Below are 57,026 nucleotides of genomic sequence, written 5' to 3'. Positions count from 1 at the left end.
TCAATGCGCTGCCGATCCTGCTTAAGGGCAATCCGTCGGTGACTATCTCACCGCTGAGCTGGCGCAATGCCAAAGGCGAAAGCAGCCTCAACCTATCGGTGCTGCTGAAAGATCCAGCCCTGGTGACCGCCCCGCCGCAGACCCTGGCGGACAGCCTGGATCGCGTGGTGCAGTCCCTTGACGGCAAAGTGGTGATCCCGGTGGATATGGCGACGGAGTTTATGACTAAGATCGCCGGTCTGGAAGGCTACCAGCCAGCCGACGCCGCCAAACTCGCCGATCAGCAGGTCAAAGGCCTGGCGGCGATGGGCCAGATGTTCCGCATCACCACCATGGAAGATAACGCCATCAGCAGCAGCCTGCAGTACGCGAACGGCCAGGTGACGCTGAACGGCCAGAAAATGCCGCTGGAGGATTTTGCCGCGATGTTTGGTCTCGAAGCGCCTTCGTTACCGGACAGCGCGCCGCAGGAGGGCCAGCCGCAGCAGGATGACGCCGCGCCTCAGCAGGACGACGCCGCCCCGCAGCCGTAATTTATCGGCTCAGGAGACGGCCACCGCGCGCCGTCTCCGTCATTTTCTCGTCACCAGCCGCGGGGGCATGATCTGATTTCGCGTCTCGCCCGCGCCCTCCTCCAGCCGCCGCAGCATCGACTCCGCCAGCGTTTTTCCCATCTCGCGCGCCGGGGTGGTGACCCAGGTGAGCGGCAGGTCGTCAAGCGCGGCCTCAGGCACATCGGCGAACGCCGCCAGCGCCACCCGCTGCTCGAAGTAGCTGTCGACGCCATCTTCCCCGCTCTGCCTTCCGGCGCGCAGCAGACCGAACCACGCGCCGGTCGCCACCACGTTGTTGTAGCACAGCACCGCGGTGATGGTCGGATTTTGCCCCAGCAGCGCGGTCATCGCCTCCGCCGCCTGCTTCTGGCTCGATTCGCACTCCAGTACCCATTCGCTGTGGAACGGCAGACCGTATTTCAGCAAGGTGGCGCAATAGCCGCCGACTCGCTCGGCGCGGGTCAGCGACGAGCTCTGGCCGCCAAGCCAGGCGATCCGCTGATGGCCGCGGCGGATCAGATGCTCGGTCACCAGCTGCGCCGCCTGCATGTTGTCCGGACGGATCAGGTCGACATCGTCGAGATAGCTGGCGCGGGAAGCGAACACCAGCGGCACACCCGCCTCCGCCGCCCGCTCGCGCAGCTCGCTCCCGCGGTCGATAGCCCCGGCGATGATCACCCCATCCACCCCCTGCGCCGCCAGCGTGTCAAACCGCTGCGCCATCTTCTCGCCGCTGCGCCCTCCCTGGGTGAGAAACACCATTTTCCCCTGCCTCTCCAGGGCATCGGTGAGGCCGGCGGTTAACTCGGCATAGAACTGTTTAGAGAGATCGCTGACGATAAGGCCAATCACCCCGCTCTGTCCGCCGCGCAGCAAGGCGGCCTGACGGTTGCGCACAAATCCCAGCTGCTCGATGGCCTGATTAACCCGCTCGCCGGTGGCGCTGGAGATACGCCCTTTCCCGCTCAGCACCAGCGAAACGGTGCTCACGGAGACGCCGGCGGCCAGCGCCACATCATTGATGGTGATCTTTTTTGCGATAGCCATAGCGTGCCGGCTGACTCCCTTGCCTGTCGATAAAACGTTTTATCATTGTGCGATCTTTATAAACCTTATTATCGCTTGAATATGTGATTTTTATCGCACTAAAAAGTGGTAAAACGTTTTATCTTGCCGTGGCGTTAGTTCTTCCCGACCACTTGAGAATCAGGAACCGCGTTATGACGGCGAAAACCGCACCAAAAATCACCCTGTGGGAATTTTTCCAGCAGCTGGGAAAAACCTTTATGCTGCCCGTGGCGTTGCTCTCGTTTTGCGGGATCATGCTGGGGATCGGCAGCTCGTTAAGCAGTCACGATGTTTTGACCCTGCTGCCGTGGCTGGATATACCGCTGCTGCAGGCCATCTTTATCTGGATGAGCAAAGTCGGCTCCTTTGCCTTCAGCTTCCTGCCGGTGATGTTCTGTATCGCCATCCCGTTGGGGCTGGCGCGGGAGAACAAAGGCGTCGCCGCCTTCGCCGGTTTTGTCGGCTACGCGGTCATGAACCTGGCGGTCAACTTCTGGCTGACGGCGAAAGGCATTCTGCCCACCACCGACGCCGCTATTCTCAAGGCCAACAATATCCAGAACATCATCGGTATTCAGTCGATTGATACCGGGATCCTCGGGGCGGTTATCGCCGGGATTATCGTCTGGCTGCTGCATGAGCGCTTCCACAACATTCGCCTGCCGGACGCCCTGGCCTTCTTCGGCGGCACCCGCTTTGTGCCGATCGTCACCACCGTGGTGCTGGGTCTGGTCGGGCTGGCGATCCCGCTGGTGTGGCCGGTCTTCGCTATGGGGATCAATGCCCTCGGAAAGATGATCAACAGCGCCGGCGATTTTGGGCCGATGATCTTTGGCACCGGCGAGCGACTGCTGCTGCCGTTTGGCCTGCACCACATCCTGGTGGCGCTGATCCGCTTCACGGAAGCCGGCGGTACCCTTGACGTCTGCGGCCACAGCGTCAGCGGCGCGCTGACCATCTTCCAGGCGCAGCTAAGCTGCCCGACCACCCACGGCTTCGCCGAAAGCGCCACCCGCTTCCTGTCGCAGGGTAAGATGCCGGCCTTCCTCGGCGGCCTGCCGGGCGCCGCGCTGGCGATGTACCACTGCGCCCGCCCGGAAAACCGGCATAAAATTAAAGGTCTGCTGATCTCCGGAGTGATCGCCTGCGTGGTGGGCGGCACCACCGAGCCGCTGGAGTTCCTGTTCCTGTTCGTGGCGCCGGTGCTGTATGTCATCCACGCCCTGCTGACCGGTCTCGGCTTTACCCTCATGGCGGTGCTCGGCGTCACCATCGGCAACACCGACGGCAATATCATCGACTTCGTGGTGTTTGGCATCCTGCATGGTCTGGCGACCAAGTGGTACCTGGTGCCGGTGGTGGCGGCAATCTGGTTTGCGGCCTACTATGCCATCTTCCGCTTCGCCATCACCCGCTTCAATCTGAAAACGCCGGGCCGCGATATCGACACCGCCGCCAGCGTGGAGAAAGCGGTCGCTGGCACCATTGGTAAATCCGGGTATAACGTGCCGGCGATTCTGGCGGCCCTCGGCGGCGCCGACAACATTGTCTCGCTGGATAACTGCATTACCCGTCTGCGTCTGTCGGTACACGATATGAGCAAAGTGGACGCCGCCGCGCTGAAAGCCCATCGCGCCATTGGGGTGGTTCAGCTCAACCAGCATAATCTGCAGGTGGTTATTGGCCCGCAGGTGCAGTCGGTAAAAGATGAGATGGCCACGCTGATGAATACCGTTCAGGCCTGATCCCACCGGTCCCCTTCCGGCACGGAGGGGGACCCTCGCTAAGGAAGTTCCGATGTTTGATTTTTCCACCCCCATCGACCGCCACGGCACCTGGTGCACGCAGTGGGACTATGTCGCTGACCGATTTGGCGTCCCCGACCTGTTGCCGTTCACCATCTCCGATATGGATTTCGCCACCGCGCCCTGCATTCTCGACGCCGTCAGCCGGCGGCTGGCCCACGGCGTGTTCGGCTACAGCCGCTGGCAGAACGAGGCGTTTCTCGGGGCGATTGCCCACTGGTACGCCAGCCGCTTTCACAGCGTCATCGATCCGCAAACGGTGGTCTACGGACCGTCGGTTATCTATATGGTGGCGGAAACCATCCGTCAGTGGTCGCAAGAAGGCGACGGCGTCGTCGTCCATACTCCCGCCTACGATGCGTTCTATAACACCATCACCGCTAACCGCCGACAGATTGCCCCGGTGCCATTGACCCTGACGAACAATCAGTGGCACTGCGATATGGCGCGCCTGGAAGCGGCGCTGGCGGAGCCGAAGAATACCCTGCTGCTGCTGTGCAGCCCGCACAATCCAACGGGGAAAGTGTGGCGCCGCGAGGAGCTCGAGACCATGGCGGCCCTGTGCCAAAAGCATGGCGTGAGGGTGATTAGCGATGAAATTCATATGGACATGACCTGGGGCGACCACCGTCATATCCCGTGGAGCGAGGTGGCTCAGGGGCCGTGGGCGCTGTTCACCTCCGGGTCGAAGAGCTTCAATATCCCGGCCTTTACCGGAGCCTATGGCTTTATCCCGGAGGCAAACTGCCGCGACAGCTATCTGCAGGCGCTGAAAGCGCGCGACGGGCTCTCGTCGCCCTCGGTCCCGGCGCTGGTGGCTCATGTCGCCGCCTACCGCGACGGGGCGCCCTGGCTCGACGCTCTGCGCGACTACCTGCAGGAGAACCTGCGCTATGTGGCTGATACGCTCAATCGCGCCTTTCCCGCGCTGCGCTGGCAGCCGCCGGAGGCCACCTACCTGGCGTGGATCGACCTCCGCCCCCTTAACATTGACGACCGCGCGCTGCAGCAGGCGCTGATCGCCGGGCAGAAGGTGGCGATTATGCCGGGGTATACCTATGGTCCCGAAGGCAACGGCTTTCTGCGCCTCAATGTCGGCTGTCCACGCGAGAAGCTGGAGCGCGGTGTCGCAGGGCTGATAGCCGCCCTGCGCAGCCTTATCTGATGCGCCGGCAAAGTGAATTATCTGGTTGTCAAACCCTATCCTGCCTGCCAGATGGCTGGCAGGATGATCGAGGCTTTTCCCCTGGCGCAGGCAAACCCTGTAGCGGCCATGAATGACTCTCGCGCCCGGCTGATTTCGGCATTATTAAAATAATTTTGATATTCCTCAAAACTTTTTTAGGCAGGAAGCGGTATTAATTTGGCCGCTTAATCATTGCTTACACTGGTTTATTGAGGAGGAGAGCATGAAAACCTATGACCGTAATCGTAACGCTATTGCCACCGGCAGTATGGTCATGATCGCCGGTAACGGTACGACGGGCGTGATTAAAGCGATCCATGGCGAGGGGAAAACCGCCGAGCAGCTGCGTCGGGCGGACTGCGTGGAAATCGACGGCTGCGAGGGCCGCTTCTGTCCGTTAGATCTGATCCGTCTCGGTTTCCATTAATCCCTGCCGCCAGGGCAACATGAGCAGGCCACCCAGGGTGGCCTCTCCTTTACCGGCCTGATACAGGCGCTTAGCGAAAGCTCCACTGAATACTCATCACAAAGATCGCCGGGAGAATAATCCCGCCCTCGACGCCGAAATAATCGGTAAAGTTATACTGCAGACCATGATAGATATAGGGCGAAAAACCGACGCCGGTGATTTTTTTGGCGGTGCGGTAGGTGCCTGAGTCGCCGCAGTGGCTGAAAGCGTCAAAGAAAAATTCTCCGGTATAGGCATACACCCCTTTCAGCAGCCAGCCGGTGTCGTTTTTCAGCCAGTCGCGGCGCACGCCGAGGGTCAGGCAGCGATCGTCGAAGCTGTTTTTCATGGTGCCGACCAGCGCGCTGTATTTTGAATCCGCTGAAAACTTGCGCTCCACCGAGAAAAAGTTGTTGTTGAAATGCTCGTTATATTGTCCGTGGTTGCCGGTCATGTGATAAACATAGGAGCCGGTATTCATCGAATAGAGATTTAATTCCCCGGCCTGCGCCGACGGCATGGCAACCAACAGCAGCCCGGATAACACAACCCATAATTTATTCAACATTCAGTAACCTACGCCACACCCGTAAAAAAAGAACCCGGCATACTATCACCGCTAAGCTAAACCAAAGGGCAATCAGATAAACCGGCGCTCGTCGCGGCAGGCAAACATGACGCTATATGCACTATAGCAGTCGCCCTCTCGCCTGGTGAGCGCCAGCGGCTATACTGCAGACACATTCATCTCATCGATTAAGGACTGCTGTGTTAGCCACTCTCCTCGTTGCGCTGGTCGCTATTATTCATCTCGCCATCCTGGTGCTGGAGATGTTTTTCTGGGAAGCGCCCGCCGGGCGCCGGGCCTTTAACCTCAGCGCCGATTTCGCCCGGGAAACCCGGGTGCTGGCGGCCAACCAGGGGTTGTATAACGGTTTCCTGGCCGCCGGCCTGGCGTGGGGGCTGTGGCTGGGGGAGTCCGGCGAGCCGGTGGTGATCTTTTTCCTCGCCTGCGTGCTGGCCGCCGGGATATTCGGCGCGCTGACCGCCAGCCGCAAAATTCTCTATATTCAGGCGCTGCCCGCGCTGCTGGCGCTGCTGGCGGTGCTGACGCAGGGGTAGGGCCTTGATCTAAAACAGAGAAAGCTGGCGGTAAGGCGGATACTATGTGCCCCCTTCGGTCGGTCATCGACCTTTAATACCTTCTGAGTTCAGAGGCATTTTTATGACATGGCAATCCTTCAAACAGGCCTGGCTTATCCGGTTCTGGTCCCCCGTCCCGGCGGTCATCGCCGCGGGCATTCTCTCAACCTACTATTTTGGCATCACCGGCACCTTCTGGGCGGTGACCGGCGAATTTACCCGCTGGGGTGGCCAGCTGCTGCAGCTGCTGGGGGTCCACAGCGAACAGTGGGGCTATTATCAGCTGATCCATCTCGACGGGACGCCGCTGACCCGCATCGACGGCAGGATGATCATCGGCATGTTCGGCGGCTGCCTGGCCGCGGCGCTGTGGGCCAATAACGTCAAATTGCGCTTGCCACGCAGCCGGATCCGCATTGTGCAGGCCGTAGCCGGGGGTATCATCGCCGGGTTCGGCGCGCGGCTGGCGATGGGCTGCAACCTGGCGGCCTTTTTCACCGGCATTCCGCAGTTCTCCCTGCACGCCTGGCTGTTTGCCATCGCCACCGCCATCGGCTCCTGGTTTGGCGCTCGCTTCACCCTGCTGCCTCTTTTTCGCATACCGGTAAAAATGCAAAAGGTATCCGCTGCTTCGCCGTTAACCCAAAAACCGCAGCAGGCGCGCCGCCGTTTCCGCCTGGGCATGGTGATCTTTTTCGCCATGATCGGCTGGGGCCTGCTCACCGCCGCTGACCACCCTGCGCTCGGCCTGGCGATGCTGTTCGGCATCGGCTTCGGTCTGCTTATCGAGCGCGCGCAGATCTGCTTCACCTCCGCCTTTCGCGATATGTGGATCACCGGCCGGACGGTGATGGCGAAGGCGATAATCTTCGGCATGGCGGCGAGCGCCATCGGCATCTTCAGCTATGTGCAACTGGGGATGGCGCCGAAAATCATGTGGGCCGGTCCCAACGCGGCGATTGGCGGGCTGCTGTTTGGCTTTGGCATCGTGCTGGCCGGCGGCTGTGAAACCGGCTGGATGTACCGGGCGGTGGAAGGCCAGGTTCACTACTGGTGGGTGGGGCTGGGCAACGTTATCGGCTCCACGCTGCTCGCCTGGTGCTGGGACGATATCGCCGCCCCGCTCGCCACCCACTGGCAAAAGGTCAACCTGCTGAACGCTTTTGGTCCCTTCGGCGGACTGCTGGCGACCTATCTGCTGCTGCTGATCGCCCTGCTGCTGGTGATCGCCTGGGAGAGACATTTTTTCCGCCGCCAGTCGGCAGCGGTCCGGACCGCGAAGGAGAGCGCATGAAGAACATCATCCCTGATTATCGCCTGGACATGGTCGGCGAGCCCTGCCCCTATCCGGCGGTCGCCACCCTGGAGGCGATGCCCTCCCTGCAAAAAGGCGAGATCCTCGAAGTGATTAGCGACTGTCCGCAGTCGATCAATAACATTCCGCTTGATGCCAGGAACCATGGCTATACGGTGCTGGATATTCAGCAGGATGGCCCGACCATTCGCTATTTGATCCAGAAGTAACCCCGTTTCCCCGCCGGCGACCTTCATCGCCGGCATGGGTTTCCCCGTCTCCCGTCACGCCATTTCCTCACCACCAGAGGGGCCGTGCAGGCAAACGATTGCAATACATTGTAACACTTGAAACGATGTTCCAGTTATCCAATAACCCTTAATATAACGCGCCTATATTATTAAAATACGAATAAGTGACTTCGTGAATGGTTTCTGCCGCTACCGGCCAAAGCCGCACACCGCAACACAATAAGGATAGAAATGGAACTGCTGGCCAGGCTGGGTCATTTTTTTGAGCAAGTGCGTTCAGATGCCGATTTTGCCACCTTCGCCAGTGAACTGCGTCGGCATCAGGTCTCGTGTTATATCTACTTTGTCTCTACCGGCAATATGAATTTTGTGATGGCCAACGACGAGGTGATCACGATAAAAAGCGCCCGCGGCCTGCTGCGCGTGCGCAGCGCCCCCAGCCATCGGCTGACCTCGGCCGCGGTCATCCGCCATTTTGCCGGCGCCATCAACTTTGAACAGTACTGCAGGGATCTCGCCAGCGCCGGGGTGTTTAAGTGGAGCGTAGACCTGGACGAGGAGACTCGCCACTACTGGTCGAAGGAAAACAGGCTGCTGTACAAAGAGAGCCTGATTCCCCCCGAGCGGGTCCCAGGGGGAAGCCTGGCCTGAGGGGCCAGCCCTTAATCGCGGGTCTGCACCCAGAAGGCGTGGATCAGGCCTGGAATATAGCCCAGCAGGGTCAGAATAATGTTGAGAATAAACGCCCAGCCAAAACCTTTCCCCAGCAGTACTCCCAGCGGCGGCAGAATGATAGTAAAAACGATTCTCCAGAATCCCATAAGCTCTCCCTTTATCTAACGGCAATATTTTACTAAGTTATTCAATAGTTAAGCATAGACGCTTTTCACCGCTTCGCCAGCAGGCGGCCCCCTCATCTCCGGTAACAAAAATTATTCCCTGCCGTCACGGATAAAAAAGCCCGCCAAAACATCCACTTTTCTGGCTCATGCTGCGGGCCCGGCAGCGAACCGCACAGATTGTCAGTTGACCTGGCTGCGAGTCAGGACTAAGCCTGGAGGAGTTTTATCACATCGAGTCGTTTTACCAACCGGAGAATATCCATGAGTAAACTTGGGATTAATGGTTTTGGTCGTATCGGACGTCTGGTGTTACGCCGTTTATTAGAAGTCGACAGCAGCCTCGAGGTGGTGGCTATCAACGACCTCACCTCGCCAAAAGTACTGGCCTACCTGCTAAAGCATGATTCAAACTACGGCCCCTTCCCGTGGAGCGTCGACTTCACGGAAGATGCGCTGATCGTCAACGGTAAGACCATCACCGTGTATGCCGAAAAAGAGGCGCAGCATATTCCGTGGCAGGCGGCGGGCGCGGAAGTGATTGTGGAGTGTACCGGGTTCTACACCGCGGCAGAGAAATCGCAGGCCCATCTCCAGGCCGGCGCGCGCAAGGTGCTGATTTCCGCCCCCGCCGGCGAGATGAAAACCATCGTCTATAACGTCAACGATGACACCCTGACGCCGGATGACACCATCATCTCCGTCGCCTCCTGCACCACCAACTGCCTGGCGCCGATGGCCAAAGTCCTGCAGGATGCCTTCGGCATCACCGTTGGCACCATGACCACTATCCACGCCTATACCGGCACCCAGTCGCTGGTGGACGGGCCGCGCGGTAAAGATCTGCGCGCCTCCAGGGCGGCGGCGGAAAACGTCATCCCGCACACTACCGGCGCGGCCAAGGCTATCGGCCTGGTGATCCCCGCCCTGAGCGGGAAGCTGAAAGGCCATGCCCAGCGCGTACCGACCAAAACCGGCTCAGTAACGGAGCTGGTGTCGGTGCTGGAGAAAAAAGTGACTGCGGATGAGGTCAATCAGGCGATGAAGCAGGCGGCAGAGGGCAATGAATCCTTTGGCTACACCGAAGAAGAGATTGTCTCTTCCGATATCATCGGCAGCCATTTCGGTTCAATCTACGATGCCACCCAGCTGGAGATTGTGGAGGCCGGCGGCGTACAGCTGGTGAAAACCGTCGCCTGGTACGATAACGAATACGGCTTTGTCACCCAGCTGATCCGCGTGCTGGAGAAATTTGCCCGCTAAGTGAACGGCGGACAGCCTGCGCTGCCCGCCGATTCTGCATTGAGCGCCTCAGGCCTGCAGATAGACCACCTGAGTCTGCAGGTACTCATTCAGGCCATGGCGGCCATCTGCGCCGCCGATCCCCGATTTACGCCAGCCGGCGTGGAATCCCTGCATCGCCTCAAAGTTCTCGCGGTTGATATAGGTTTCGCCGAATTTCAGCCCCTTAATCGCCTTCATCGCCACATTAAGATCGCGGGTGTAGATCGAAGAGGTCAGGCCATAATCGCTGTCATTGGCCATCGCCAGCGCTTCATCGAGCGTCGAAAACGCCACCACCGGCAGCACCGGCCCGAAGGTTTCCTCATGGATAATATCCATCTCCTGACGCACATCCAGCAGCAGGGTCGGCGGATAAAAATAGCCTTTCCCCTCCTGCGGCTGACCGCCCAGCGCGACCCGCGCCCCCTGCGCCACCGCCTTTGCCACTTTGCGCGCCACCTGATCCCGCGCGGCGGCGTTAATCAGCGGCCCCATGGCGATGTCATCCCGCGCCGCCGGGTCGCCAAACTGCACAGCCTTCATCGCCTCGCCGAGGCGGTTGACGAAGCGATCGTAAATCCCCTGCTGAACATAGACCCGCTCGACGCAGTTGCACACCTGCCCGGTGTTGATCACCCGCGAGTCCACCACCGCCTTCACCGCCAGCTCCAGATCCGCATCGTCCATGACGATGGCCGGCGCTTTGCCGCCGAGCTCGAGGCACACTTTGGTGATATTTTTCGCCGCGGCGGCCATGATTTTCTCCCCCGCCGCTACGCTGCCGGTCATGCTGACCATCGCCACCTTCGGATTGCCGGCCAGCTCCTGGCCGACGGTTTCCCCACGGCCGAGCACCAGGTTAAAGACCCCTTTCGGCAGCCCAACCTGGTGGACGATCTCGGCGAAAGCGATGGCGTTGTTGGGCGTGAATTCGCTGGGCTTAATGACGATAGTGTTGCCGGTGATCAGCGCCGGCGCCAGCTTGCGGGCGATAAGAAAGAACGGGAAGTTCCACGGCAGGATCCCGGTGGTCACCCCCAGCGCGCGTTTGAAGACGAGGATATTCTCCCCGGGACGGTCGCTCTGCACGATCTCCCCTTCATACCGCCGCGCCCATTCGGCCATGTAGTCGAGATAGTCGGCGGTAAACGCAACCTCCACCGCCGCCAGCTGCTGGATCTTGCCCCCTTCAGCGACGATCAGCCCGGCGATGTCGTCGGCACGCTGACGAATGCCAGCGGCAATTTTGCGCAGCCAGCCCGCGCGCTCAATGGCCGGCAGCGCCTCCCAGGCCGGCTGGGCGCGCTCTGCGGCGTCAATCGCCAGTCGCGCCTCTTCCGCGGTCCCGTCCGGGATCCGCGACAGCAGCGCTTCAGTCGCCGGGTTAAGCACGTCGATCCAGCCGTCGCCGCGACCGGTAACGAACTGGCCATCAATATACATTGGGTGTTGAACGGGTGCTGTCATGGCTGCTCCTGTGGTGCATTTGTATTTAACAAGTGATTTTTTTGTTAAATATCGGGCGGATAAGCCGTGGCTTCGCAGCACGTTGGCGCATTTCTGTGAGCTGATTCATAAAACCGGGCCTAAAATGCCCGGTTGAGGTTACATTTCAATAACACAAATTGCCCGTTTGCGATAAATCAGCCGCAAACGGGCATTTTTCAGCCGAGGATGCGGGCCTGCAGCGCCCCGGCAAGCCGGTCATCCTCCCGCAGCTGTCGCCAGGCGTCGAGGATCGCCGGCGGGAAGGTCACGTGGCTGATAAAGTCTTTCCCCCGCGGACCGTACCCTTCAGGGGAATCCTGCAGGCGCGGCAGCTCGCCCAGCAGCAGCGCGAGGTAGCGGGTCACCGGCCACAGCCCCGCCCCGCCGCCCGCGAACCCCAGCTGGCCGTCGGTCTGCTCCAGCACCGGCGAGCAGCCGGGAAAGCTCAGCCACTGCGGCGGCGTCGTTGCCCCCTGCCAGACGCGGGCGAAGGTGGCCATCGTCCGCCGCTGCATGGTGGGGTCCTGAATGACGATCCCGCGACGATGGGGGATCCCCCGGCTCTCCAGCATTGTGCGGGTAAAGCGCGCGTTTTCCCCGCAGTTGGTCGACCGATCCTCCACCACCAGCCGCGGGCGAGGAATGTGCCAGAAGTCATGCGCAATATCCGCCAGAATATGCGCTTCCGGGCGGCCCTCCACCGCGAGCGAACGGTAGCGGGGATCCTCGCGCACCGCCTCATACAGAAAACCGGTGGAGTGTCCTATGCCGCCGCTGATCAGCAGCGGAACCTCCTGCTCCTTCGCCAGCCGGCAGGCGGCGTCGATGGTGGGGATCACGGCATTGCCAGCCAGCACCACCACATCCACTGCCGGCGGCGCGGTCAGCGTCGCCAGATCGTTCTGCGCCAGCCAGCCGCCAGTCAGGTTAGCCGCCGCCAGCGTCGTGGCCGACAGCGGGGGAAATTGTTCTGCCATTCTGATCTCCTTAATCACCTCTCAGCCGCGCAGAGAGGATAGTCCGGCCATCATAAACGCCGCCTGCCGGGGCGCAAAGCGACGTTGATTTGTAACCATTTTGAAATAACAAGAAACATCTAAAAACACGCAGGTTGCACCTGAATAACTGACCATGAAAATAACAAAAAACAGCAAAAACAGGTGGAAAATAAAAATTTACCTCGCGGTTACACCAGACAAAAGCGCGTTTTCTCGCCCGCGTTGCCGAGGGATAACTTGCCAATTGTAACCATCAACTCTAAGTTGCTTAACAATTACACAACCTTTTTCACATCAGGTTGCACCCTGCACGCACAGAGTGACACCTGACCTTTTACCGTGGCGGGAGAACGTTTCGTAATGAGCAATCCAGAAAGCAACACTGCATCCATTCTGCAGAAAAACAAGAAGGTCCTGATCGCGAGCCTGACCGGCAGCGCCATCGAATGGTTTGATTATTTTCTCTATGGCACCGCCGCCGCGCTGGTGTTTAACAAAATCTTCTTTCCGATGGTCGACCCGGTCATCGGCCTGATCCTCTCCTGGCTCTCCTTTTCGCTCACCTTTTTTATCCGCCCCATCGGCGGGGTCATTTTCGCCCACATCGGCGATCGCATCGGTCGCAAGAAGACGCTGGTGCTGACCCTGTCGCTGATGGGCAGCGCCACGGTGGCCATTGGCCTGCTGCCCACCTACGAAATGGTGGGCCTGTGGGCGCCCGCCCTGCTGATTACCCTGCGCATTATTCAGGGCATGGGTATCGGCGGCGAATGGGGCGGCGCGCTGCTGCTGGCCTACGAATACGCCCCGGAAAAGCGGAAAGGCTTTTTCGGCAGTATTCCTCAGGCCGGCGTGACCATCGGCATGCTGATGGCGACCTTTATCGTCTCGCTGATGACCCTGTTCGATGAGGCGCAGTTTCTTGCCTGGGGCTGGCGCATTCCGTTCCTGCTCAGCTCCGTCCTCGTTTTCCTCGGCCTGTGGATCCGCAAAGATATCGACGAAACGCCCGCCTTTAAGCAGGTGAAACAGTCTGGCCAGGTGGCGAAGGCTCCGCTGCGCGTGACGCTCAAACACCACTGGCGGGAGGTGCTGATCGCCGCGGGTCTGAAAGTGGTGGAGACCGCCCCCTTCTATATCTTCTCTACTTTTGTGGTCAGCTACGCCACTACCACCCTGAGCTATCAGAAGTCGCAGGCGCTGGAATCCGTCACCCTCGGCGCGCTGGTGGCCACCGTGATGATCCCGCTGATGGGGCTGCTGTCCGACAAGGTGGGCCGGCAAAAGATGTACACCCTGAGCGTGGTGCTGCTGGGGCTGTTTATCGTTCCGTGGTTCCTGCTGCTCGACACCGGCACCAGCTGGGGCATTATGCTGGCGACGATCGTTGCCTTCGGCATCCTGTGGGCGCCGGTGACCGCGGTGCTGGGTACCCTGTGCTCAGAGATTTTCAGCGCCAATGTGCGCTACACCGGGATCACCCTGGGTTACCAGCTGGGCGCCGCGCTGGCCGGGGGCACCGCACCGCTTATCGCCACCGGTCTGCTGGCGAAATACGATGGTGACTGGCGACCGGTGGCCGTCTACCTGGGCGTTACGGTGGCGATTTCGCTGCTGGCGATATTCTGCGCCAGCCGGATGAAATCCGTCCCTGGCGCGGCGCGCCCCCGGGCGGAAAGCGCCTAACCGCAGCCGGTCCGGGCTACCTCGGCGCCGACCATCCTGCCCGGCGGCGCTGCGCTTGCGCGGGCCTACAGGGAGATCGCGCCACGTGGGAAACCGCTCATCCCAGGTTCAGTAAGACAGTAGGCCCGGTAAGGCGCCAGCCGCCACCGGGCAGACAAACGAGAACAACGGTTAAGACGACTTGTAGCCGGCCGCCAGGGCCGGCGGGTGTCAGGCGCTCTGATTGTCCAGCTGAAGCTGCCCCTCGCGCCGCTGCTTCAGCTTCCAGAAGGCCCACAGCGCGATAAACCACAGCGGAGAAGCCAGCAGCGCCAGCAGCGTGTCCGGATCAAAGATCATGATGAAGATGGCGAACGCGAAGAACAGCAGGCTCACCCAGCTCATCGCCACGCCAAAGGGCATCTTAAAGATCGAACCGGCGTGCAGGTCCGGACGCTGACGGCGATAAACCAGATAGGCCACGAGGATCATCCCCCAGCTGAACACCACCATAATCGCCGCCAGGGTCGAGACGATGGTAAACAGGGTCATCACATTCGGCACCAGGAACAGCAGCAGCGTACCGATCAGCATACAGAAGCAGGAAAACAGCAGGCTGCGCACCGGGATGCGGGTGCTGCGCGACAGAATACGGAACTGCCAGTGCGCATGCTTCTCCACCGACAGGCCGTACAGCATGCGGGTGCTGGAGAAGACCCCGCTGTTGGCCGAGGACATCGCCGAGGTCAGCGCCACGAAGTTAATCACCGCCGCCGCCGCGGGCAGCCCGGCTTTGGCAAACAGGGTCACGAAGGGGCTGGTCTCCGCCGACACTCCCGGCCAGGAGGCGACAGCGATGATCACCACCATCGACAGCAGATAGAAGATGATAATCCGCAGCGGCAGGGCATTGATCGCCTTGGGCAAAATGCGCTGTGGATCGCGGGTCTCCGCCGTCATCGTCCCCAGCAGTTCGATGCCGGTAAAGGAGAAGATCGCTATCTGGAAGCCGGCGAAAAAGCCGGTGATACCGTGAGGCATAAAGGCCGTCGGGTCGGTGAGATGGCTCAGAGAAGCCGTCACGCCGTCCGGAGAGGTCCAGCCGGTGGCAATCATCCAGCCGCCGGTGGCGATCAGGGCGATAATGGTGATCACCTTGATCAGGGCGAACCAGAACTCCGCCTCGCCAAACATTTTCACCGACAGCAGGTTGAGCAGAAACAGGATAGCCAGCATGCTGAGGGCCGGCATCCACGCTGACAGCTCGGGGAACCAGTACTGCATATAGCTCCCGCACACCACCACGTCGGCGATACAGGTCACCACCCAGCTCAGCCAGTAGGTCCAGCCGAGATAAAAGCTGGCCTGCGGTCCGAGATACTCGCCGACAAAGTCGGCAAAAGAGCGGTAGTCATGGCGGGTGAGCAACAGCTCCCCCATCGCCCGCATCACCATATAGGTAAAGAACCCGACCAGCACATAGATAACCAGAATCGAGGTGCCGGCGACGGCGATGTTACGCCCCGCCCCCATAAACAGCCCGGTGCCGATGGCGCCGCCGAGGGCGATCATCTGGATATGGCGGGCGCCAAGCCCGCGCTTAAGCTGTGACGCGCCTTCACCTCCGGCGGCAGATGGCGCCTGATGTTGATGTTCAGTCATGGTGTTTCCTCAGGCTGGTTGCGGGAGGCGAAGCGCCGCGGCGCGGAGCAGCAGCCCGGCGCGCTGGCCGGTGGCGACCCCGGCATTGGGAAAGAGGATATAGGGGGCCCGGGCCTGCACCACCCACCGTTTCTCTGCCTGGCGGGCGATCTCATACCCTGCCGGGAGCGCGGTGAAGTTCTCGACGTTGGCCGCCAGATTGAGCGTAAATTCCCCTTCACGCTTGATGATGCTCTCCTCGACCAGGAAGTAATCCACCGGCGCTTTGTCGCGCGGGGGCAGCGGCGCGTCAGAAATCCAGGCCCGGATCGCCGCGTCGGCGGCGGCGAACAGGCTGAGATCGTTGGCGCCGAACGGCATCACTTTTCCCAGCTCAAGGGTGGCGCTTTGCGCGGCGAATTTTTCGCAGGTGAAATGAGTGAAGGTGCCGCCCGCTTCGGTATGGCGCACGATGGCGTCCATCCCGCTGGCCTGCAGCAGCTGGTAGAAGCCGGGCGAAAAATCCTCCGCGTGGGCCGGGAGCAGCGCAAACTGGCGATACAGCGACCCGCGAATGGCGGTATGCATATCGAGATGGCTGCGGCTGACCGGCCCCGCCGCATCGGCGGCGCGATAGAAGGCCTGCACCGCCTGCTCGAGGGCAAAAGCCCGCCGCGACTCATTGCCCGGGGAGACCGCCAGATGGCGGCCGCCGAACAGGCGATTGAGGTCGTTGTGCAGATAGCGACGCGCGGCGCGGATCGCCGGCAGGTTACCAAAGACGATCAGCAGCGCCTGGGTGAGCGGCTGCCGCCCCTGGCTCAGATCGTGGGTCAGCTGCAGCAGCAGCTCGGTCGGCGCGGTCTCATTGCCATGGACGCCAGCGGAGAGGATCGTCGCCTGACGCCACGGCGTGGACGGCAGCAGCTGCAGGATGCCCTCGCCCAGCCAGCGGGCCTCGATGTCCGCCGGAAAGGTCCACTCCTGCAGGCGGCAGTGCAGTAAATCGTTAACCAGATGCTCCATCTGCCGCTCCTTAACGCTGAAAATCATAGACAGGGCCCAGACGCAGGATCTGCGTCAGCTCATCCAGCGCCTGATAAACCTCGCGCAGCAGCTGCGGGTCCGCCAGATCGCGGGCGTGCAGCCGGTCACGGTAGTGTTTTTCCACCCACGCCGTCAGCTGCTGGTAACGCTCGTCGTTCATCAGGCTGTGGGCGTTGACCGCGTCGCGCTCCGCCTCGTTGAGCACCACCCGCAGCCGCAGGCAGGCCGGGCCGCCGCCGTTGCGCATGCTTTCCCGCAGGTCAAAAACCGCCACTTCATCGATCGGCGAGGCGCTGTCGGCCGCCAGGTCGCCCAGGTAGCGCCAGACGTTTTCCCGCTGCCGGCACTCCTCTGGCACCACGATCAGCATCTTGCCGTCGGGTTTGCTCAGCAGTTGGCTGTTGAACAGATAGGAGGCCACGGCGTCATCGAGCGACACCCGCTCGTCCGGCACTTCCACACTGGTAAACGGGATATCGAGACGGTCGCTTTTTGCCCGCAGCGTCGCCAATACTGTCGACTGATCGACAAACGCCTGCTGATGATGGAACAGCACATGGCGATTGCTGACCGCGATAACGTCGTTATGAAACACGCCGCGATCGATAGCCTGCGGCGCCTGCTGGGCAAACACCGTATAGCGCGGATCCAGCTGGTGCAGACGGGCCACCGCTTCGCTGGCCTCCAGGGTCTGCCGCGCCGGATACTTCACCGGGGCGATGCCGCCGCTGGCGCGTCGACCGTAGACAAACAGCTGCACGCCCTGACGATCGTACTCCCGGCAGAAGCGGTTATGGTTGGCCGCCCCTTCGTCGCCGAGGTCGCCATGCTGCGGTAGCGCCGCGTGGTGGGCGAAGAAGCGCGGATCGGCGAAGGTGGCGCGCAGGATCGCCGAGGTGGTGGGCGCCTCCTGCATGCGGTGCAGCTTATTGTTCAGGTTGGCGACAGTGAAATGGACTTTGCCATCGGCGCTGTCCGCCGACGGCGAAACGGTCGCCGCGTTGGCGGTCCACATCGACGAGGCGGAGCTGAAGGCGGAGAGCAGCTGCGGCGCCGCCTGGGCCGCCTGGCGGATGACCTGATCATCGCTGCCCTCGAATCCCAGGTCGCGCAGCAGGCGCAGGTTCGGCCGCGGCTGCGGCGGCAGGATCCCCTGCACGAATCCGCGATCGGCCAGGGCTTTCATTTTATACAGCCCCTGCAGCGCGGCCTTTTTCGGGTTAGAGAGACCATCGCGGTTATTTTGCGAGGCTTCATTGCCGACGGAGAGTCCGGCGTAGTGGTGCGTCGGGCCGACCAAGCCATCAAAGTTAGCTTCAAAACCAGACATATGTCCTCACAGGATCCGTTATCAGAATGGCAGGCCCGGCGATACGTTCGCCGGAAGCGTCAGCGTGTCGCTGACCAGAGAGGCCATCGGCCAGGCACAGTAATCGGCGGCGTACCACGCTGCCGCGCGGTGGTTGCCGGAGGCGCCCACCCCGCCAAACGGCGCTTTACTGGAAGCGCCGGTCAGCGGCTTGTTCCAGTTGACGATCCCGGCTCGCGCCTCGTCCGCCAGCTGGTCAAACTGCGCCGCATCGCGGGAGATCAGCCCCACGGCCAGGCCATAGCGGGTCTGGTTGGCGAGGCGAATCGCCTCCGGGAAGTCGTCGTAACGGATAACCGTCAGCAACGGACCAAAGTACTCTTCATCCGGCACCTCGATACCGGTGACATCGACGATCCCCGGGGTCAGCACCGTGGAGTGCGGGTCAGGCTGGCGCATACGCAGCAGCACCTTGCCGCCGAGCGCCTCCAGTTTCTGCTGCGCCGCCAGCATGTTCTGCGCCGCCTCAAGGGAAATCACCCCGCCCATAAACGGCGCCGGCTGGTCATTCCATTTCCCGGCGCGGATCTGCGCGCTGGCCTCCACCAGTCGCCGCAGCAGCGCATCCCCCTGCTCGCCGCGCTGAACGATCAGCCGGCGCGCGCAGGTGCAGCGCTGTCCGGCGGAGATAAACGCCGACTGGATAATCACATGCAGCGCCGCATCGACATCGGCCACGTCGGCCACGATCAGCGCGTTGTTGCCGCCCATCTCGAGGGCCAGCATCTTCTCCGGCTGACCGCCGAAGTAGCGATGGAAGTGGAAACCCGCCGCCGCGCTGCCGGTGAACAGCACGCCGTCGATATCGCGGTTTTCCAGCAGCGCCTGGCCGGTGGCTTTCCCGCCCTGCAGCAGGTTAATCACCCCGTCGGGGACGCCCGCCTGCTGCCACAGCTGGACCGTCAGTTCCGCAGTGGCCGGCGTCAGCTCGCTGGGTTTAAACACCACGGTGTTACCGGCGATCAGCGCCGGAATGATATGCCCGTTGGGCAGATGGCCCGGGAAGTTGTAGGGACCGAAGACCGCCATCACGCCGTGCGGCTTGTGGCGCAGCTGCGCTTTACCGTCCGGCAGGGTCGACTCGTGAAAGCCTGTCCGCTGGTGATAGGCCTCGACGGAGATGGCGGCTTTGCCGATCATCGCCTGCACTTCGGTGCGGGTCTCCCACAGCGGCTTGCTGGTCTCCCGGGAGATCAGGGTCGCCAGCGCCTCTTTGTGCGTCTCCAGCAGCGCGGCGAAACGCTGGACGACGTCAATACGCTCGGCCAGCGGGCGGTGCGACCAGGGATAAAACGCCGCCCGCGCCGCGGCGCAGGCCGCCTGGACGTCGTCGCCCCCCGCGCTGGCCGCCTGCCACAGCAGAGATTGATCCTCCGGGGCCAGTTTACTCATCGTAGCGCCGCTGCCCGGCTGCCACTGCCCGGCTATGAACTGTGCTTTTACCGCCATGATCTGTTTTCCTCTGGGTTCAGGGTTACCGTGTAAACGCGGTCGGTTTCAGTGACCTGCAGCGCATCCAGCGCGGCGGCGTCCAGTGAGACCTGCTCTTCGTGGGCCACCAGCAGCGCCCGAAAATTGTCGAACTGACCGTTGGCGACCAGCGTCGGCGCCGACAGCGTGCCCGTCAGCTGCTGAGCCGGCAGGCACTGGCAGTCGCGCACGGCGCGGATCTGATCGGTCTCCGCCTCCAGCACCGGACCGGCATCGAAAATATCCACCGAGCCGCGCCAGCTGAACCCCTCTTTCTCGAGGATCGCCCGCGCCGGGGCGGTGTTGGGATGCACCTGACCGATGACCTGACGGGCATTCTCCGGCAGCAGCGAGATATAGATCGGGTACGCCGGCATCAGCTCGGCAATAAAGGTTTTCATGCCGGTGCCGGTCAGCCGGTCGGCATCGGCGAACGGGATCTCGAAGAAGTGATGGCCCAGCGCATCCCAGAACGGCGACTGCCCTTGCTCATCGCTGCAGCCGCGCAGTTCGGCAAACAGGTGCGGCGAAAACCACTCGCGGAAGGCGGCGATAAACAAAAACCGCGCCTTGGAGAGCAGCAGACCGTTGCGGTTCCGCTGATACCCGGGGTCGAGAAACAGCGTACACAGCTCGCTGTGACCGGTGTGGTCATAGCTCAGATTGAGCAGCTCCTGAGGCTTATAGACTCCCAGCGCTTTCGAGGCGCGAACCGTTTTCTGAATGCGAAAATTGTAAAAGGGCTCGTCCAGGCCCACCGCCACCTCAATGGCGCTGACCCCCACTACCCGCTCCAGCGCGGTGTCTTCCAGCACAAACAGAAAGCCTTGCTGGCCGCGCGGCAGCGCGCCGGCGAAGGTGTCAATGCTGCGGCGTATCCGGGCGGCCAGGCGCCCAGCATCATGGGGTAAAGAGGTCATGCCGACCCCCGCCCGCGCGGCAAGGCGGACGATGTCGTCAAGATCGTTTTCCCTTACGGGACGAAATAGCATCACAGGCCGTCCTCCCGGTTAGCGGGTTAAGCGGGCAACGGCGCGATCAAGGCGCACGAAGGCTTGCTCAATATCCGCCAGCGGGATATTGAGCGCCGGCGCGAAGCGCAGCACGTCCGGACCGGCAATCAGGGCGATCACCCCCTCTTCCGCCGCCAGGTTGGTCAGGGTTTTGGCCTTCCCGCGCAGCGGTCCGGCCAGCTCGGCGCCGATCAGCAGACCGGCGCCGCGCACGGCGCTGAACGCATCGTAGCGGGCAGAGAGGGCATTCAGCTGGTCGACGATCAGCGCATGGCGCTCGCCGACGCCCGCCAGCAGCGGCGCATCCAGATGGTCCAGCACGGCGTTGGCGACGGTCGCCGCCAGCGGGTTACCGCCGAAGGTGGTGCCATGGGTGCCTGGCTGGAAGACCTGCGCCCAGGCCTCTTTCGCCAGCATCGCGCCGATCGGGAAGCCGCCCCCCAGCCCTTTGGCGCTGGTGAGGATGTCCGGGACGACGTTGTAATGCTGGTAGGCGTAGAGATGGCCGGTACGCCCGGCGCCGGTCTGCACCTCATCGAATATCAGGGTGGCGTGATGGCGATCGCAGAGGGCGCGCAGCGCCTGGAGGAACGCCGGGTCCGCCGGGATCACCCCGCCTTCGCCGATAATCGGCTCGACGATCACCGCGCAGGTACGTGAGGAGATCGCCGCGGTGACCGCCTCGATATCGTTATAGGGCAGATGGGTAATGCCCTGCGGCAGCGGCGCATAATCGCTGGAATATTTCGGCTGGCCGCCGACGGAGACGGTGAACAGCGTGCGGCCATGGAAGGCGTGGTTGAAGGCGATGATTTCGCTTTTTTCACCGCCGAACTTATCGTGGGCATATTTCCGCGCCAGCTTAAGGGCCGCCTCGTTCGCTTCAGCGCCGGAGTTGCAGAAGAACACCTTGTCGGCAAAGGTGGACTGCACCAGGGTTTTCGCCAGCTGCAGCACCGGTTCGTTGGTATAGCCATTGCCGATATGCCACAGTTTCGCCAGCTGCCCCTGCAGGGCCTCAGCCAGCGCCGGGTGGGCATGGCCGAGGGCGTTCACTGCGATGCCGCCGGCCATATCGATATACTCTTTCCCCTGCTGGTCCCAGACGCGTGAGCCCGCCGCCCTCACCGGAATAAACGGCGCGGGGGCAAAACAGGGAACCAGGTAAGCGTCAAAATCTTCGCGAGTCATACTGCCTGACATCATTCATCTCCGGAACGTAAGACGACGGAAAACGCTCCCGCCGCGTTGGACAATCGACATTAACCCTGACCCTCGGCTTATTTTGGGCACGAGCGCGCCCGCTGCGATGGTAAAAATATTCACCACAGAAAACTTAAGCCCTATTCTTTTTACGGGTATTTGTTAATTCATGGTTAACGCCATGTTGTTGTGTGGGCTAATGCTGGCCTGTGAACAATAAGATTGTCAATATGGGGAAACGCAATTTATTCACTTTTTGAAGATCATCAAGATAATGAAAAACATAGAAAAAATATTTTCTTATGCACTTAAGTGAATAAAAAGTGAATTAAAATGCACAGCTTGCGGGTGGTTCTCGTGCGTAGTTATTCACTTAAAAAATAAAATTTCTAACAAAAATTTAAAAATCGGAATTGCCGTCAAATACCGCTTTATAAAATTGGTGATACCATTCATTGCACAGAGTTTACTGCTGTAGCTATTCCACGGTTTTACACGACATAAATAACACTGAGAAACAGGACTCTTATGGAAAAGTTATCTTACGCATCTGAAAGTAGTACATCTCCATGGACCACCTACCTGCGCCAGATCGACCGTGTCGCGCCTTATCTCGGCGATCTTGCTTACTGGGTGGAAACCCTGCGCCATCCGAAGCGTGCGCTGATCGTCGACATCCCTGTGCAGATGGACGACGGCACCATTCGCCACTTCGAGGGCTATCGCGTTCAGCACAATCTTTCGCGTGGGCCGGGTAAAGGTGGTGTTCGCTACCATCCGGATGTTGATCTTAACGAAGTCATGGCACTTTCCGCCTGGATGACCATTAAGTGCGCCGCGGTCAATATTCCTTACGGCGGGGCCAAAGGCGGCATCCGCGTCGACCCCTTCTCGCTGTCGGAAGGTGAACTGGAACGCCTGACTCGCCGCTATACCAGCGAAATCGGCATTATCATCGGGCCGCAGAAAGATATTCCGGCGCCGGACGTTGGCACCAACGGCAAAGTGATGGCGTGGATGATGGACACCTACTCCATGAACCATGGCACCACCATCACCGGCGTGGTCACCGGCAAGCCGATCCACCTCGGCGGCTCCCTCGGTCGTGAAAAAGCCACCGGACGCGGCGTGTTCGTCACCGGCCGGGAAGTGGCCCGTCGCGCCGGCATCGAAATTGAAGGCGCTAAAGTGGCGCTGCAGGGCTTTGGTAACGTCGGTAGCGAAGCGGCGCGCCTGTTCGCCGGCGTCGGCGCCCGCGTAGTGGTCATTCAGGATCACACCGCCACCCTGTACAACGAAGGCGGGATTGATATGACCGCCCTCACCGCCTGGCAGGCGGAGAAAAAGCAGATCGCCGGTTTCCCGGGCGCCCAGGAGATCGATAAAGAGGCGTTCTGGACCACCCCGATGGACATCCTGATCCCGGCGGCGCTGGAAGGGCAAATCACCCGCGAGCGCGCTGAGAAACTGAGTTGCAAACTGGTGCTGGAAGGGGCTAACGGCCCAACCTATCCGGAAGCGGACGATGTGCTGGCCGAGCGCGGGGTGATCGTGGTGCCGGACGTTATCTGCAACGCCGGCGGGGTGACCGTCAGCTACTTTGAGTGGGTGCAGGACATGGCCAGCTTCTTCTGGAGCGAAGAGGAGATCAACGCCAAGATGGACCGCATCATGACCGACGCCATTATTCACGTCTGCGATAAAGCGGCCGAGAAAGAATGTACCCTGCGTACCGCCGCCTATATCGTGGCCTGCGAGCGCATCCTGATGGCGCGTAAAGACCGCGGCATCTACCCGGGCTGATCCCCGTCAGGGAGCGAATCAGGGGTGGCATTGCGCCGCCCCTTTTTTTTGCCGTCGCGCCGTCAGCCGCCGGTGGACCACAGCACTGGCCATCCCCGACGCTGCGCCTCCGCCAGCAGCCCCGGAGAGGGATTCACCGCGCAGGGGTGGCCGACCGCGGCGAGCAGCGGCAGATCCGAGATATGATCGCCGAAGGCGTAGCATGCCGCCAGCGGCTGGCCCTGTTCCTGCGCATAGCATTGGGCATGCGCCGCCTTGTGTTCGCCGATGGCGGTCCGCCAGAGCTCGCCGGTATAGCGGTCATCCACCACGACCGGCTCTGAGCACAGGGCATGCTCCACCCCCAGCGCCGCCATCGCCGGCCAGAGAATGTCGGTCATCGACCCGGAGACAAACACCACGTCATCCCCCCGCGCCTGGTGCTGCCTGAGGCGCGCCGCCACCTCGCGGTGAAAACCATATCCGCCTTCGCGATACAGGCGCTCGGCGACCGCCCGCACCCGGGGGCGCGACTCGTGGCGAAACAGCGAGTAATAGTAGCGGTTGATCGCCTCCCGCGGCTGACCTGCTTCGCTGAGCGCCTGCAGCTGCCGGACAATCGCCGCGGCCGTCAAACCGCACTGCAGCGGATATTCCGCGGCATAGCGGTGCAGAAACAGGAACATACTTTTGCCGGTAATCAGCGTTTCATCCACATCAAAAAAGGCGATGCTCATCCCCGTCCCCCTGCTCAATACTGACCAGATAATGTTGATGGCACTGCGCCGCCTGCTCGCACTCTTTGCGAGTGATGTAGTTAAGGTCATAGACGCTGAAGCTAAAGCCAACTTCCGCTTTGCGAGTGCCGGTCTGGTCAAACCCCACCGAGCATTCACAGGTGAAGCGGCCATGGGCTGAACTTTTGCGCGACACCACGTTGAGGACGATGGTCACCGGCAGCGGAAAAACAAAGCAGGAAAAGGCCACCTGCAGCGAGCTCAGGGTAAAGTACTTCTCCGCCATCGCCACGCCGGCCTCCGCCAGCAGGAATTTTTCCGTGGTGGCGATGATGGTCTGCCGCGCCGCCTCGATCAGCACCATCCCCTGAATATGTTGCCCGGTCTGGTGGTCGCAAAGCAGCTCTGAGGCATCCTGCAGGATCAGGCGCGCGCAATAGCTATCCTCATCGCGTTTTTCCGGCGAGGTGATGAGGATATTCGCTTTTTTACGTTTATGTACCAGCCGCTGATGATCGCGATTGTTTTGATAATAGAGATCCTGCAGATTGACGATCTGGCGCATTGTGTCCGGATAGTGCTGACGAATAATGCAGATGGTGCGGGAGATGTCGTCGAGCTGTACCCCCTGACCGATAACGATTTTATCGACCCCGGCCAGCTCGCCGCTCCAGACAAACCGCTCAAACTCATTCACCGTCAGCACATTCTCATGCCGCCGGGCAAAATCGGTAAATTTCTCACCCACCACAATTAATTTTTCCATGGCGCTTGTCTCCTCAGATCGTTTTCACCAGTAACGCAATCCCCATCCCGCCGCCGATGCACAGCGACGCCAGGCCGGTCGGTTGATTCTCCCGGCGCAGCGCGTGCACCAGGCTGACCACAATCCGCGTCCCGGAACTGCCCAGCGGATGGCCGAGGGCGATCGCGCCGCCGTGGACGTTCAGCCGGGAAGCAATCTCCTCCTCCGTCATCTGATGCGCTCTGGCCAGTCCCTTGACCACCCCCAGCACCTGCGCGGCAAAGGCTTCGTTGATTTCCAGCCGGGCCATATCGCTGAGCTGAAAACGCCCGCGGCGCAGGGCGCACGCTATCGCCGGCAGCGGGCCAAGCCCCATCATGGACGGGTCAACGCCGCCCTCGCCAAAGGAGACAATCTCCGCCAGCGGCTGCAGGCCATAGCGGGCAACGGCGCGCGCCGACGCGAGGATCACCGACGCGGCGCCATCGTTCAGCCCGGAGGCATTGCCCGCCGTGACGCTGCCGTCAGCGCGAAAGGCCGGTTTCAACGCCGCCAGCTGCTCGGCGCTAAGATCATGGCGGATCGGCTCATCCTCGCGGACCGTGCTGACGCCCCGCTTCGCGCTGACCGTCACCGGCACCATCTCATCGGCAAAATAGCCGGCGCGGCTGGCGGCGGAGGCTTTGTGATGGCTCTCCAGGGCATACTGGTCCTGCGCCGCGCGCGAGATCTGCTCCTGCGCGGCGATGGCCTCCGCCGTTTCCCCCATCGGGATCTGCAGCAGCGGATCGGTTAATCCGTCGCGCTGGATCACATCCTCACTGCTGAACGCGCCGAATTTCATCCCGCCCCTTATCTCTCCCCGCAGCAAAAACGGCGCCTGACTCATATTTTCCATTCCGCCGGCGACCACCAGGTCGGCATAACCGCTCTGGATATGGATCGCCCCTTCGGTCAGGCTTTTCATGCCGCTACCGCAGATCATATTCAGGGTGTAAGCCGGCTTTTGCACCGGGATCCCCGCCCGCAGCGCAACCTGACGCGCCGGTCCCATCCCCTGCCCGGCGGCAAGGACGCAGCCGCAGATCACCTCATCGATCCACGCCGGGTCAATGCCGGCCTGCTGCAGGTTGTGCCTGACGGTGAGCGCGGCCAGCTCCACCGCGGAGACCGTTTTCAGGGCGCCAAGAAAGCGCCCCACCGGCGTACGGCAGGCCGCGACGATATAGACTTTGTTCATGATTATTCCATTACGTAGAGCGAGGAAAGATACTGCCGTGTCCCGGCTTCGCTGCCGGTAAAGCCCACATAGCCATCGGGATTGACCACCGCATAATCATCGGGGCCGATCTGTAGCGCTTCGAGAAACGCCTCGTCCGCCGGTTCGAGGGGGCAGAATATAAACCAGCCGGCCTGCTTCAGGCGGGACATAGGAGGACAAGCGGCGCGGGCGGAAAAGATCACCACCTTACCGCTGGCGAAGACGTCATAGCTGTTGCGAAACATCGCCTGCGGCGAGGCAAATACGTACCAGGGAACATGGTGCCCTGCCAGGCCGTCCGGGTGCTGCGCCTGCGTCGCGGTGAAGCCGGCGTACTGCAGCGGCAGCTGGTGACGATAGTAGTGACGGTTGCAAAACTCCGGAAAGTAGACCCCGTCGATATGATTTCTCGGCACCAGACCGGCAATCAGGCCGGTATCGCGATCGGTGGAGCGCAGCACACCGCTCACCGCCGCGAAGCGCTCGGCGCGATAGGACGCCGGCAGTCGGTCAGTGGCCACGCCGTGCAGATAGAAAGCCAGCTTCCAGGCGAGGTTCACCGCATCCTGGACGCCGGTGTTCATCCCCTGCCCGCCAATGGGACTGAACAGGTGGAAGGCATCTCCCGCCAGCATAATATGATGCTGCAGATTGTCATCGGCGATGCGGTTATAGAAATTGGCGCTGGAAGACCAGGTGAGCGTCTGCGCCGGCGGCACCTGAGGGCAGTAGCGCGCCAGCGCGGCGTTGATCTCCTGCAGGTCCGGCACCGGACGCGGCGTCGGCAGGCGCCCGGCTTTTTTAATCACAATCCTGACCTGATTGTCCGGCATGGGCAGGAAAATCAAAAAGCCCTGCTCATCAATATGGTAGGAGGTTCCCGGGAGCGCCGCCGCGCGGTCGAATTGCACGTCCGCCATCACAAAATGCAGCGGATAGTCATGACCGCTAAAGCCGATCCCGGCCAGCTCGCGAACGGTGCTGGCCGCGCCGTCGGCGCCGATAATATAGTCATAAGCGGCGGAACAGGCCCGGCGGGCATCGTCGAGCAGGGAGACGTGATAGCGTTCCCCCTCCCGGCGCCAGGAGACCAGCTGGTGCCCACGTTTGACCACCCGCCCGGCGTCGGCCAACGCCGTTTCGAGGATCGTCTCCGTCCGCGGCTGCGGGATACTGACATGGAAGGGGTAGCAGGTGGCGAGTCGGCGGTTATCGATATGCAGGAATTTGCGGTTTTTATAGTAAGCGTAGACTGACTGAACCTGCTTTCCCTGGGCGATCAGTTCCCCGGCAAGGCCTAAGCCGTGGAAGGCTTTAATGGTCGCCGGACTGACGCTCAGCGCTTTGGACCAGGTGGTGCTGTGGGTATTTTTATCAATGATATCAAAATCAATTCCATACTTATTCAGATAGCAGCCAATGATTAACCCTACCGGGCCGGCGCCAACAATGAGTACTTTTTTCACGATCGAGCCTCTCTGTATGCCCCGTGCGGGGCATACGCGTGTTGCCTGGGTGTAGGGTGATTAGGGATAGATATCATCGGCCAGACGACGATCGCCGGCGACATTGCAGATATGCCAGTAGGGGTATGGTTTCTCTTTCTCGCTCACGCTGTTGAGGATCGCCGTCTCCTCGTCGCTCAGCGTCCAGTTCAGCGCCGCCAGGTTGTCCTCCAGCTGGGCCAGTTTGGTCGCGCCGATCACCAGCGAAGCGATCCCCGGACGGGTACGCAGCCAGTTGAGCGCCACCTGCGCGACGCTGGCGTTGCGCTGGCGGGCAATCTCCTGCATCACCTCCAGGGTCTGCCAGGCCTGCTCGCGGTTGGCGATCGGCGCGGATTCGAACGGCGTGGCGTTCGCCAGGCGACTGCCCTCGGGAAACGCCTGATTGCGTGGGTATTTACCGGTGAGAAAGCCCCCGGCCAGCGGGCTCCAGACGGTGATGCCGACGTTCTGATCGACGCTCAGCGGGATAATCTCATGCTCCAGTTCACGCGCGGCGATATTGTAATAGCCCTGATAGACGCAGAATTTCTCCAGCCCAAGGCGCTCCGAGATCCCCAGCGCCTTCGCCAGCTGCCAAGCCGCGTAGTTGGAGACCCCGATATAGCGAATTTTCCCGGCGCGGATCAGCGTATCCAGCGTGCGCAGGGTATCCTCCAGCGCGGTGCGCGGATCGAACCCGTGAAGGTGATAGATATCGATATAATCGGTCTTCAGCCGCTGCAGGCTGGCCTCGACGGCATTGATGATATGGTAGCGCGACGCCCCCAGCGCGTTCGGGTTGGGGTCGGTTTGCCAGCGTCCTTTGGTGCCGATAATCACCTGCTGGCGTTTTCCCTTCAGCGCGTTGCCGAGCAGCTCTTCGCCCTGGCCGTTCTTATAACAGTCCGCGGTATCAAAAAAGTTAATCCCGGCGTCCAGCGCTTTGTACACCAGATCGTAGGCCGTCTGCTCAGGCACCACGCCGAATTCCGACCAGTTGCGCCCCGGCGCGCCGAGAAAGGCCCCTTTCTCGCCAAACGTCATGGCGCCAAAACAGAGCTCCGAAACCGACAGCCCGGTGGAACCTAAATATCGATACTTCATGCTTGACTTCCTTTTAAAGGTGACAACGTCACACTAGCGATAACCCATCCGCTGGCGGTCAGGCAAGCACCGGCCAGGGGAATGTGCGAGAGAGAAACGCCGGAGGCGAGCAGCAGCCCGCCAAACCAGGCGCCGCCGGCATTGCCGAGGTTAAAGGCGGCGATATTGCACGAAGAGACCATGCTTTTGCCGCTCTCACTGCTGTCCAGGGCCTGCATCTGCAGCGGCGGAATGGTGGAGAACATCGCCGCCCCCAGCAGAAACACCGCCGCGCAGGCGCCGGGCAGCGTCTGAATCGCCCACGGGAAAAGACACAGGACGACGCTCAGCAAGGCGAGAGTTAGCAGCAGCGCCCGGCGGACGCCGCCGTCGGTCAGTCGGCCGCCAAGATGATTCCCGGCGACCATCCCGACGCCGAACAGCATCAGCACCGGCGGAATAAGGTGGTCGCTCATCCCGGTGACGGTTTTCAGCATCGGCGCGATGTAGGTGAAGGCGGCGAAGACGCCGGAGAACCCGAGGGCGGTGATCAGCAGGCTGCGCAGCACCGCGGGATGACGGAGCACCTTCAGCTCATCGCGGATCCGGCTCTGGGCCGACGGCTGCGCCTGACGGCCAGGCACCAGGGCGATCACCGCCAGGGCGGAGAGAATGCCGATCAGCGTGACCATATAGAAGGTATAGCGCCAGCCAAGGTACTGCCCCACCCAGGCGCCGAGCGGCACGCCCAGAATATTGGCCAGGGTGGCGCCGAGAAACACGGCGGAGACCGCCGAAGCCCGTTTATCCACCGGCGCCAGCTCCGCGGCATAGACCGAGCTTATTCCGAAGAACGAGGCGTGAGCGAACGCAGTTATTACCCGGGCAATAATTAGCATGGTCATATTACCGGCGACCGCACAGCCTAAATTTCCAATGGAAAATAAGATCATTAAAAATAACAGCGCGGGTTTTTTGCGATAACGGCTTAATAGCGGCGTCAGCAGCGGCGCGCCAATCACCACCCCACAGGCATAAGCGGTAATAGACCAGGCGGCGAGCGTAATGGATATATGAAAGTCATGGGCCACATCGAGTAATAAACCCATAATCACAAATTCGGTGGTGCCAATACCAAATGAACCCACGGAAAGCGCATACACCGCCGCAGGCAATCCCGCCGGACGGGAAACAGCAATAGTCATAAGTTACCTTATCTCCCGCCAGACCGGCGGGAGGAGCGTATTCAGGAGATTATTTATCGATTAAATTAAAGTCGCCCTGGTTATAGCGTAATCCGGCGACGTTTTCGGGAGCGAAAATATGATCGATGGCGAGAATATCCTCAGGGGAGAGCATAATATCGGCCGCAGCGGCATTATCGCGCAGATGGTTCATTTTTCGCGCCCCGGGGATCGGCACGATATCTTCCCCTTTGCTCATCACCCAGGCGAGGGCCATCTGCGCCAGGGTGGCCTCGTAGCGGCTGGCGACCTGCTGCAGACGGTCGAGCAGTTGCTGGTTTTTGCGCATGGTTTCGGCCTGGAAGCGCGGCAGATTGCGACGAAAATCATCGGCTGCGAAGACGCCGGGGTCGGTGATCTGGCCCGTCAGGAAGCCGCGGCCCAGCGGACTGTAAGGGACAAAGCCCACGCCCAGCTCGCGGCAGGCCTTGAGGATGCCGCCCTCCGGCTCACGGGTCCATAGCGAGTATTCCGTCTGCACCGCGGCGATCGGATGCACCTTGCAGGCCCGGCGCAGCGTCTGGGCTGACACTTCCGACAGCCCGATGTGGCGAATTTTACCCTCTTTAACCAGGTCGGCCATGGTGCCCACCACCTCTTCCACCGGCACCGCGGGATCGACGCGGTGCTGATAGAGCAGATCGATGGTCTCGATATTCAGCCGCTTCAGCGACCCTTCCACCGCCTCACGAATATGTTCCGGACGGCTGTCGACGCCGGCCATCCGCTCCAGCCCCTGGCCGGTCGGCAGAATACGAAAGCCAAATTTGGTGGCAATTTGCACCTTATCGCGGATGCCTTTAATCGCTTTCCCAACAAGGACTTCATTGTCAAAAGGCCCATACACTTCGGCGGAATCCAGGAAGGTCACCCCCATGTCCACTGCGGCATGGATGGTATTTATCGCCTGCGACTCCTCAGCGCCGCCATAGGCGAAACTCATTCCCATACACCCGAGACCCAATGCGGAAACCTGGAACTTCTCTTTTCCGAGATAACGTGTTTTCACCTTATTTTCCTTACGTGCTGAATGTTATTAAATATATACTTCCCTTTTACATTGATAACAATTAATCTATTCCGAACGCGGTGTTAGCTGGAAATTAACAATGAAAACGTTGCCTGATTTGCAACAAATTGAAATATTAATACTCATAGTGAAACATGGCAGTTTTCGGCAAGCTGCCAGAGCATTAAATCTTTCACCGCCGGCCCTCACCAGCGCTATTAATCATCTGGAAGAAAAATTAGGCGTGCGCCTGCTCAATCGTTCGACGCGCAGTTTGTCTTTAACCGCGGTGGGTGAGGAATTTCTTAATAATATGACGCCGGTGGTGAATGATTATCGCCGGGTGGTCGACAGTCTGAATTATCACCGTCTGACCCCGGAAGGGGTGGTGAAAGTCAATTTACCGCGCATAGTTCTCGACCTTTTCTTTCAGCGCTATTTTATTGCTTTTAAAACCGCCTATCCTGACGTGACGCTGGAGCTGTTTACCACCGATCGGAAAGTGAATATTATCGAGTCCGGTTTTGACGCTGGCATTCGCTATTCCCGGGACGTGCCCAAAGATATGATTGCCATCCCCTTTGGCGAGAAGCTGTCGCTGATCCCGGTGGCCAGCCCGGACTATCTCCACGAGGCCGGAGCGCCCGACACCCCGCAATCGCTGGTCAATTTCCGCTGCATCAACCGCTGTTTTCCCAGCGGCGAAAAGTACCGGTGGGAATTTATCAGCCCCGACGGCGAGCCAGGCGAAGTCGCCGTCAAGGGCGATCTGGTCGTCGATTCCGATACGGCGATGATCCAGGCGGCGGAGAGCGGGCTGGGGATCGCCTTCGTCTATCAGTCGCTGGTGTCCGCGCAACTGAACGCCGGCAGCCTGGTCCGCTTATTACCCAGCTACCGCTACCCGGCGGATCATTTCTGCGTCTACTATCCGAGTCGCAAACATATTCCCGCGCCCCTGCGCGCTTTTATCACCTGGGTGATGGCGCAGAATAAGAGCATCCTCCATGAGTAAATGGCCTGAGGGGGTATCCTCCTGTCGCCACAATAAACGCACACACCGTTAACCATTTTTTATCCTTTCCCTTGAATTCCGCCGGTTGTCAGACATAAACTCGTTAGAGCTCTAACGATTTTGGCAGACGACCTATGGACCATCGACAGCTTAACTTCTCCCATCTTTTATATCTGACCGCCCATCACTGGCGGCTGGCGGTTAATCGTCGGCTGAAAAACCTCGGTCTCAGCCAGGCCAGCTGGGTGGCGGTCGCCGCCATCGCCCGCCACCACCAGCCGCTGTCGCAAAGCGAACTGGCGCAGGAGCTGGGAGTGGAGAGCCCGACCATTGTGCCGCTGATCAACCGCCTGGTGGCCCTCGGCCTGGTGGAGCGCGTCACCACCGACCGCGATAAACGCAAGCGGCTGCTGGTGGTCACCGACCAGGGGCAGGCCCTCTTCGAGCAGGTCAAAACGGTGGCGGACGATCTGCGTGAAGAGATCCTGACGGCGATCACGCCGCAGGAGCGGGAACAAACTCAGCGGGTGCTGGAAAAGCTGTTGCGCGAAGTGGAGAAGAAATAATGCCCCGTCGCCAGAGTAACCCCTACGTCCCTCATGACTGGGCGCCGCATGAAAAACCGGCCCTGCTCGGCTCGCCATCGACGCCGCTGCACAGCCCGGCGAAGCGCCTGGCCTACGGGGTGGTCGGACTGCTGGTGTGCCTCACCGGCGCGCTGGGCAACGCGGTGGTCACCGCCAATCTGCAGCTGCTGCAGGGCACCTTCGCCGCCTGGTCGACGGAGATCGCCTGGCTACCGGCGGTGTATGTCATGACCAACGTCTCCATTAACCTGCTGCTGGTGAAATTTCGTCAGCAGTTCGGGCTGCGCGCCTTTACCGAAGGCTTTCTGGTGCTCTATGTGCTGGTCACCTTCTTCCACCTGTTCGTCAACGATCTCAGCTCGGCGATGATGGTCCGCGCCGCCCACGGCATGGTGGCCGCGGCGCTCAGCTCGCTGGGGATCTACTATCAGGTGCAGGCCTGGCCCGCCCGCCACCGCCTGAAAGGGCTGACTATCGGTATCACCGGCTCGTCGCTGGCCATTCCGCTGGCGCGCCTCTTTTCCACCGAGCTGCTGCAGATCGATGAATGGCGCGGGCTCTACTTCTTTGAGCTGGGGCTGGCGCTGGTGTCGCTGGCCTGCGTCATCGCCCTCAAGCTGCCGCCGAGCGATCGTAAAAAGGTGTTCGAGAAGAAGGATTTTATTACCTTCTTCCTGCTGGCCCCCGGCATGGCGCTGGTCTGCGCGGTGCTCTCGCTGGGGCGGCTCGAGTGGTGGTTCGAAGCGCCGTGGATCGGCTGGTCGCTGGCCGCGGCGGTGGTGCTGATCGTCGCCGCCATCGCCTTTGAGCATAACCGCAGCAATCCCCTGCTCAATACCAAATGGCTCTCCAGCGGCAGTATCCTGCGCCTCGGTCTGATTATGCTGCTGATCCGCATCGTGCTGGCGGAGCAGAATACTGGGGTGATCGGCTGGCTGCAGTACGTTGGCCTGCAAAACGAACAGATGACCAACCTTGCGTGGTCAATTTTCGCCGGCATTCTGTGCGGGATCATCGCCAGCTGCCTGACGCTTAACCCGCAGAAGCTCTACTGGCCGACCGCCACCGCCCTGGCGCTGATCATGGTGGCCTCGCTGCTCGACAGCCAGTCTAACGCCCTCACCCGTCCGGAACAGCTGATGTTCAGCCAGTTTTTGCTTGGCTTCGGCAGCGCCTTCTTTCTGGCGCCGGCGATGCTCGCCGGCATTGGCGGGGTGTTCGCCGATCCGCGCAACCTGGTGAGCTTCTCGGTGCTGTTCGGCATGAGCCAGAACATCGGCGGTCTGCTGGGGTCGGCGATACTCGGCACCTTCCAGACCTGGCGGGAGAAATTTCACTCCAGCCAGCTGGCGGACCAGATCACCACGCTCAACCCGCTGATCGTCGAGCGGCTGCAGCAGTACAGCCAGATGTACCAGAGCCAGATTGGCGACAGCACGCTGCTTAACGTCCAGGCCACCACCCTGCTGCAAAACGCCGCGACGCTGCAGGCCAATATTCTCGCCTGGAATGACACCTATCTGCTGACGGCGGCGATCTCCGCCGGGACGTTAGTGTGGGTTTTCTGGCGCTTAATTCGCTTACGACTGACCGCCCGTATCGCCTTAAAACGCGCCACCGGCAGCAAATAATTATCATCATTTCATCTCTGGAGTCGTTATGAGTCAGCAGGATGCGGCCAAACAACAGGCCAACACCCGGAACAACATTCGCGTGGTCTCCATTTTTACCGCCGCGGCGATAGGCTTCGTCGGCGTACTGGTGATCCTCTATGCCTGGCAACTGCCGCCGTTCACCCGCCATAGCCAGTTTACCGACAACGCCTACGTGCGCGGGCAGACCACCTTTATCAGTCCGCAGGTCAACGGCTACATCACTGCCGTCAACGTCAAGGATTTCGCCATCGTTCAGCCGGGCGAGGTGCTGTTCCAGATAGACGATCGCATCTATAAGCAGCGGGTGCACCAGGCCCAGGCCACCCTGGCGATGAAGGAGGCGGCGCTGCGCAACAACCTGCAGCAGCGCAAGAGCGCCGAGGCGACAATCGCCAAAAATGAAGCCGCGCTGCAGAACGCCCGCGCGCAGAATCTGAAAATCCAGGCTGATTTAAAACGGGTGCAGGAGCTGACCGCCGATGGATCGCTGTCGATCCGCGAGCGGGATTCCGCCCGCGCCAGCGCCGCCCAGGGAGCAGCGGATATTGAACAGGCGAAAGCGGCGCTGGAGATGTCGCGCCAGGACCGCGAATCGACCATCGTCAATCGCGATTCACTGGAGGCCGACGTGGCCAGCGCCAAAGCCGCCCTCGAGCTGGCGCAGATTGACCTGCAGAATACGCAGATCATCGCCCCCACCGGCGGCCAGCTGGGGCAGATTTCGGTGCGCCTTGGCGCTTACGTCAGCGCCGGAACCCATCTGACTTCGCTGGTGCCGCCGCAGCACTGGGTGATCGCCAACCTGAAAGAGACCCAGCTGGCCGATGTGCGTATCGGCCAGCCGGTTACCTTCACCGTTGACGCGCTCAACGGCGAGACCTTCCACGGCAAGGTGCAGAGTATCTCCCCGGCGACCGGGGTGGAGTTCAGCGCCATTTCGCCGGACAACGCCACCGGCAACTTCGTCAAGATCGCCCAGCGCATCCCGGTGCGCATCACGGTTAACGAGGGGCAACGCAACAGCGAGCGCCTGCGCCCCGGCATGTCGGTGCAGGTGACCATTGATACCCGCGCGGAGAAGCAGCCATGATCCGCCCGGTCACCCTTGCCATCGTCCTGGCGCTGGTCGGCTGTCAGTCCGCCGATGTGCAGCGCGCCCAGCCGACGCTCGCCATCCCTGCCGCCTGGCGGGCCGACGTTGGCCCTGCCAGCCCGGTGGAAGGCGTATGGTGGCGCAATTTTCATGACAGCGCGCTGAATCAGTATGTCGACCGGGCGCTGCGCTATAACAGCGATGTGCTGATCGCCCGCGAGCGGGTGAATGAGTATCAGGCGCGGGCGTATGCCGCCGACAGCAGTCTTTTCCCCTCGCTGGATGCCAGCCTGACCGGCACCCGCGCCCGCGCGCAGTCCGCCGCCACCGGCCTGCCGATCCACAGCACGCTGTACAAAGGCGGCCTGACCGCCAGCTATGATGTCGATATCTGGGGCGCGAACCGCAGCGCGGCCAGCGCCGCCGGGGCCAGCCTCGAGGCGCAGAAAGCCGCTGCCGACGCGGCCAATTTGAGCGTCGCCGCCTCGGTGGCCGTGGGCTATGTGACGCTGCTGTCGCTGGATGAGCAACTGCGGGTCACGCAGCAGACGCTCCAGGCGCGGGAAGACGCCTGGCGCCTGGCCAAACGTCAGTATGAAACCGGGTATACCTCGCGCCTTGAGCTGATGCAGGCAGATTCGGAGCTGCGCTCCACGCGGGCGCAGCTCCCGCCGCTGCAGCACCAGATTGCGCAGCAGGAAAACGCCCTCAGCGTGCTGCTGGGGGACAACCCCGGCGCGATAAAACGCGGCGAATTCGCCGGGCTCACCCCGCTGCGTCTGCCCTCGCAGCTGCCGTCCACCTTGCTCAACCGCCGCCCGGATATCGTACAGGCCCAGCGTCAGCTGGTCGCCGCCGATGCCACCCTGGCCTCGTCCCAGGCGCAGCTGCTGCCGTCTATCAACCTGACCGCCACCGGCAGCCTGCAGGACCGGACGCTGCCGGATCTGCTGGACAACCCGCTGCGACTCTGGAGCATTGGCGGTAGCATCCTGGCGCCGCTGCTTAACCGCCAGGCGTTAAATGCCCAGGTGGATGTCTCGATGGCCCAGCGCAACCAGGCGCTGTACAGCTATGAGAAAACGGTGCGCGGCGCGTTTAAAGAGGTTAATGACAGCCTGGACGCCATTAGCCGCTACGGCGAACAGCTGACCGAACTGCAGGGGCAGGAGGCGGTGGCGGAAGAAACATTGCGCATTGCGCAGAACCGCTACCGTAACGGCTACTCTTCGTATCTGGATGTGCTTGATGCCCAGCGAACGCTGTTCTCCACCCAGCTTAGCGTGGTACAGGTGAAGAATAACCTGCTGCTGGCGCAGATCGATCTATACCGGGCGCTGGGAGGCGGCTGGTCTGACTCATCAGGGAGCTAAATGGGGAAGCGTCATATGCAACAACAGTGGTCTGCAGTAGACAATTATTTGATTGAGGCCTTAATTCCCAGCGATCCTATGCTCGATCGGGTACTGGAAAACAACCATCGTGCCGGGCTCCCGGCACACGATGTCGCCGCCAATCAGGGTCAGTTTCTCGCCTTGCTGGTACGGCTTACCCAGGCTAAGCGGATCCTGGAGATCGGCACCCTCGGCGGCTATAGCACCATCTGGATGGCGCGCGAGCTTCCTGCCGACGGCCAACTCCTCACCCTGGAGGCCGACGCGCATCATGCCCGCGTGGCGCGGGAGAATCTGCAGCTGGCGGGTGTTGACCAGCGGGTCACGCTGCGGGAGGGGCCCGCGCTACAGTCCCTGGAGGCGCTTGGCGAATGTCCCGCTTTCGACCTGATCTTCATCGATGCCGATAAGCCGAATAACCCCCATTATCTGCGCTGGGCGCTGCGTTATTCCCGCCCGGGAACCTTAATTATTGGCGATAACGTGGTACGCGACGGCGAAGTGGTCAACCCACAGAGCGCCGACGAGCGCGTTCAGGGCGTGCGTCAGTTCATTGAGATGATGGGCGCCGAGCCACGGTTGACGGCAACGGCGCTGCAAACCGTGGGCACGAAAGGCTGGGACGGCTTTACCCTGGCGTGGGTCAACGCTTAAGCGTGGACGCCTGGCCCGTCGCCCCGGTAAGCGCAGCGCCACCGGGGACAACCGGCCAGGTTACGGCGTAATCTGCTCCATCGCCTGCAGCACGCGTTTGTCCGAGATAGGGTACGGGGTCCCCAGCTGCTGGGCGAAGAAGCTCACCCGCAGCTCCTCGATCATCCAGCGGATCTCCCGGACATCGTCGTCCTCACGGCGGTTCGGCGGCAGCTTATTCAGCCACTGCTGCCACGCCTGCTGCACGCTCTCGATTTTCAGCATCTGCGCGCGGTCGCGGTGCGGATCGATAGCCATCTTCTCCAGACGCTTTTCAATCGCCTGCAGATAGCGCAGCGTATCGCCAAGACGACGGAAGCCATTGCCGGTGACAAAGCCGCGGTAAACCAGCCCCGCCATCTGCGCTTTGATGTCCGACAGCCCCAGCGCCATGGTCATATCCACCCGGCCTTTCAGCCGTTTGTTGATATTGAACACCGCGGTGAGGATCTGCTCGACCTGTTTGGCGATCTCCACGACCGTCTCGTTGAGCTCGGCGCGAACTTTATCATGCAGCTGGCTAAAGCCCTCTTCCGTCCACACCGGCCCGCCCGCCTCGTCGATAAGCTTATCAACGCCGCAGGAGATGCAGTCGTCAATCAGATCCAGCACTTTGCCGTACGGGTTAAAATAGAGCCCGAGCTTGGCTTTGTTCGGCAGCTTCTCGTGCAGATACTTAATCGGCGACGGAATGTTAAGCAGCAGCAGGCGACGCAGACCGCGCCACATGGCCTGCTGCTGTTCCTGTGGATTATCAAACAGCTTGATCGCCACGCTGTCGCGCTCGTCCACCAGCGCCGGCCAGGCTTTCACCTTATAGTTGCCGCGCTTCTGTTCGTAACTCTCCGCCAGGGTGCCAAAGCTCCAGATATGCAGCCCGCTCTGCTCGATGCCGTCATCAGCGACCGCCGACAGCGTCTCCTGAACTTTGCCCTTCAGCGCCTCTTTCAGCGCCTGCAGCGAGCGCCCTTCCTGCAGCTTCTTGTTTTTGTCGTCCACCACCCGGAAAGTGATTTTCAGGTGATCGGGCACCTGATCCCACTGCCAGGCTTCGCGGTCGATGGTCACGCCGGTCATCCGCCGCAGTTCGCGCTCGAGGGAGTCGAGCAGCGGCAGCTCCAGCGGCGTCGCCCGGCCAAGAAACGCTTCCGCATAGTTGGGCGCCGGGACGAAATTGCGCCGCACCGGCTTCGGCAGCGATTTTATCAGGGCGATAATCAGCTCCCGGCGCAGACCGGGGATCTGCCATTCAAACCCGGCCTCCTCCACCTGATTAAGCAGCGGCAGCGGAATATGCACCGTCACGCCGTCGGCGTCGGCGCCCGGCTCGAACTGATAGGTCAGACGCAGCTTCAGATTGCCCTGGTGCCAGAAGTTCGGATAGTCCAGTTTGCTGACCTGCTCCGCCCCTTCCTTAATCAGCATGCTCTTCTCAAAGTTGAGCAGATCCGGGGTGTCGCGGCTGGCCTGCTTCCACCAGGCGTCAAAATGCCGGGCGGAGATGACGTCGTGGCTGATGCGCTGGTCGTAGAATTCGAACAGGGTCTCGTCATCCACCAGAATGTCACGGCGGCGCGACTTATGCTCCAGCTCTTCGATTTCCGCCCGCAGCTTCAGGTTCTCCCGGAAGAAGGCGTGGCGCGTTTGCCAGTCGCCCTCCACCAGCGCGTGGCGGATAAACAGCTCGCGGCACAGCGCCGGATCGATCTGGCTGTAGTTGACCTTACGTGCGCCAACGATCGGCAGGCCATAGACGGTGACCTTTTCCGTCGCCATCACCGCGCCCTGCGCCCGCTCCCAGTGCGGCTCACTGTATGAGCGTTTGATCAGGTGCTGCGCGACCGGCTCCACCCACTCCGGCTCAATGCGGGCGGCAATGCGGCCCCACAGCCGGCTGGTTTCCACCAGTTCCGCCACCATCGTCCACTTCGGCGGCTTTTTAAACAGACCGGACCCCGGGAAGATGGAGAAGCGGGCGTTACGCGCGCCGGTAAACTCCTGTTTATCGGCATCCTTCATGCCGATGTGCGACAGCAGACCGGTCAGCAGCGCAGTATGGATCTCGCGGTATTCCGCCGGTTCGCTGTTGATCGGCAGGCCAAGCTCTTTCACCACCTGACGCAGCTGGGTGTAGATATCCTGCCACTCGCGCACGCGCAGATAGTTCAGAAAATCGACCCGGCACTGGCGGCGGAACTGATTCGACGACAGCGCCTTCTGCTGCTCGCCGAGGTAGTTCCACAGATTGACGAAGGCGAGGAAATCAGACTCTTTATCGTGAAAGCGGCGGTGCTTCTCGTCGGAGGCCTGCTGCTTATCCATCGGCCGCTCGCGCGGATCCTGAATCGACAGCGCGGAGGTGATGATCATCGCTTCCCGCACGCAGCCGTGCTTCTGGGCCTCCAGCACCATCCGCGCCAGGCGCGGGTCCACCGGCAGCTGGCTGAGCTGGCGGCCCATCGGCGTTAGCTTATAGGCGGTGGCCTGCTCATCGGTGGTGATCGCGCCCAGCTCTTCCAGCAGGCGCACGCCGTCCTGAATGTTGCGCTTATCCGGCGCTTCAACGAACGGGAAGGCGGCGATATCGCCTAAGCCCAGGGCGGTCATCTGCAGGATGACCGACGCCAGGTTGGTGCGCAGAATTTCCGGGTCGGTAAATTCCGGGCGCGACAGGAAATCGTCTTCTGAATAAAGACGAATACAGATCCCTTCCGAGACGCGGCCGCAGCGGCCTTTACGCTGGTTGGCGGAGGCCTGGGAAACCGGCTCGATCGGCAGGCGCTGCACCTTGGTGCGGTAGCTGTAGCGGCTGATACGCGCGGTACCGGGATCGATAACGTACTTGATGCCCGGCACGGTCAGCGAGGTTTCCGCCACGTTGGTCGCCAGCACGATGCGCCGTCCGCTGTGCGGCTGGAAGACGCGGTTCTGCTCGCTGTTGGACAAGCGAGCGTACAGCGGCAGCACTTCGGTATGGCGCAGATCCAGCTTATTCAGCGCATCGGCGGTATCGCGAATCTCCCGCTCGCCGCTCATAAAGATCAGAATATCCCCCGGCCCTTCGCGCCCCAGCTCGTCGACGGCATCAAAGATCGCCTGCAGCTGATCGCGCTCGGTATCGTCCGCCTCTTCCACTATCGGCCGGTAGCGCACTTCCACCGGGTAAGTCCGCCCGGAGACTTCGATAATCGGCGCATTATTGAAATGCTTTGAGAAACGTTCCGGGTCGATGGTCGCCGAGGTGATGATGATTTTCAGGTCAGGACGGCGCGGCAGCAGCTCTTTCAGGTAGCCGAGCAGGAAGTCGATGTTCAGGCTGCGCTCGTGCGCTTCATCGATAATGATGGTGTCATACTGCATCAGCAGGCGATCCTGCTGGATCTCCGCCAGCAGAATACCGTCGGTCATCAGCTTGACCATGGTGTTTTCGCTGACGTGATCGCTAAAGCGGACCTTATAGCCGATACAACCGCCCGGCTCCGTTTGCAGCTCCTCGGCGATACGGTTGGCGACGGTTCGCGCGGCCAGACGACGCGGCTGGGTATGGCCGATCAGCCCTTTCAGCCCGCGGCCCAGCTCCATGCAGATTTTTGGCAGCTGGGTGGTTTTACCCGAACCGGTCTCCCCGGCGACAATCACCACCTGGTGATCGCGTACCGCCTCGAGAATTTCTTGTTTTTTCTGGCTAACCGGCAGGTTTTCCGGATAGGTGATGGCCGGTCGCGCCGCTTCGCGCAGCAGGACTTTACCGGCTGCCTGGCTTATCTCCTGCGCCATCTCCTGGAGGATGGCCTGTTGCGATTCAGGATTTTTAACCTTCTTCACGCCGTGCAGACGGCGGGCAAAGCGCGTTTTGTCGCGCAGCATCAGGCCGTCGAGCTGTTGATAAAGCTGGGGGAAGGTGATTTTTTGTTGTTCTGTCATAGCGTTATCGGGCAGAGCTCTGCCGGGAAAATCTCTTTTGAAGTATTGCCTTAGAGTACCACATCTGTGTCATCCATGCCTTGTTCAAAAAATCTGAACATAGGATTCGATATATTGCGCTATCTCTGTGGCGCGATTGTGAATACAGTGTCATCAAGCACCAGGGCACTGACCCGTCAATCACATTAAAAAAGGAAACACCCATGAGCAAAGTATTAGTTCTGAAATCCAGTATTCTGGCAGGGTACTCACAATCTGGTCAGCTTTCCGACTATTTTGTTGAACAATGGCAGGAAAAACACCCGGGCGACGAGATCACCGTGCGTGACCTGGCCGCTAATCCGATCCCGGTTCTGGATGGTGAACTGGTTGGCGCCCTGCGTCCGAGCGACGCGCCGCTGACGCCGCGTCAGCAGGAAGCGCTGGCCCTTTCCGACGAGCTGATCGCCGAACTGAAAGGCAATGATGTGATTGTTATCGCTGCGCCGATGTACAACTTCAACATTCCGACGCAGTTGAAAAACTATTTTGACCTGGTGGCTCGCGCCGGCGTGACCTTCCGCTACACCGAAAAAGGGCCGGAAGGTCTGGTGACCGGTAAACGCGCGGTCGTCGTGACCAGCCGCGGCGGTATCCATAAAGATACCCCGACCGACCTGGTCACCCCGTACCTGTCCACCTTCCTCGGCTTTATCGGCATCACCGACGTGAACTTCGTGTTCGCCGAAGGTATCGCTTACGGCCCGGAAGTCGCGGCCAAAGCGCAGTCTGACGCAAAAGCGGCCATCGACAGCGTGGTTGCAGCCTAATATTTCCACTCCCGCCGCCCGGTGGGAGTGTTTTTTCCCCCTCGCCCATCGCCCTTTTACGAGCCGCCTCGTAAATTCACACATCATTCCAACGCCTTAAGCCACCAGTCTGTACCATGGCTGTCGCCGCGCGAATCTGGCTCACTCCCGGTCGCTGACGGCAACCGTTGTCATGGTCAAAAACAGGAGTGCGTACTATGTACACTCGATGGTGTACATGGTACCTTAGCAAGGAGCGTTTTCGTGTGTCATGCCATTGAATTTATCGAAACGTCGCTATTTACCCGCCAGATAAAACAGCTGGCCAGCGATGAAGATCTGAGGGCACTGCAGAGGCAACTCATAGGCAATCCGGATTTCGGCGATCTTATCCAGGATACCGGCGGGTTACGGAAAATAAGAATGGCGACAGGCTCACAGGGAAAAAGCGGCGGCGTGCGGGTGATTTATTTTCTGGCAACCCGCGAGATTATCTATCTCGTCTTAGCCTACCCGAAGCACACCAAAGAGAGCCTGAGCGCAGCGGAAAAAAACGAACTCAGGAAACTGACCCGGCGACTAAAAAATGAGGTTTGAAATGGGTTACTTCGACGAGCTTAAAGCGTCCCTGGAAGAGGCTGTTGAGATCAAAGACGGCTACAAGGCCTCAGCCCGAGCGACGCGTTATGAAGTTGCTGATGTGAAAGCCATCCGCACGCAGCTTAATGTTTCGCAGGCGGAAATGGCAAAAGCGCTGGGTACCAGCGTGGATACTATCAAAAGTTGGGAGTCCAGGCGGCGCAACCCGACAGGCCTGGCAGCAAAAGTACTGGCGGTTATCCAGGCCAACCCGGCGTTCTTTCGCGAACTGGCTGAGCACTAATCCACTGAGCCCCTCCGGGTTGCCCTGGAAAGTTAGCGCTGCGTTTTTGGCCGCAGGTTTTCATCAAATTCCAGCCGCTTACGCCCCTCTTCCACTTCCCGTAATGGCTCAACCTGATGCAGCGTCTGCTTACAGCGTTCCACCAGCACCTGGTATTCACGGGTGCCATGCTTTTTCCACGCCAGCTCCTGTTCGCTCAGGACGCGAATCGCTTTTGCCGGGCTGCCGATGATCAGATGGTTGGCGGGCATCTCGGCGTTGGCTTTGACAAAGGCCGAGGCGCCGACAATGCTGTTTTCGCCGATGGTCGCCCCGTCGATAATCACCGCGCTCATGCCCACCAGCGCGTTGCGGCCAATCACGCAGCCGTGCAGAATAGCGCCGTGGCCGATATGTCCGTCCTCTTCCACCACCGTATCCTGGCCGGGGAAGCCGTGCATCACGCAGTTGTCCTGAATATTGGCCCCGTCTTTGACCACGATACGGCCAAAATCGCCGCGCAGGCTGGCGTTGGGCCCAACATAGACCCCTTTGCCGAGGATCACGTCGCCAATCAACACCGCGGTCGGGTGGACGTAACTCTCCTCCGGCACCACCGGGGTAAGTCCATCAATCTGATAAATCGGCATGCAACCTCCTTATGCGCCCGGCAAACCGCCAAAGCGCTGATAATAGAGCGGGCCCGGCGCGGGAAGCTCGCCGACCGAGCTTTCACCTTTCTCGCTGACGAACGCCAGCGCGCCGGGACTCACCCGTTGGTAAATATTGATACACAGCTGGCGGGCGGTTTGCCCCGCCCAGTGCGCCGGCAGCAGCTCTTCCGGCAGCAGCGGATCTTTGAGCACCACCCGGCGATAGAAATGAATCAGCAGGAGCTGGATCTGAAAGCTGCGTTCCGGCGTTAACTCCGCGGGGTCGCAATCGCGCAGCAGCGGCAGTAACGGCCGGAATAACGAGATAAAGGCCTCATACATCTCGTTTTGTTCGGTGAGATGCCAGCACTCCTCCACCCGGCTGCGCAGCGCCGCCCGGGAGAGCGCCAGCGGCGAGTGAGCTTCAAAACAGATGACGTTTTCGGCGACCCCCGCTTCATGGAGCAGCGACTGGACATCCGCCAGCTTTTGCGACGGCGAGGCTAACAGGCTCGGCGCCAGCGCGCCAAACCCCTGCCACAGCAGCTGCTTTTTGACGTCGGCCAGCACATTTTTCTCCAGGCCTTCCGAAAGCAGCAGCAGCCAGGTGCCGTCCCATTCCGGAGCGTTCGCGCGATAAATTTTATGTTCCGCGCGTCGGGTCAGGCGCAGCCCTTTGTCGCTCAGACGATAAAAGCTGCGACGGCCGATACGGACGACATCGAGCCACTCTTCTTTATTGAGGCGAAACAGCGCGGTGCGGACGAAACGCTCGCCGAAGCCTAATCCTTCCAGCAGCGCCGCGACGCTGCCCAGCCACACTTCCCCACCGCGTTGTAATAAGGCGTCGCCATACAGCGAGGCGATTAATGACGTGCCGCTGATCGGCGTCGCCGTCACCGCTTGTTGAATAAAGGCGTCGAGTTTGCTCATCTGATTCATTCTGTTGTTATATTTTTCCTTTATGAATCATAGCACAGGAAATTCCCGGCCTACGGCGTAAAGGCCTCAGCCGGGTTATCTGGGAGAGAATTAACCGCTGACCACCGCTTTACGCAGGTCGAATACGCGACAGGCTTTGCCTTCAGAGCGCGGAATGCCGCCGCAGTTGACGATGGTGATATCGGTGGAGATCCCGACCATCGACTTAATGCGGTGGCGCAGCTGGTGACAAATCTGGCAGCGCTGTTCGTGACTCAGCGCCAGCCCGCTCTCTTTCAGCTCCACGCGCACTGCCAGCGAATCGAGATGGCCGCGGCGATTCACCTCCAGCTGGTAGTGCGGCGCCAGGTGTTCAAACTTAAGGATCTCTTCTTCCAGCTGCGACGGGAAGACGTTAACCCCGCGGATGATCAGCATATCGTCACTGCGTCCGCTGATGCGGTCCATACGGCGCATGGTGCGCGCGGTGCCCGGCAGCAGGCGCGTCAGATCGCGGGTACGGTAGCGGATCACCGGCAGCGCCTCTTTGGTCAGCGTGGTGAACAGCAGTTCGCCGTGTTCGCCATCGGCCAGCGGCGTGCCGTCGTCCGGGTTAACGATTTCCGGGAAGAAGTGGTCTTCCCAGATGGTCGGACCGTCAACGGTTTCCAGACACTCCATCGCCACCCCCGGGCCCATCACCTCTGACAGACCGTAAATATCCAGGGCGGTGATCCCCAGCCGGCGCTCGATCTCCGCGCGCATCGCCAGGGTCCACGGCTCGGCGCCAAAGACGCCGACGCGTAATGAACAGCCGCGGGCATCGCCGGCCATCTGGCGCTCCAGCTCTTCAATCAGATTCAGACAGTATGACGGCGTCACCATGATCATATCCGGCTGGAAATCGCGGATCAGCTGCGCCTGTTTTTCGGTCTGTCCGCCGGACATCGGGATCACCGTCGCGCCTAAGCGTTCCGCGCCGTAGTGCGCGCCAAGGCCGCCGGTAAACAGGCCGTAGCCGTAGGCGACGTGAATTTTATCTTTCGCCGTGCCGCCGGCGGCGCGCAGCGAACGGGCGACGATATTGGCCCAGTTATCAATATCGTTTTGCGTATAACCCACCACCGTCGGTTTGCCGGTGGTGCCGGATGAGGCATGAATGCGCACCACCTGCTCCATCGGCACCGCGAAGGTATCGAAGGGATAGTTGTCGCGCAGATCCTGTTTGGTGGTGCACGGGAATTTGGTCAGGTCGCTCAGTTCGCGGAAGTCGTCAGGGTGCACGCCTGCGGCGTCGAATTTACGACGATACATTGGCACATTGTTATACGCATGATTCAGCGTCCACTTCAGACGCTGGGTTTGCAGGGCCTGCAGCTCATCACGCGAGGCGGTTTCAATCGGATCTAATTTTGTAGTAGTTATCATTGTAGGGTACTCGCAGGTAAATTAGCTCACACTCGCTCGAGGATCATGGCGATGCCCTGACCCACGCCAATACACATCGTACACAACGCATAGCGCCCGCCGCGGCGCTGCAGCTCAAGGCTGGCGCTCAGCGCCAGACGCGCGCCGCTCATGCCCAGCGGATGGCCTAAAGCGATGGCGCCGCCGTTGGGATTCACATGCGCCGCATCGTCCGGCACGCCGAGCTGTCTGAGCACCCCCAGCGCCTGGGCGGCGAAGGCCTCATTCAGCTCAATCAGATCCATATCGTTAATATTGAGCCCCGCCCGCTCCAGCACTTTACGCACCGCCGGTACCGGCCCCAGCCCCATCAGGCGCGGCTCGACGCCCGCCGTCGCCATCGCCACGATCCGCGCCCGCGGCGTGAGACCCTGGCTAGCGGCCTGCTGTTCGCTGGCGATGATCAGCGCCGCGGCGCCGTCGTTGACGCCGGAAGCATTGCCCGCGGTAATGACGCCGCCTTGACGGAACGGCGCTTTCAGTTGCGCCAGCTGCTCAAGCGTGGTTTCCGGTCGCGGATGCTCGTCCTCGCGCACGTCGCTAAGCGCCCCTTTCCGGCCGACAACCTGCACCGGCACGATCTCCTGCGCCAGAATGCCGTCGCGCTGGGCCTGCGCCGTGCGCTGCTGGCTGCGCCAGGCGAAAGCATCCTGATCGGCGCGGCTGATATTTAACAATTCGGCTACATTCTCGGCGGTTTCCGGCATGCTGTCAGTTCCGAAGTGTTGCGCCATGAGCGGGTTCACAAAACGCCAGCCAATGGTGGTGTCGAACAGCTCCGCCTGACGCTGATACGGCGCGCTGGCCTTCCCCATCACAAACGGCGCGCGCGACATCGACTCCACGCCGCCGGCAATCAGCAGATCGGCATCGCCGGCTTTGATCGCCCGGGCGGCAAAACCGACGGCGTCCAGCCCGGAGCCGCACAGGCGGTTGAGGGTGGTTCCCGGCACCGTATGCGGGTAGCCGGCCAGCAGCGTCGCCATATGCGCCACATTGCGGTTATCTTCGCCCGCCTGATTCGCGCAGCCGTAAATCACATCATCGATCGCGGTCGGGTCAAGCCTGGGGTTGCGGCTCAGCAGCGCACGCAGCGGGATCGCCGCCAGGTCGTCGGCGCGCACGCTGGCCAGCGCGCCGCCGTAGCGGCCAATCGGCGTGCGGATCCCGTCACAAATAAAGGCCTCGCGCATTACACTTCTCCTGTGATTGTGCCGCCGATGCGGTGCGATTTGCCGCGAAACAGGGCCACAATTTTTTGCTGTTGATTAACAATTTCAATGTCGTAGACCCCGGTCAGCTTGCCCTGCTGTTTGACTCTGGCGGTGGCGACCAGCCGGTCGCCGGCAAACGCCGGGCGGAGAAAATCAATGCTGGCCGCCGAAGCCACCGCCGCCAGCCCCTGGCTGTTACAGGCGTAGGCGAAAGCGGTATCGGCAAGGGTAAATAGCTGACCGCCGTGGCAGGTTTGATGGCCGTTAAGCATGTCCGGCGAGACGGTCATGGTCATCTGCGCAAAACCGTCGTCCATTTCGATGAGTTCGATCCCCATCGTTCTGGCGCAGGTATCTTTTTCATACATCGCGCGCGCGTTGCGCCAGGCGTCATTGCTCATGGTGCTTCTCCATCAGCGCCTTCTGGCGCAACAGGGAGCCGGGGCGATAGCGCTCCTCGCCATAATGGTGGTGCAGGTTCTCCAGCAGGCGCAGCACGCGGCGCCAGCCGAGGCTGTCCCCCCACGCCAGCGGGCCCTGCGGGTAGTTGACGCCCAGACGCATGGCGGTATCGATATCCTGTGCGCTGGCCACCCCTTTCTGTAGTGCATCCAGCGCTTCGTTAATCAGCATCGCCACCGTGCGCCACACCAGCAGGCCGGGATAATCGGCGATACGCAGCACGTTCTTGCCCTGCTGCTGGAAGTAGTGCACCGCTTTGTCCGTCGCCGCCGGCGCGTTGGTCGCCGCTGCGGCCAGCACTACCGTATCGCTGGCGCACAGGTCATACACCACCACCGGACGGCGATGCTTAACGCTCAGCGCCAGGGCAGTCTCGCCTTCGGTCTCCAGCAATAGCAGCTCGTCCAGCTCGGTGACGCTGTCACTTATAGTGATGACGGATTGAGCGCCATGGGCAACCGGCGGCAGCGCCGCCGCCGTCCTGACTTCCGCAGGCCAGCGATAGACGCCATGGCCGCTCTTTTTGCCCAGCCGCCCGGCCAGCGCCAGCTCTTGCTGGAGTAGCGATGGCAGGTAACGGCGGTCCTGCCAGAAAGCGTTAAATACCGAGCAGGTCACGGCGAAGTTGACGTCCTGGCCAATCAGGTCCGTCAGCGCCAGGGGCCCCATCGGGAAACCGCCGCCGTCACGCAAAGCGGCATCGATAACCTCCGGGGCGGCCACCTGCTCCTCCAGCGCCCGCCAGGCTTCGGCGTAGAATGGACGCGCCACGCGGTTAACGATAAAGCCGGGCGTCGAGCGGCAGCGCACCGGCCGTTTCCCCCAGCCGCTCACGCACTGGCACAACTGCTCCACCACTTCCGCAGACGTCGCCAGGCCGCTGACGACCTCCACCAGCTTCATGACCGGCGCCGGATTAAAGAAGTGCAGCCCGGCGACGCGTTCGGGATGCTTTACCCCGGCGGCGATGGCGGTAATCGAAATCGACGAGGTGTTGCTGGTGAGCAACGTTGACGGCGCGCAGATCGCCGCCAGCTGCGCGAACAGCGCCGTTTTTACCTCCAGGCGTTCAGAGGCCGCTTCGATCACTAAATCTGCGTCGGCCAGCGCGGCTAAATCGTGGGCCGGATGCAGGCGTGCCAGCAGCGCGTCGGCCTGCTCTGACGCCAGTTTGCCGCGCTCGACCCGTGAGGCGAGCCGCCTGGCAATACCCTCTATCGCCCGGGCGATGGCCTGATGATCGATGTCGTAAATCAGCACCGGATGCCCGGCGGCAGCCGCCACTTCGGCGATGCCGGCCCCCATGGTGCCGCTGCCGATCACCGCCACGTTGGCTATGGATGTCGTCATCATCTATTTCCCGCTGAACAGTGGTGGCCGTTTGGCCAGAAATGCGCTGACCCCTTCGCGGTAATCATCGCTGCGCCCGGCGAGGCGTTGATAATCGCGCTCCAGGTCCAGCTGCGCGTCGAGACCGTTGGTTTCCGCCGCCAGCAGCGCCTTTTTAATCAACCCAAGACCCAACGTCGGCTGAGCCGCCAGATGGCGCGCCAGCTGCAGACTGGTGTCCGCCAGTTCGGCATCATCCACCAGCTGCCAGATCATCCCCCACTGCGCGGCCTGTTCCGCGCTGAGGCTATCGCCCAGCAGCGCCAGCCCCATGGCGCGCGCGCGGCCGGCCACCCGCGGCAGGAACCAGCTGCCGCCGCAGTCCGGCACCAGCCCGAGCTTGCTGAAGGCCATCACAAACTTGGCCGAACGCGCGGCCAGCACGATATCGCAGCCCAGCGCCAGGGTGGCCCCTGCGCCAGCGGCTACGCCGTTGACCGCGCAAATCACCGGTTTCGGCAGCGCCGCCAGACGACGCACTAACGGGTTGTAAAAGCGTTCCACCGACAGGCCGAGATCCGGCGGCGGGCCGCTGGGGTCGACGTTGCGGTCGTTCAAATCCTGGCCGGCGCAAAAGCCGCGGCCGGCGCCGGTGATCAGCAGGCAACGCACGCCGTCGTCGCGCTCGGCCTGCTTCAGGCATTCCGCCAGCTGTTGATGCATCAGGTCGTTAAAACTGTTGAGGCGGTCCGGGCGATTGAGGGTAATGGTCATGACGCCCTGTTCCACTGCGCTGAGAATGAAAGCTTCCACGATTAGCGTCCTTTAAAGTCCGGGGTACGTTTTTGTAAGAAGGCGTCGATGCCTTCGCGGCGGTCTTCGGTGGCGCTCAGCAGGGTGAACAGCTGGCGCTCCTGCTGGAGACCGGCCTGCAGGCTCACCTCCTGCGACAGGCGCAGCGACTGTTTCGCCGCCCGGAGCGCCAGCGGCGCGTGGCGGGCGATGGTGGTCGCCAGTTGCAGGGCATATTCATCGGTTAACGCCGCCGGATGGATATCGCTCACCAGCCCGGCCTGCTGCGCCTGACGGGCGTCAATACTCTCGCCGCTCAGCACCATCCGGCTGGCCAGCGCCTTGCCAACGCTGCGGATCAGCCGCTGGGTGCCGCCAGCGCCCGGCATGATGCCGAGGGTAATTTCCGGCAGGCCAAAGCGGGCGTTGTCCCCGGCGACAATCAGGTCGCACAGCAGGGCCAGCTCGCAGCCCGCGCCGAGGGCGTAACCGTTGACCGAGGCGATCAGCGGTTTGGGGAAGGCATCGATACGCGCCCACAGCCGCGGGCGGATATCATCCAGGGTCGCCGGGAGATCTTTCTCCGCCATCTCGTTCAGGTCGGCTCCGGCGGCAAAGAAGCGCGGATTGCCGCTGATGACGCAGACGCTGACGTTGTCATCAGCGGCCGCGGCCTCCAGCGCCTCGGCAATCCGGGTTAATAAGGCATTGTTCAGCGCGTTGCGGGCCTGCGGACGGTTGAGCGTCAGCTGCAGCACCCGGCCATGGCGGTGGATCATCAGCTCGCTCATGCCATCCCCCGCGCGTCAAAGTCGACCACCACGTCGCCGCTGGTGGGCAGCGCCTGGCAGCTCAGCACGTAACCCGCCGCCAGCTCATCCGCTTCGAGGCTATAGTTGGCGGCCATCGCCACTTCGCCGCGCAGCACTTTGCATTTACAGGTGGCGCACACCCCGCCCTTGCAGGCAAACGGCAGGTCTGCCCCCTGGCGCAATGCGGCATCCAGAATGCTGTCGTCTTCGGCGCTGAGGGCGATCAGCCGATCGCGCCCGTCCTGGCGGATGGTTACCGTGCGCCCTTCCGCCTGCACCCCGGCGGCGCGCTTAACGCTGCCGCCCGGCGTATTGAAGCGTTCGAGATGAATGGCGTGCTCCGGCACGCCGAGCTCGCGCAGGGTCGTTTCCGCCTCATCCATCATCGTCGCCGGGCCGCAGATAAAGGCCTCGTCGAAACGACTGAAATCCAGCAGATGGTCCGCGAGCTGGCGCAGTTTGTCGCCATCGATGCGCCCCTGCAGCAGATCGCTGTCCATCGACTCCTGGCTGAACAGATGCACCACCTGCAGGCGCTGCGGATAGCGGTCTTTTAAATCGGCCAGCGCCTGGCGGAACATCATGCTGTGGCTGCTGCGGTTGCCGTAGATCAGCGTGAAGCGGCTGTGCGGCTCGGTGGCCAGGGTGGCGCTAACGATCGCCATCATCGGCGTGATCCCGGAGCCGGCGGCGATCGCCAGATAGTCGCCCTGCCGTTCAGCCTGCGGCTGATAGCCGAAATGCCCCTGCGGCACCATTACCTCCAGCTCCATCCCCTGCTGGATAGCGTGCTGGGCGAAGCGCGAGAAGCGCCCGCCGTCGATGGCTTTGACCGCGACGCTGATCTCTCCCGGCGTAGGGCTGCGGCAGATGGAGTAACAGCGGCGCAGCTCTTCACCGCCCAGTCGGGCTTTCAGCGTCAGATGCTGGCCCGGACGAAAGCAGTACTCCGCCTGCAGGGCTTGCGGAATCGCAAACGTAATGGTCACCGCATCGCGGGTTTCCGACTCGACTCTCGCGACCTTAAGCGCATGGAACATCGTCATGGCAACCTCAAATACATTTAAAGTAATCAAAGGGTTCCCGGCAGCTGTCGCAGCGATAGAGCGCTTTGCAGGCCGTGGAACCGAATTCGCTAATCAGCGAGGTGCGGGTGCTGCCGCAGCGCGGACAGCTCACCTCGGCGGGCATTTCCGCGTGGCAGGCGTGCCCCTGCGGCGGGCTGATGCCGTACTGGCGCAGGCGCTCGCGGGCCTCCTGGCTCATCCAGTCGGTGGTCCACGGCGGGTCCAGCTGCAGGACGATGTGGACCGGCAGATAACCATGCTCGCTCATCACCGCGCGGATCTCGCTCAGCAGATGCTCCGTCGCCGGGCATCCTGAATAAGTCGGGGTAAAGCCAATCACCCACCCGTCGCCGTGGCGCGCGACGCTACGCACCATGCCGAGATCGGTGATGGTGAGTACCGGCACTTCCGGATCCGGGATCGCGCTTAACACACCCCAGATGGCGCGCACCTCGGCGGGAGCGATGTCATCTAAACGTTGCATCGTCCCCTCCCTTACCACTGCAGGCCGGGATGGGAACGCTGCAGATATTGCATCTCCGCCAGCAGCGGGCCGAGATGTTCACTGTGCAGCCCCTGTTTGCCGCCGCTGCGAAAGGCCGCTTCCTGCGTGACCGGTAAGCCTGAGTCAAGCAGCGCGGTATGCACGGTGCTTTGCCATTCGGCCTGAAGCTCGCGCGGATCAACCGCAATGCCCTGCCCGGCCAGGCTGAGCTCCAGGTCATCGGCAAGGAACAGTTCGCCGGTAAAGCGCCACAGATTGTCGACCGCCTGCTGCATTTTGCGATTTGAAACCTCGGTGCCGTGACCAAGACGCTCCAGCCAGCCGCGGCTGAAGCGCTGGTGGTAGCGCACCTCTTTCAGCGCTTTGGCGGCAATGGCCGCCAGCTGCGCGTCGCGGCTGTTCACCAGCCGGCTGTACAGGGCGACGTGCCAGACGTCGATAAAGAACTGGCGGGCGATGGTGTCGGCAAAATTGCCGTTCGGCTGCTCCACCAGCAGCAGGTTGCTGAACTGTCGCTCATCGCGGCCAAAGGCCAGGGTATCTTCATCGCCGCAGCCGTTAAGCTCGGCGGCATAGCTCAAAAAGTTGCGCGCCTGGCCAAGCAGATCGAGGCCGATATTGGCCAATGCGAGATCGATCTCCAGCTCCGGGGCATGGCCGCACCAGGCGCCTAAGCGCTGGGCCAGCACCAGGCCGTTGTCGCCAAGACGCAAAGCGTAGGTGGCTACAGGATTGGGGTTATTCATCGCCGCCTCACATATGTTCCATGCCGTCCGGCACGGTATAGAAGGTCGGATGACGGTAGACTTTGCTTTCCGCCGGGTCGAAGAATTCGCCGCGCGCTTCCGGCTGCGAGGCGACGATTTCGCTGGCCTTCACCACCCAAATGGAGCAGCCTTCGCTGCGGCGGGTGTAGGCGTCGCGGGCGTTCTCCAGCGCCATTTGATCGTCGGCGGCATGCAGGCTGCCGACGTGACGATGGGAAAGCCCCTGTTTGCTGCGAACGAACACTTCATATAACGGCCAGTAAACTTTGCTCATGTTGTCTCTCCTTATGCCGCGCTGCGGGCCTGCTGTTTTTGCGCATGGGCCAGCGCGGCTTCGCGAACCCACTCGCCCTCTTCCCAGGCCTTACGCTTGGCGGCCAGCCGCTCGTGGTTGCACACGCCACGGCCGCTAATCACCTCGTTAAACTCCTGCCAGTCGATCTCGCCGAAGCGGTAGTGGCCGCTGGCTTCATCAAAGTGCAACTCCGGGTCCGGGACGGTCATGCCGAGGATCTCCACCTGCGGCACGGTGTTGTCGACGAAGCGTTGACGCAGCTCGTCGTTGGAGTGCAGTTTGATTTTCCACGCCATGCTGCGGGCGCTGTTCGGCGAGTTGTCGTCGTTGGGGCCAAACATCATCAGCGCCGGCCACCAGAAGCGGTTAATGGCGTCCTGCAGCATCTGCCGCTGGGCGTCATTACCCTGCGCCAGCGCCATGCAGGCTTCGAATCCCTGGCGCTGGTGAAAGCTCTCTTCTTTGCAGATTTTGACCATCGCCCGGGCATAGGGGCCGTAGGACGTCCGGCACAGCGCCACCTGGTTGACGATGGCCGCGCCATCGACCAGCCAGCCGATCACGCCGATATCGGCCCAGCTCAGCGTCGGGTAGTTAAAAATGGAGGAGTATTTCATCTGCCCGTCGAGCATCTTCTGATACAGATCTTCCCGCGCGCAGCCAAGGGTTTCCGCGGCGCTATAGAGATACAGCCCGTGGCCGGCCTCATCCTGCACTTTAGCCAGCAGGATCGCTTTGCGGCGCAGAGTGGGCGCCCGGGTGATCCAGTTGCCTTCCGGCAGCATGCCGACGATTTCCGAGTGCGCATGCTGACCAATCTGACGGATCAGGGTTTTACGATAGGCATCCGGCATCCAGTCCTGCGGTTCGATGGCCGTTTCCTGCGCGATGCGCTGGTCAAAGCGTTGTTCTTCTGTCACGTCATCACCTTTATGATTCCGATATTCACACAACAATCGTTTATGTGAATCACTTTGTTTATTGAAGGTTACATATTGGTTAAAGAAAACCACAAATTTTGTTTGCTCTTTTTGTGATAGCCTCCGCAAAACCTTTTGTAAACCACAACAAATACAGTTAATTAGGCCGAAAACATAACGTCATCGCGATCACAATGTTAATAATTTATTAAATACGCGCTTGCATTTTATGATTCATAAAAGAACTATTTATAGACATTCCACGTAACATATTTGGAGATTCGCGATGCAGCAGTTAGCCAGTTACTTATCCGGCGCCTGGCAGACCGGCCGGGGCCGCGCCCGTACTATCCATCACGCCATCACCGGCGCGGCGCTGTGGGAGGTGACCAGCGAAGGCCTGGATATGGCGCAGGCGCGCCGCTTCGCAATTGAGCGCGGCGGTCAGGCTCTGCAAGCCATGACCTTTATTGAACGCAGCGCGATGTTAAAAGCGGTAGCGAAACATCTGCTGGAGCAGAAAGACCAGTTCTACGCGATTTCCGCGCAAACCGGCGCCACCCGCGCCGACAGCTGGGTGGATATCGAAGGCGGCATCGGCACCCTTTTCACCTATGCCGGGCTCGGTAGTCGCGAACTGCCGGACGATATCCTGTGGCCGGAAGACGAGCTGATCCCGCTCTCTAAACAGGGCGGTTTTGCCGCGCGTCACGTGCTGACCTCAAAATCAGGCGTCGCTGTGCATATCAACGCCTTCAACTTCCCCTGCTGGGGAATGCTGGAAAAACTGGCCCCCACCTGGCTGGCCGGCATGCCGGCGATCGTTAAACCGGCCACCGCTACCGCCCAGCTCACCCAGGCCATGGTGAAGGCGATTGTCGACAGCGGCCTGGTGCCGGAAGGCGCCATCAGCCTGATTTGCGGCGGCGCGGGCGATCTGCTCGACCATCTCGACAGCCAGGACGTGGTGACCTTTACCGGCTCAGCCGCCACCGGCCAGCAGCTGCGGTCGCACCCCAACCTGGTGGCCAAATCGATTCCCTTTACCATGGAAGCGGATTCGCTCAACTGCTGTGTGTTAGGCGAAGACGTCACGCCGGAGCAGCCGGAGTTCGCGCTGTTTATCCGGGAAGTGGTCCGCGAGATGACGGCGAAAGCCGGGCAAAAATGTACCGCTATCCGCCGCATCATCGTCCCGCTGGCGCAGATCAATGCGGTTAGCGATGCGCTGATCGCCCGCCTGCATAAAGTGACCGTCGGCGACCCGGCGCAGGAAGGGATTAAGATGGGGGCGCTGGTTAATCACGAGCAGCGTCAGGACGTTCAGGAAAGCGTCAATAAACTGATTGCCGCCGGCTGCGAAGCGCTGCTTGGCGGACAGGCGGACCTCAGCGCGGCCGGGGCCTTTTTCCCGCCGACGCTGCTCTACTGCGCGCAGCCGGATGAAACCCCGGCGGTTCACGCCATTGAAGCCTTTGGTCCGGTGGCGACCCTGATGCCCTACCAGGATCGCCAGCATGCCCTGGCGCTGGCTCGTGCCGGCGGCGGCAGCCTGGCGGGCACCCTGGTCACCGCCAGCGGCGAACTGGCGCGCGAGTTTATCCTCGGCGCCGCCCGCGCCCATGGCCGTATTCAGATACTGAACGAGGCGTCCTCGGTCGAATCAACCGGCCACGGTTCGCCGCTGCCGCAGCTGGTGCACGGCGGCCCCGGGCGCGCCGGCGGCGGCGAAGAGCTCGGCGGACTGCGTTCGGTGAAACACTATATGCAGCGCACCGCCGTCCAGGGCAGCCCGACGATGCTGGCGACCATTGGCCAGCAGTGGGTGCGCGGCGCCCAGGTGAGCGAAGACCGCATACACCCGTTCCGCAAATATTTCGAAGAGATCCAGCCCGGCGACAGTTTGCTGACCCCGCGGCGGACCCTGACCGAAGCGGATATCGTTAACTTCGCCTGTCTGAGCGGCGACCATTTCTACGCCCACATGGACAAAATCGCCGCCGCCGACTCGATTTTCGGCGAGCGCGTGGTCCACGGTTATTTCCTGATCTCCGCGGCGGCCGGTCTGTTCGTCGATGCCGGCGTCGGGCCGGTTATCGCTAACTACGGCATGGAAAACCTGCGCTTTATTGAACCGGTCAAGCCGGGAGACACCATCCAGGTGCGTCTGACCTGTAAGCGGAAAACCGTTAAACGTCAGCGTAGCGCCGAGGAGAAAGCTACCGGCGTGGTGGAATGGGCGGTGGAGATTTTCAACCAGCACCAGCAGGCGGTGGCGCTGTATTCCATTCTGACCCTGGTGGCGCGCCAGCAGGGGGATTTCCCGGCGTAATGGCGGAATCTGTTGGCCGAACCTTGAGCCATTGAGACTGCAAGCGGTGTGCAACGGTTTCGCCGCGGGAAGTCCTTTATGTTATCTGCGGCTTCAGCGTAGTTTGCGCGGGCCTACTGGCAGTCAGACCCGGACAGGTAGGCCGGGTAAGGCGCAGCCGCCACCCGGCACAAAACCGGCTCCGTGCCCGCTGTCCTTGCCCGGCGGCGCTGCGCTTGCGCGGGCCTACTGGCAGTCAGACCCGGACAGGTAGGCCGGGTAAGGCGCAGCCGCCACCCGGCACAAAATCGGCTCCGTGCCCGCTGTCCTTGCCCGGCGGCGCTGCGCTTGCGCGGGCCTACTGGCAGTCAGACCCGGACAGGTAG

The 57,026-nt window shown here is 61.2% G+C and carries 54 protein-coding genes and 1 pseudogene (1 of these 55 running past the window's edge); 23 read left to right on the top strand and 32 right to left on the bottom strand.

Annotation, left to right across the window (positions count from 1 at the left end):
* Positions 1–533 carry the final stretch of a YdgA family protein gene (locus QLG03_RS21705; RefSeq protein ID WP_023289493.1) on the top strand. It extends 1,027 nt beyond the left edge of the window, so the window shows 533 of its 1,560 coding nt (coding positions 1,028–1,560); its start codon lies beyond the left edge, outside the window; the stop codon is at positions 531–533.
* 39 nt (positions 534–572) lie between these two features.
* Here the strand turns inward: QLG03_RS21705 and QLG03_RS21700 are convergent, their stop codons facing one another.
* A complete protein-coding gene (locus QLG03_RS21700; RefSeq protein WP_255987446.1) occupies positions 573–1,601 on the bottom strand; it encodes a Mal regulon transcriptional regulator MalI in 1,029 nt (342 codons plus the stop codon).
* Positions 1,602–1,774: 173 nt separating this feature from the next.
* Here QLG03_RS21700 and malX point away from each other — a divergent pair, with 173 nt between their 5' ends.
* From malX to ydfZ, 3 genes are all read left to right on the top strand, one after another.
* A complete protein-coding gene (gene malX / locus QLG03_RS21695) occupies positions 1,775–3,367 on the top strand; it encodes a maltose/glucose-specific PTS transporter subunit IIBC (protein WP_048334910.1) in 1,593 nt (530 codons plus the stop codon).
* Between the two features lie 52 nt (positions 3,368–3,419).
* Complete coding sequence (locus QLG03_RS21690) at positions 3,420–4,592, top strand: MalY/PatB family protein (protein WP_050534167.1); 1,173 nt, start codon at positions 3,420–3,422, stop codon at positions 4,590–4,592.
* A gap of 244 nt (positions 4,593–4,836) precedes the next feature.
* On the top strand, positions 4,837–5,040 hold the full coding sequence (gene ydfZ, locus QLG03_RS21685; protein ID WP_004151566.1) for a putative selenium delivery protein YdfZ: 204 nt from the start codon (positions 4,837–4,839) through the stop codon (positions 5,038–5,040).
* 70 nt (positions 5,041–5,110) lie between these two features.
* On the opposite strand, the gene QLG03_RS21680 is transcribed toward ydfZ, so the two are convergent.
* The gene (locus QLG03_RS21680; protein WP_162823501.1) at positions 5,111–5,590 is read right to left on the bottom strand and encodes a hypothetical protein; all 480 of its coding nucleotides are present in this window, start codon (positions 5,588–5,590) and stop codon (positions 5,111–5,113) included.
* A 239-nt stretch (positions 5,591–5,829) separates the two neighbouring features.
* Here QLG03_RS21680 and QLG03_RS21675 point away from each other — a divergent pair, with 239 nt between their 5' ends.
* From QLG03_RS21675 to QLG03_RS21660, 4 genes are all read left to right on the top strand, one after another.
* On the top strand, positions 5,830–6,183 hold the full coding sequence (locus tag QLG03_RS21675) for a DUF1304 domain-containing protein (protein WP_048297423.1): 354 nt from the start codon (positions 5,830–5,832) through the stop codon (positions 6,181–6,183).
* A gap of 103 nt (positions 6,184–6,286) precedes the next feature.
* Positions 6,287–7,498 carry a selenium metabolism membrane protein YedE/FdhT gene (gene yedE, locus QLG03_RS21670; RefSeq protein ID WP_023289489.1) on the top strand — a complete coding sequence of 404 codons (1,212 nt, stop codon included), beginning with the start codon at positions 6,287–6,289 and terminating at the stop codon, positions 7,496–7,498.
* Positions 7,495–7,728, top strand: a complete 234-nt coding sequence (gene yedF, locus QLG03_RS21665) for a sulfurtransferase-like selenium metabolism protein YedF (protein WP_004204092.1) — start codon at positions 7,495–7,497, stop codon at positions 7,726–7,728. Before yedE ends, yedF begins: the two co-directional genes overlap by 4 nt.
* A 252-nt stretch (positions 7,729–7,980) precedes the next feature.
* On the top strand, positions 7,981–8,400 hold the full coding sequence (locus QLG03_RS21660) for a DUF1398 domain-containing protein (protein WP_112201610.1): 420 nt from the start codon (positions 7,981–7,983) through the stop codon (positions 8,398–8,400).
* Between the two features lie 11 nt (positions 8,401–8,411).
* Here QLG03_RS21660 and QLG03_RS21655 read toward each other — a convergent pair whose 3' ends face one another.
* Positions 8,412–8,570, bottom strand: coding sequence for a YqaE/Pmp3 family membrane protein (locus QLG03_RS21655; RefSeq protein WP_002903230.1), 159 nt, complete (start codon positions 8,568–8,570; stop codon positions 8,412–8,414).
* Between the two features lie 282 nt (positions 8,571–8,852).
* Here QLG03_RS21655 and gap point away from each other — a divergent pair, with 282 nt between their 5' ends.
* The gene (gene gap / locus QLG03_RS21650) at positions 8,853–9,851 is read left to right on the top strand and encodes a type I glyceraldehyde-3-phosphate dehydrogenase (protein ID WP_255987438.1); all 999 of its coding nucleotides are present in this window, start codon (positions 8,853–8,855) and stop codon (positions 9,849–9,851) included.
* A gap of 48 nt (positions 9,852–9,899) precedes the next feature.
* Here gap and aldA read toward each other — a convergent pair whose 3' ends face one another.
* Positions 9,900–11,339 (bottom strand): aldehyde dehydrogenase, encoded by a 1,440-nt coding sequence (gene aldA, locus QLG03_RS21645; protein WP_023289487.1) that lies wholly within the window; start codon positions 11,337–11,339, stop codon positions 9,900–9,902.
* On the opposite strand from aldA, the gene QLG03_RS21640 reads away from it, so the two are divergent.
* Complete coding sequence (locus tag QLG03_RS21640) at positions 11,338–11,475, top strand: hypothetical protein (RefSeq protein WP_044522685.1); 138 nt, start codon at positions 11,338–11,340, stop codon at positions 11,473–11,475. The genes aldA and QLG03_RS21640 overlap by 2 nt on opposite strands.
* A 61-nt stretch (positions 11,476–11,536) precedes the next feature.
* Here QLG03_RS21640 and QLG03_RS21635 read toward each other — a convergent pair whose 3' ends face one another.
* Positions 11,537–12,337, bottom strand: coding sequence for a YdcF family protein (locus QLG03_RS21635; RefSeq protein ID WP_255987437.1), 801 nt, complete (start codon positions 12,335–12,337; stop codon positions 11,537–11,539).
* A 381-nt stretch (positions 12,338–12,718) separates the two neighbouring features.
* Here QLG03_RS21635 and QLG03_RS21630 point away from each other — a divergent pair, with 381 nt between their 5' ends.
* Positions 12,719–14,044 (top strand): MFS transporter, encoded by a 1,326-nt coding sequence (locus tag QLG03_RS21630; protein ID WP_032452678.1) that lies wholly within the window; start codon positions 12,719–12,721, stop codon positions 14,042–14,044.
* A gap of 210 nt (positions 14,045–14,254) precedes the next feature.
* Here QLG03_RS21630 and QLG03_RS21625 read toward each other — a convergent pair whose 3' ends face one another.
* Genes QLG03_RS21625 through QLG03_RS21600 form a run of 6 tightly spaced genes read right to left on the bottom strand, consistent with a single transcriptional unit; the run spans position 14,255 to position 21,766 of the window.
* Positions 14,255–15,685 (bottom strand): amino acid permease, encoded by a 1,431-nt coding sequence (locus tag QLG03_RS21625; protein WP_032452677.1) that lies wholly within the window; start codon positions 15,683–15,685, stop codon positions 14,255–14,257.
* Between the two features lie 9 nt (positions 15,686–15,694).
* Positions 15,695–16,690 carry a succinylglutamate desuccinylase gene (gene astE, locus QLG03_RS21620; RefSeq protein WP_032452676.1) on the bottom strand — a complete coding sequence of 332 codons (996 nt, stop codon included), beginning with the start codon at positions 16,688–16,690 and terminating at the stop codon, positions 15,695–15,697.
* 10 nt (positions 16,691–16,700) lie between these two features.
* Positions 16,701–18,041: an N-succinylarginine dihydrolase gene (gene astB / locus QLG03_RS21615; protein WP_152842535.1), complete on the bottom strand. Its 1,341-nt coding sequence runs from the start codon at positions 18,039–18,041 to the stop codon at positions 16,701–16,703.
* Positions 18,042–18,062: 21 nt separating this feature from the next.
* Entirely contained in the window at positions 18,063–19,529 is a 1,467-nt protein-coding gene (gene astD, locus QLG03_RS21610) for a succinylglutamate-semialdehyde dehydrogenase (protein WP_255987436.1), read from the bottom strand.
* A complete protein-coding gene (gene astA / locus QLG03_RS21605) occupies positions 19,520–20,542 on the bottom strand; it encodes an arginine N-succinyltransferase (RefSeq protein WP_023289480.1) in 1,023 nt (340 codons plus the stop codon). The genes astD and astA overlap by 10 nt, the downstream gene beginning before the upstream one ends.
* A gap of 18 nt (positions 20,543–20,560) precedes the next feature.
* The gene (locus QLG03_RS21600; RefSeq protein WP_180266310.1) at positions 20,561–21,766 is read right to left on the bottom strand and encodes a bifunctional succinylornithine transaminase/acetylornithine transaminase; all 1,206 of its coding nucleotides are present in this window, start codon (positions 21,764–21,766) and stop codon (positions 20,561–20,563) included.
* Between the two features lie 169 nt (positions 21,767–21,935).
* Here QLG03_RS21600 and QLG03_RS21595 point away from each other — a divergent pair.
* Together QLG03_RS21595 and QLG03_RS21590 are read left to right on the top strand one after the other, a co-directional pair.
* Positions 21,936–22,082 (top strand): annotated as a pseudogene (locus QLG03_RS21595) (hypothetical protein).
* Positions 22,083–22,294: 212 nt separating this feature from the next.
* Positions 22,295–23,569, top strand: a complete 1,275-nt coding sequence (locus QLG03_RS21590; RefSeq protein ID WP_032452671.1) for a Glu/Leu/Phe/Val dehydrogenase — start codon at positions 22,295–22,297, stop codon at positions 23,567–23,569.
* A 62-nt stretch (positions 23,570–23,631) separates the two neighbouring features.
* Here QLG03_RS21590 and QLG03_RS21585 read toward each other — a convergent pair whose 3' ends face one another.
* From QLG03_RS21585 to QLG03_RS21555, 7 genes are read right to left on the bottom strand one after another with little or no spacing between them, the layout of a single operon-like run.
* A complete protein-coding gene (locus tag QLG03_RS21585; RefSeq protein WP_048297416.1) occupies positions 23,632–24,285 on the bottom strand; it encodes an HAD-IB family hydrolase in 654 nt (217 codons plus the stop codon).
* A complete protein-coding gene (locus QLG03_RS21580) occupies positions 24,266–25,051 on the bottom strand; it encodes an AfsA-related hotdog domain-containing protein (RefSeq protein WP_023289476.1) in 786 nt (261 codons plus the stop codon). Before QLG03_RS21580 ends, QLG03_RS21585 begins: the two co-directional genes overlap by 20 nt.
* A gap of 13 nt (positions 25,052–25,064) precedes the next feature.
* Positions 25,065–26,270, bottom strand: a complete 1,206-nt coding sequence (locus tag QLG03_RS21575; RefSeq protein ID WP_023289475.1) for an acetyl-CoA C-acyltransferase — start codon at positions 26,268–26,270, stop codon at positions 25,065–25,067.
* Between the two features lie 2 nt (positions 26,271–26,272).
* Positions 26,273–27,757 (bottom strand): FAD-dependent monooxygenase, encoded by a 1,485-nt coding sequence (locus tag QLG03_RS21570; protein ID WP_147733402.1) that lies wholly within the window; start codon positions 27,755–27,757, stop codon positions 26,273–26,275.
* Between the two features lie 60 nt (positions 27,758–27,817).
* A complete protein-coding gene (locus tag QLG03_RS21565; RefSeq protein ID WP_023289473.1) occupies positions 27,818–28,882 on the bottom strand; it encodes an aldo/keto reductase in 1,065 nt (354 codons plus the stop codon).
* Complete coding sequence (locus QLG03_RS21560; RefSeq protein ID WP_065813087.1) at positions 28,879–30,066, bottom strand: MFS transporter; 1,188 nt, start codon at positions 30,064–30,066, stop codon at positions 28,879–28,881. The genes QLG03_RS21565 and QLG03_RS21560 overlap by 4 nt, the downstream gene beginning before the upstream one ends.
* Positions 30,067–30,115: 49 nt before the next feature.
* Positions 30,116–31,114: an aldo/keto reductase gene (locus QLG03_RS21555; RefSeq protein WP_023289471.1), complete on the bottom strand. Its 999-nt coding sequence runs from the start codon at positions 31,112–31,114 to the stop codon at positions 30,116–30,118.
* A 100-nt stretch (positions 31,115–31,214) separates the two neighbouring features.
* Between QLG03_RS21555 and QLG03_RS21550 the strand changes: the two genes are divergently transcribed.
* The 6 genes from QLG03_RS21550 (at position 31,215) to QLG03_RS21525 (ending at position 37,512) form a co-directional block, all read left to right on the top strand.
* Complete coding sequence (locus tag QLG03_RS21550) at positions 31,215–32,129, top strand: LysR family transcriptional regulator (protein WP_023289470.1); 915 nt, start codon at positions 31,215–31,217, stop codon at positions 32,127–32,129.
* 134 nt (positions 32,130–32,263) lie between these two features.
* A complete protein-coding gene (locus QLG03_RS21545) occupies positions 32,264–32,695 on the top strand; it encodes a MarR family transcriptional regulator (protein ID WP_023289469.1) in 432 nt (143 codons plus the stop codon).
* Positions 32,695–34,347 (top strand): MFS transporter, encoded by a 1,653-nt coding sequence (locus QLG03_RS21540; protein WP_032452666.1) that lies wholly within the window; start codon positions 32,695–32,697, stop codon positions 34,345–34,347. The genes QLG03_RS21545 and QLG03_RS21540 overlap by 1 nt, the downstream gene beginning before the upstream one ends.
* A gap of 28 nt (positions 34,348–34,375) precedes the next feature.
* On the top strand, positions 34,376–35,461 hold the full coding sequence (locus QLG03_RS21535) for an HlyD family secretion protein (protein WP_023289467.1): 1,086 nt from the start codon (positions 34,376–34,378) through the stop codon (positions 35,459–35,461).
* Positions 35,458–36,837: an efflux transporter outer membrane subunit gene (locus QLG03_RS21530; RefSeq protein ID WP_110237613.1), complete on the top strand. Its 1,380-nt coding sequence runs from the start codon at positions 35,458–35,460 to the stop codon at positions 36,835–36,837. The genes QLG03_RS21535 and QLG03_RS21530 overlap by 4 nt, the downstream gene beginning before the upstream one ends.
* The gene (locus QLG03_RS21525; protein ID WP_072199069.1) at positions 36,838–37,512 is read left to right on the top strand and encodes an O-methyltransferase; all 675 of its coding nucleotides are present in this window, start codon (positions 36,838–36,840) and stop codon (positions 37,510–37,512) included.
* A 60-nt stretch (positions 37,513–37,572) separates the two neighbouring features.
* On the opposite strand, the gene hrpA is transcribed toward QLG03_RS21525, so the two are convergent.
* On the bottom strand, positions 37,573–41,475 hold the full coding sequence (hrpA, locus tag QLG03_RS21520; protein ID WP_255987428.1) for an ATP-dependent RNA helicase HrpA: 3,903 nt from the start codon (positions 41,473–41,475) through the stop codon (positions 37,573–37,575).
* 203 nt (positions 41,476–41,678) lie between these two features.
* On the opposite strand from hrpA, the gene azoR reads away from it, so the two are divergent.
* The 3 genes from azoR (at position 41,679) to nadS (ending at position 43,146) form a co-directional block, all read left to right on the top strand.
* Entirely contained in the window at positions 41,679–42,284 is a 606-nt protein-coding gene (gene azoR / locus QLG03_RS21515) for an FMN-dependent NADH-azoreductase (RefSeq protein WP_002902889.1), read from the top strand.
* Between the two features lie 243 nt (positions 42,285–42,527).
* On the top strand, positions 42,528–42,860 hold the full coding sequence (locus QLG03_RS21510; protein ID WP_008805112.1) for a type II toxin-antitoxin system RelE/ParE family toxin: 333 nt from the start codon (positions 42,528–42,530) through the stop codon (positions 42,858–42,860).
* A 1-nt stretch (position 42,861) separates the two neighbouring features.
* Positions 42,862–43,146 carry a NadS family protein gene (nadS, locus tag QLG03_RS21505; protein ID WP_255987426.1) on the top strand — a complete coding sequence of 95 codons (285 nt, stop codon included), beginning with the start codon at positions 42,862–42,864 and terminating at the stop codon, positions 43,144–43,146.
* A 32-nt stretch (positions 43,147–43,178) separates the two neighbouring features.
* Here nadS and paaY read toward each other — a convergent pair whose 3' ends face one another.
* From paaY to paaA, 13 genes are all read right to left on the bottom strand, one after another.
* Entirely contained in the window at positions 43,179–43,775 is a 597-nt protein-coding gene (gene paaY / locus QLG03_RS21500; protein WP_032452657.1) for a phenylacetic acid degradation protein PaaY, read from the bottom strand.
* Between the two features lie 9 nt (positions 43,776–43,784).
* Complete coding sequence (paaX, locus tag QLG03_RS21495) at positions 43,785–44,711, bottom strand: phenylacetic acid degradation operon negative regulatory protein PaaX (protein ID WP_072199087.1); 927 nt, start codon at positions 44,709–44,711, stop codon at positions 43,785–43,787.
* Positions 44,712–44,810: 99 nt separating this feature from the next.
* Entirely contained in the window at positions 44,811–46,127 is a 1,317-nt protein-coding gene (gene paaK / locus QLG03_RS21490; RefSeq protein WP_255987425.1) for a phenylacetate--CoA ligase PaaK, read from the bottom strand.
* Between the two features lie 26 nt (positions 46,128–46,153).
* Positions 46,154–47,359, bottom strand: coding sequence for a 3-oxoadipyl-CoA thiolase (gene pcaF, locus QLG03_RS21485; RefSeq protein WP_044522629.1), 1,206 nt, complete (start codon positions 47,357–47,359; stop codon positions 46,154–46,156).
* On the bottom strand, positions 47,359–47,781 hold the full coding sequence (gene paaI / locus QLG03_RS21480; protein ID WP_023289458.1) for a hydroxyphenylacetyl-CoA thioesterase PaaI: 423 nt from the start codon (positions 47,779–47,781) through the stop codon (positions 47,359–47,361). The genes pcaF and paaI overlap by 1 nt, the downstream gene beginning before the upstream one ends.
* Complete coding sequence (locus tag QLG03_RS21475; RefSeq protein WP_072199070.1) at positions 47,771–49,195, bottom strand: 3-hydroxyacyl-CoA dehydrogenase; 1,425 nt, start codon at positions 49,193–49,195, stop codon at positions 47,771–47,773. Before QLG03_RS21475 ends, paaI begins: the two co-directional genes overlap by 11 nt.
* Positions 49,196–49,984 carry a 2-(1,2-epoxy-1,2-dihydrophenyl)acetyl-CoA isomerase PaaG gene (gene paaG / locus QLG03_RS21470; RefSeq protein ID WP_064157551.1) on the bottom strand — a complete coding sequence of 263 codons (789 nt, stop codon included), beginning with the start codon at positions 49,982–49,984 and terminating at the stop codon, positions 49,196–49,198.
* 2 nt (positions 49,985–49,986) lie between these two features.
* Positions 49,987–50,754 carry a 2,3-dehydroadipyl-CoA hydratase PaaF gene (paaF, locus tag QLG03_RS21465; RefSeq protein WP_023289455.1) on the bottom strand — a complete coding sequence of 256 codons (768 nt, stop codon included), beginning with the start codon at positions 50,752–50,754 and terminating at the stop codon, positions 49,987–49,989.
* Positions 50,751–51,821, bottom strand: a complete 1,071-nt coding sequence (paaE, locus tag QLG03_RS21460; protein ID WP_255987988.1) for a 1,2-phenylacetyl-CoA epoxidase subunit PaaE — start codon at positions 51,819–51,821, stop codon at positions 50,751–50,753. Before paaE ends, paaF begins: the two co-directional genes overlap by 4 nt.
* A 7-nt stretch (positions 51,822–51,828) precedes the next feature.
* The gene (paaD, locus tag QLG03_RS21455; protein WP_023289453.1) at positions 51,829–52,326 is read right to left on the bottom strand and encodes a 1,2-phenylacetyl-CoA epoxidase subunit PaaD; all 498 of its coding nucleotides are present in this window, start codon (positions 52,324–52,326) and stop codon (positions 51,829–51,831) included.
* Positions 52,327–52,337: 11 nt separating this feature from the next.
* The gene (paaC, locus tag QLG03_RS21450; protein WP_255987423.1) at positions 52,338–53,093 is read right to left on the bottom strand and encodes a 1,2-phenylacetyl-CoA epoxidase subunit PaaC; all 756 of its coding nucleotides are present in this window, start codon (positions 53,091–53,093) and stop codon (positions 52,338–52,340) included.
* A 7-nt stretch (positions 53,094–53,100) separates the two neighbouring features.
* A complete protein-coding gene (paaB, locus tag QLG03_RS21445; RefSeq protein WP_023289451.1) occupies positions 53,101–53,388 on the bottom strand; it encodes a 1,2-phenylacetyl-CoA epoxidase subunit PaaB in 288 nt (95 codons plus the stop codon).
* An 11-nt stretch (positions 53,389–53,399) separates the two neighbouring features.
* The gene (gene paaA, locus QLG03_RS21440) at positions 53,400–54,329 is read right to left on the bottom strand and encodes a 1,2-phenylacetyl-CoA epoxidase subunit PaaA (protein ID WP_032452647.1); all 930 of its coding nucleotides are present in this window, start codon (positions 54,327–54,329) and stop codon (positions 53,400–53,402) included.
* 286 nt (positions 54,330–54,615) lie between these two features.
* On the opposite strand from paaA, the gene paaZ reads away from it, so the two are divergent.
* Complete coding sequence (gene paaZ / locus QLG03_RS21435; RefSeq protein WP_050534148.1) at positions 54,616–56,661, top strand: phenylacetic acid degradation bifunctional protein PaaZ; 2,046 nt, start codon at positions 54,616–54,618, stop codon at positions 56,659–56,661.
* The last annotated feature ends 365 nt before the right edge of the window (positions 56,662–57,026 follow it).

Origin of the sequence: Klebsiella sp. V115_8, assembly GCF_029967715.1 — a bacterium.
GTDB lineage: Bacteria > Pseudomonadota > Gammaproteobacteria > Enterobacterales > Enterobacteriaceae > Klebsiella > Klebsiella quasipneumoniae.
The sequence above is the reverse complement of the archived record's forward strand: the minus strand, read 5'-3'. Positions and strand labels throughout refer to the sequence as shown.

Coding starts and splice junctions, on each gene's coding strand:
- QLG03_RS21700 (WP_255987446.1), bottom strand. CDS start 1,601: ATGGCTATCGCAAAAAAGATCACCATCAATGATGTGGCGCTGGCCGCC.
- malX (WP_048334910.1), top strand. CDS start 1,775: ATGACGGCGAAAACCGCACCAAAAATCACCCTGTGGGAATTTTTCCAG.
- QLG03_RS21690 (WP_050534167.1), top strand. CDS start 3,420: ATGTTTGATTTTTCCACCCCCATCGACCGCCACGGCACCTGGTGCACG.
- ydfZ (WP_004151566.1), top strand. CDS start 4,837: ATGAAAACCTATGACCGTAATCGTAACGCTATTGCCACCGGCAGTATG.
- yedE (WP_023289489.1), top strand. CDS start 6,287: ATGACATGGCAATCCTTCAAACAGGCCTGGCTTATCCGGTTCTGGTCC.
- yedF (WP_004204092.1), top strand. CDS start 7,495: ATGAAGAACATCATCCCTGATTATCGCCTGGACATGGTCGGCGAGCCC.
- QLG03_RS21660 (WP_112201610.1), top strand. CDS start 7,981: ATGGAACTGCTGGCCAGGCTGGGTCATTTTTTTGAGCAAGTGCGTTCA.
- QLG03_RS21655 (WP_002903230.1), bottom strand. CDS start 8,570: ATGGGATTCTGGAGAATCGTTTTTACTATCATTCTGCCGCCGCTGGGA.
- gap (WP_255987438.1), top strand. CDS start 8,853: ATGAGTAAACTTGGGATTAATGGTTTTGGTCGTATCGGACGTCTGGTG.
- QLG03_RS21640 (WP_044522685.1), top strand. CDS start 11,338: ATGGCTGCTCCTGTGGTGCATTTGTATTTAACAAGTGATTTTTTTGTT.
- aldA (WP_023289487.1), bottom strand. CDS start 11,339: ATGACAGCACCCGTTCAACACCCAATGTATATTGATGGCCAGTTCGTT.
- QLG03_RS21635 (WP_255987437.1), bottom strand. CDS start 12,337: ATGGCAGAACAATTTCCCCCGCTGTCGGCCACGACGCTGGCGGCGGCT.
- QLG03_RS21630 (WP_032452678.1), top strand. CDS start 12,719: ATGAGCAATCCAGAAAGCAACACTGCATCCATTCTGCAGAAAAACAAG.
- QLG03_RS21625 (WP_032452677.1), bottom strand. CDS start 15,685: ATGACTGAACATCAACATCAGGCGCCATCTGCCGCCGGAGGTGAAGGC.
- astE (WP_032452676.1), bottom strand. CDS start 16,690: ATGGAGCATCTGGTTAACGATTTACTGCACTGCCGCCTGCAGGAGTGG.
- astB (WP_152842535.1), bottom strand. CDS start 18,041: ATGTCTGGTTTTGAAGCTAACTTTGATGGCTTGGTCGGCCCGACGCAC.
- astD (WP_255987436.1), bottom strand. CDS start 19,529: ATGGCGGTAAAAGCACAGTTCATAGCCGGGCAGTGGCAGCCGGGCAGC.
- astA (WP_023289480.1), bottom strand. CDS start 20,542: ATGCTATTTCGTCCCGTAAGGGAAAACGATCTTGACGACATCGTCCGC.
- QLG03_RS21600 (WP_180266310.1), bottom strand. CDS start 21,766: ATGTCAGGCAGTATGACTCGCGAAGATTTTGACGCTTACCTGGTTCCC.
- QLG03_RS21590 (WP_032452671.1), top strand. CDS start 22,295: ATGGAAAAGTTATCTTACGCATCTGAAAGTAGTACATCTCCATGGACC.
- QLG03_RS21585 (WP_048297416.1), bottom strand. CDS start 24,285: ATGAGCATCGCCTTTTTTGATGTGGATGAAACGCTGATTACCGGCAAA.
- QLG03_RS21580 (WP_023289476.1), bottom strand. CDS start 25,051: ATGGAAAAATTAATTGTGGTGGGTGAGAAATTTACCGATTTTGCCCGG.
- QLG03_RS21575 (WP_023289475.1), bottom strand. CDS start 26,270: ATGAACAAAGTCTATATCGTCGCGGCCTGCCGTACGCCGGTGGGGCGC.
- QLG03_RS21565 (WP_023289473.1), bottom strand. CDS start 28,882: ATGAAGTATCGATATTTAGGTTCCACCGGGCTGTCGGTTTCGGAGCTC.
- QLG03_RS21560 (WP_065813087.1), bottom strand. CDS start 30,066: ATGACTATTGCTGTTTCCCGTCCGGCGGGATTGCCTGCGGCGGTGTAT.
- QLG03_RS21550 (WP_023289470.1), top strand. CDS start 31,215: ATGAAAACGTTGCCTGATTTGCAACAAATTGAAATATTAATACTCATA.
- QLG03_RS21545 (WP_023289469.1), top strand. CDS start 32,264: ATGGACCATCGACAGCTTAACTTCTCCCATCTTTTATATCTGACCGCC.
- QLG03_RS21540 (WP_032452666.1), top strand. CDS start 32,695: ATGCCCCGTCGCCAGAGTAACCCCTACGTCCCTCATGACTGGGCGCCG.
- QLG03_RS21535 (WP_023289467.1), top strand. CDS start 34,376: ATGAGTCAGCAGGATGCGGCCAAACAACAGGCCAACACCCGGAACAAC.
- QLG03_RS21530 (WP_110237613.1), top strand. CDS start 35,458: ATGATCCGCCCGGTCACCCTTGCCATCGTCCTGGCGCTGGTCGGCTGT.
- QLG03_RS21525 (WP_072199069.1), top strand. CDS start 36,838: ATGGGGAAGCGTCATATGCAACAACAGTGGTCTGCAGTAGACAATTAT.
- hrpA (WP_255987428.1), bottom strand. CDS start 41,475: ATGACAGAACAACAAAAAATCACCTTCCCCCAGCTTTATCAACAGCTC.
- azoR (WP_002902889.1), top strand. CDS start 41,679: ATGAGCAAAGTATTAGTTCTGAAATCCAGTATTCTGGCAGGGTACTCA.
- nadS (WP_255987426.1), top strand. CDS start 42,862: ATGGGTTACTTCGACGAGCTTAAAGCGTCCCTGGAAGAGGCTGTTGAG.
- paaY (WP_032452657.1), bottom strand. CDS start 43,775: ATGCCGATTTATCAGATTGATGGACTTACCCCGGTGGTGCCGGAGGAG.
- paaX (WP_072199087.1), bottom strand. CDS start 44,711: ATGAGCAAACTCGACGCCTTTATTCAACAAGCGGTGACGGCGACGCCG.
- paaK (WP_255987425.1), bottom strand. CDS start 46,127: ATGATAACTACTACAAAATTAGATCCGATTGAAACCGCCTCGCGTGAT.
- pcaF (WP_044522629.1), bottom strand. CDS start 47,359: ATGCGCGAGGCCTTTATTTGTGACGGGATCCGCACGCCGATTGGCCGC.
- paaI (WP_023289458.1), bottom strand. CDS start 47,781: ATGAGCAATGACGCCTGGCGCAACGCGCGCGCGATGTATGAAAAAGAT.
- QLG03_RS21475 (WP_072199070.1), bottom strand. CDS start 49,195: ATGATGACGACATCCATAGCCAACGTGGCGGTGATCGGCAGCGGCACC.
- paaF (WP_023289455.1), bottom strand. CDS start 50,754: ATGAGCGAGCTGATGATCCACCGCCATGGCCGGGTGCTGCAGCTGACG.
- paaE (WP_255987988.1), bottom strand. CDS start 51,821: ATGACGATGTTCCATGCGCTTAAGGTCGCGAGAGTCGAGTCGGAAACC.
- paaD (WP_023289453.1), bottom strand. CDS start 52,326: ATGCAACGTTTAGATGACATCGCTCCCGCCGAGGTGCGCGCCATCTGG.
- paaC (WP_255987423.1), bottom strand. CDS start 53,093: ATGAATAACCCCAATCCTGTAGCCACCTACGCTTTGCGTCTTGGCGAC.
- paaB (WP_023289451.1), bottom strand. CDS start 53,388: ATGAGCAAAGTTTACTGGCCGTTATATGAAGTGTTCGTTCGCAGCAAA.
- paaZ (WP_050534148.1), top strand. CDS start 54,616: ATGCAGCAGTTAGCCAGTTACTTATCCGGCGCCTGGCAGACCGGCCGG.